Source organism: Oleiharenicola lentus (assembly GCF_051660365.1).
In the GTDB taxonomy this organism is placed as follows: Bacteria; Verrucomicrobiota; Verrucomicrobiia; order Opitutales; family Opitutaceae; genus Lacunisphaera; species Lacunisphaera lenta_A.
In genome coordinates, this window is sequence record NZ_JBOZXB010000002.1 from 1 (window position 1) to 57,671 (window position 57,671).

47 protein-coding genes, 1 other RNA gene and 1 pseudogene (1 of these 49 running past the window's edge) are annotated in these 57,671 nt (G+C 59.1%); 24 read left to right on the forward strand and 25 right to left on the reverse strand.

Annotated elements, in window-relative coordinates:
• The 6 genes and pseudogenes from ACRRQW_RS14775 to ACRRQW_RS14800 form a co-directional block, all read left to right on the forward strand.
• Positions 1–123 (forward strand): annotated as a pseudogene (locus ACRRQW_RS14775) (GDP-mannose 4,6-dehydratase); the annotation flags it as partial.
• Between the two features lie 20 nt (positions 124–143).
• The gene (locus tag ACRRQW_RS14780; RefSeq protein ID WP_438482365.1) at positions 144–1,082 is read left to right on the forward strand and encodes a GDP-L-fucose synthase family protein; all 939 of its coding nucleotides are present in this window, start codon (positions 144–146) and stop codon (positions 1,080–1,082) included.
• 97 nt (positions 1,083–1,179) lie between these two features.
• The gene (locus ACRRQW_RS14785; RefSeq protein WP_438482366.1) at positions 1,180–1,548 is read left to right on the forward strand and encodes a DUF4870 domain-containing protein; all 369 of its coding nucleotides are present in this window, start codon (positions 1,180–1,182) and stop codon (positions 1,546–1,548) included.
• Between the two features lie 121 nt (positions 1,549–1,669).
• Positions 1,670–2,816 (forward strand): peptide chain release factor 2 gene (gene prfB / locus ACRRQW_RS14790; protein ID WP_438482367.1). Its coding sequence is split into 2 segments (ribosomal slippage): positions 1,670–1,741 and positions 1,743–2,816, totalling 1,146 coding nucleotides; the frame shifts between segments, so codons are not numbered across the junction.
• Between the two features lie 80 nt (positions 2,817–2,896).
• On the forward strand, positions 2,897–4,333 hold the full coding sequence (locus ACRRQW_RS14795) for a hypothetical protein (RefSeq protein ID WP_438482368.1): 1,437 nt from the start codon (positions 2,897–2,899) through the stop codon (positions 4,331–4,333).
• A gap of 15 nt (positions 4,334–4,348) precedes the next feature.
• Positions 4,349–12,340, forward strand: a complete 7,992-nt coding sequence (locus ACRRQW_RS14800) for a LysM peptidoglycan-binding domain-containing protein (protein ID WP_438482369.1) — start codon at positions 4,349–4,351, stop codon at positions 12,338–12,340.
• Between the two features lie 261 nt (positions 12,341–12,601).
• Here the strand turns inward: ACRRQW_RS14800 and ACRRQW_RS14805 are convergent, their stop codons facing one another.
• Positions 12,602–12,847: a hypothetical protein gene (locus ACRRQW_RS14805; protein ID WP_438482370.1), complete on the reverse strand. Its 246-nt coding sequence runs from the start codon at positions 12,845–12,847 to the stop codon at positions 12,602–12,604.
• A 483-nt stretch (positions 12,848–13,330) separates the two neighbouring features.
• Here ACRRQW_RS14805 and ACRRQW_RS14810 point away from each other — a divergent pair, with 483 nt between their 5' ends.
• Complete coding sequence (locus ACRRQW_RS14810; RefSeq protein ID WP_438482371.1) at positions 13,331–13,639, forward strand: helix-turn-helix domain-containing protein; 309 nt, start codon at positions 13,331–13,333, stop codon at positions 13,637–13,639.
• Positions 13,640–13,718: 79 nt separating this feature from the next.
• On the opposite strand, the gene sucD is transcribed toward ACRRQW_RS14810, so the two are convergent.
• Positions 13,719–14,642 (reverse strand): succinate--CoA ligase subunit alpha, encoded by a 924-nt coding sequence (gene sucD / locus ACRRQW_RS14815; RefSeq protein WP_438482372.1) that lies wholly within the window; start codon positions 14,640–14,642, stop codon positions 13,719–13,721.
• Positions 14,643–14,660: 18 nt separating this feature from the next.
• Positions 14,661–15,842 (reverse strand): ADP-forming succinate--CoA ligase subunit beta, encoded by a 1,182-nt coding sequence (gene sucC / locus ACRRQW_RS14820; protein ID WP_438482373.1) that lies wholly within the window; start codon positions 15,840–15,842, stop codon positions 14,661–14,663.
• Positions 15,843–15,989: 147 nt separating this feature from the next.
• Here sucC and ACRRQW_RS14825 point away from each other — a divergent pair, with 147 nt between their 5' ends.
• Complete coding sequence (locus ACRRQW_RS14825; protein WP_438482374.1) at positions 15,990–16,478, forward strand: phage regulatory CII family protein; 489 nt, start codon at positions 15,990–15,992, stop codon at positions 16,476–16,478.
• 4 nt (positions 16,479–16,482) lie between these two features.
• Here ACRRQW_RS14825 and rph read toward each other — a convergent pair whose 3' ends face one another.
• From rph to rpiB, 11 genes are all read right to left on the reverse strand, one after another.
• A complete protein-coding gene (rph, locus tag ACRRQW_RS14830; RefSeq protein ID WP_438482375.1) occupies positions 16,483–17,229 on the reverse strand; it encodes a ribonuclease PH in 747 nt (248 codons plus the stop codon).
• A gap of 9 nt (positions 17,230–17,238) precedes the next feature.
• Positions 17,239–18,285 (reverse strand): HPr(Ser) kinase/phosphatase, encoded by a 1,047-nt coding sequence (gene hprK / locus ACRRQW_RS14835; RefSeq protein WP_438482376.1) that lies wholly within the window; start codon positions 18,283–18,285, stop codon positions 17,239–17,241.
• A gap of 105 nt (positions 18,286–18,390) precedes the next feature.
• Positions 18,391–19,134, reverse strand: a complete 744-nt coding sequence (lptB, locus tag ACRRQW_RS14840) for an LPS export ABC transporter ATP-binding protein (RefSeq protein ID WP_438482377.1) — start codon at positions 19,132–19,134, stop codon at positions 18,391–18,393.
• A gap of 2 nt (positions 19,135–19,136) precedes the next feature.
• A complete protein-coding gene (locus tag ACRRQW_RS14845; protein ID WP_438482378.1) occupies positions 19,137–19,706 on the reverse strand; it encodes an LptA/OstA family protein in 570 nt (189 codons plus the stop codon).
• Entirely contained in the window at positions 19,703–20,173 is a 471-nt protein-coding gene (locus ACRRQW_RS14850) for a hypothetical protein (protein ID WP_438482379.1), read from the reverse strand. The genes ACRRQW_RS14845 and ACRRQW_RS14850 overlap by 4 nt, the downstream gene beginning before the upstream one ends.
• Positions 20,174–20,181: 8 nt before the next feature.
• Positions 20,182–20,709, reverse strand: a complete 528-nt coding sequence (locus ACRRQW_RS14855; protein ID WP_438482380.1) for a KdsC family phosphatase — start codon at positions 20,707–20,709, stop codon at positions 20,182–20,184.
• Between the two features lie 15 nt (positions 20,710–20,724).
• Positions 20,725–22,749 (reverse strand): alpha-ketoacid dehydrogenase subunit alpha/beta, encoded by a 2,025-nt coding sequence (locus tag ACRRQW_RS14860; protein WP_438482381.1) that lies wholly within the window; start codon positions 22,747–22,749, stop codon positions 20,725–20,727.
• 108 nt (positions 22,750–22,857) lie between these two features.
• Positions 22,858–23,478: an alpha/beta hydrolase gene (locus ACRRQW_RS14865; protein ID WP_438482382.1), complete on the reverse strand. Its 621-nt coding sequence runs from the start codon at positions 23,476–23,478 to the stop codon at positions 22,858–22,860.
• A gap of 111 nt (positions 23,479–23,589) precedes the next feature.
• The gene (locus tag ACRRQW_RS14870; protein WP_438482383.1) at positions 23,590–24,531 is read right to left on the reverse strand and encodes a ring-cleaving dioxygenase; all 942 of its coding nucleotides are present in this window, start codon (positions 24,529–24,531) and stop codon (positions 23,590–23,592) included.
• A 39-nt stretch (positions 24,532–24,570) separates the two neighbouring features.
• Complete coding sequence (locus ACRRQW_RS14875; protein WP_438482384.1) at positions 24,571–25,014, reverse strand: MarR family winged helix-turn-helix transcriptional regulator; 444 nt, start codon at positions 25,012–25,014, stop codon at positions 24,571–24,573.
• Positions 25,015–25,094: 80 nt separating this feature from the next.
• Positions 25,095–25,532 (reverse strand): ribose 5-phosphate isomerase B, encoded by a 438-nt coding sequence (rpiB, locus tag ACRRQW_RS14880; RefSeq protein WP_438482385.1) that lies wholly within the window; start codon positions 25,530–25,532, stop codon positions 25,095–25,097.
• Positions 25,533–25,706: 174 nt separating this feature from the next.
• Between rpiB and ACRRQW_RS14885 the strand changes: the two genes are divergently transcribed.
• A complete protein-coding gene (locus ACRRQW_RS14885) occupies positions 25,707–26,141 on the forward strand; it encodes a hypothetical protein (protein WP_438482386.1) in 435 nt (144 codons plus the stop codon).
• Positions 26,142–26,203: 62 nt separating this feature from the next.
• Here ACRRQW_RS14885 and ACRRQW_RS14890 read toward each other — a convergent pair whose 3' ends face one another.
• The 4 genes from ACRRQW_RS14890 to ACRRQW_RS14905 all read right to left on the reverse strand — a co-directional run bounded on the left by ACRRQW_RS14890 (position 26,204) and on the right by ACRRQW_RS14905 (position 31,162).
• A complete protein-coding gene (locus tag ACRRQW_RS14890; protein WP_438482387.1) occupies positions 26,204–26,896 on the reverse strand; it encodes an HAD family hydrolase in 693 nt (230 codons plus the stop codon).
• A 55-nt stretch (positions 26,897–26,951) separates the two neighbouring features.
• Positions 26,952–27,842 carry a DMT family transporter gene (locus ACRRQW_RS14895; RefSeq protein WP_438482388.1) on the reverse strand — a complete coding sequence of 297 codons (891 nt, stop codon included), beginning with the start codon at positions 27,840–27,842 and terminating at the stop codon, positions 26,952–26,954.
• A 163-nt stretch (positions 27,843–28,005) separates the two neighbouring features.
• Positions 28,006–28,623: a response regulator transcription factor gene (locus tag ACRRQW_RS14900; RefSeq protein WP_438482389.1), complete on the reverse strand. Its 618-nt coding sequence runs from the start codon at positions 28,621–28,623 to the stop codon at positions 28,006–28,008.
• A 7-nt stretch (positions 28,624–28,630) separates the two neighbouring features.
• Positions 28,631–31,162: an ATP-binding protein gene (locus ACRRQW_RS14905; protein WP_438482390.1), complete on the reverse strand. Its 2,532-nt coding sequence runs from the start codon at positions 31,160–31,162 to the stop codon at positions 28,631–28,633.
• Positions 31,163–31,368: 206 nt separating this feature from the next.
• On the opposite strand from ACRRQW_RS14905, the gene ACRRQW_RS14910 reads away from it, so the two are divergent.
• Both ACRRQW_RS14910 and ACRRQW_RS14915 read left to right on the forward strand, forming a co-directional pair.
• Entirely contained in the window at positions 31,369–34,116 is a 2,748-nt protein-coding gene (locus tag ACRRQW_RS14910; protein ID WP_438482391.1) for a PEP-CTERM sorting domain-containing protein, read from the forward strand.
• A 122-nt stretch (positions 34,117–34,238) separates the two neighbouring features.
• Complete coding sequence (locus tag ACRRQW_RS14915; RefSeq protein ID WP_438482392.1) at positions 34,239–37,073, forward strand: hypothetical protein; 2,835 nt, start codon at positions 34,239–34,241, stop codon at positions 37,071–37,073.
• A gap of 152 nt (positions 37,074–37,225) precedes the next feature.
• Here the strand turns inward: ACRRQW_RS14915 and lpdA are convergent, their stop codons facing one another.
• From lpdA to ACRRQW_RS14930, 3 genes are all read right to left on the reverse strand, one after another.
• The gene (gene lpdA, locus ACRRQW_RS14920; protein ID WP_438482393.1) at positions 37,226–38,617 is read right to left on the reverse strand and encodes a dihydrolipoyl dehydrogenase; all 1,392 of its coding nucleotides are present in this window, start codon (positions 38,615–38,617) and stop codon (positions 37,226–37,228) included.
• Between the two features lie 112 nt (positions 38,618–38,729).
• Positions 38,730–39,941, reverse strand: coding sequence for a 2-oxoglutarate dehydrogenase complex dihydrolipoyllysine-residue succinyltransferase (gene odhB / locus ACRRQW_RS14925; RefSeq protein WP_438482394.1), 1,212 nt, complete (start codon positions 39,939–39,941; stop codon positions 38,730–38,732).
• Positions 39,942–39,965: 24 nt separating this feature from the next.
• Positions 39,966–42,752, reverse strand: coding sequence for a 2-oxoglutarate dehydrogenase E1 component (locus ACRRQW_RS14930; RefSeq protein ID WP_438482395.1), 2,787 nt, complete (start codon positions 42,750–42,752; stop codon positions 39,966–39,968).
• Between the two features lie 191 nt (positions 42,753–42,943).
• Here ACRRQW_RS14930 and ACRRQW_RS14935 point away from each other — a divergent pair, with 191 nt between their 5' ends.
• Together ACRRQW_RS14935 and ACRRQW_RS14940 are read left to right on the forward strand one after the other, a co-directional pair.
• The gene (locus tag ACRRQW_RS14935) at positions 42,944–43,201 is read left to right on the forward strand and encodes a hypothetical protein (protein WP_438482396.1); all 258 of its coding nucleotides are present in this window, start codon (positions 42,944–42,946) and stop codon (positions 43,199–43,201) included.
• Positions 43,198–43,599 carry a translation initiation factor gene (locus tag ACRRQW_RS14940; RefSeq protein ID WP_438482397.1) on the forward strand — a complete coding sequence of 134 codons (402 nt, stop codon included), beginning with the start codon at positions 43,198–43,200 and terminating at the stop codon, positions 43,597–43,599. Before ACRRQW_RS14935 ends, ACRRQW_RS14940 begins: the two co-directional genes overlap by 4 nt.
• 35 nt (positions 43,600–43,634) lie before the next feature.
• Here ACRRQW_RS14940 and metF read toward each other — a convergent pair whose 3' ends face one another.
• Together metF and rlmN are read right to left on the reverse strand one after the other, a co-directional pair.
• Positions 43,635–44,513, reverse strand: coding sequence for a methylenetetrahydrofolate reductase [NAD(P)H] (gene metF, locus ACRRQW_RS14945; RefSeq protein WP_438482398.1), 879 nt, complete (start codon positions 44,511–44,513; stop codon positions 43,635–43,637).
• A 101-nt stretch (positions 44,514–44,614) separates the two neighbouring features.
• Positions 44,615–45,739: a 23S rRNA (adenine(2503)-C(2))-methyltransferase RlmN gene (gene rlmN, locus ACRRQW_RS14950; protein ID WP_438482399.1), complete on the reverse strand. Its 1,125-nt coding sequence runs from the start codon at positions 45,737–45,739 to the stop codon at positions 44,615–44,617.
• Positions 45,740–45,841: 102 nt separating this feature from the next.
• Here rlmN and ACRRQW_RS14955 point away from each other — a divergent pair, with 102 nt between their 5' ends.
• The 7 genes from ACRRQW_RS14955 to ACRRQW_RS14985 all read left to right on the forward strand — a co-directional run bounded on the left by ACRRQW_RS14955 (position 45,842) and on the right by ACRRQW_RS14985 (position 50,146).
• The gene (locus tag ACRRQW_RS14955) at positions 45,842–46,981 is read left to right on the forward strand and encodes an LptF/LptG family permease (protein WP_438482400.1); all 1,140 of its coding nucleotides are present in this window, start codon (positions 45,842–45,844) and stop codon (positions 46,979–46,981) included.
• 135 nt (positions 46,982–47,116) lie between these two features.
• Positions 47,117–47,707 carry an RNA polymerase sigma factor gene (locus ACRRQW_RS14960; RefSeq protein WP_438482401.1) on the forward strand — a complete coding sequence of 197 codons (591 nt, stop codon included), beginning with the start codon at positions 47,117–47,119 and terminating at the stop codon, positions 47,705–47,707.
• The gene (locus ACRRQW_RS14965; RefSeq protein WP_438482402.1) at positions 47,704–48,003 is read left to right on the forward strand and encodes a hypothetical protein; all 300 of its coding nucleotides are present in this window, start codon (positions 47,704–47,706) and stop codon (positions 48,001–48,003) included. Before ACRRQW_RS14960 ends, ACRRQW_RS14965 begins: the two co-directional genes overlap by 4 nt.
• Positions 48,003–48,488, forward strand: coding sequence for a hypothetical protein (locus ACRRQW_RS14970; protein WP_438482403.1), 486 nt, complete (start codon positions 48,003–48,005; stop codon positions 48,486–48,488). The genes ACRRQW_RS14965 and ACRRQW_RS14970 overlap by 1 nt, the downstream gene beginning before the upstream one ends.
• Positions 48,489–48,566: 78 nt before the next feature.
• Positions 48,567–48,665: signal recognition particle sRNA small type (ffs, locus tag ACRRQW_RS14975), an RNA gene on the forward strand.
• 12 nt (positions 48,666–48,677) lie between these two features.
• Positions 48,678–49,820, forward strand: a complete 1,143-nt coding sequence (gene dnaX / locus ACRRQW_RS14980) for a DNA polymerase III subunit gamma/tau (protein ID WP_438482404.1) — start codon at positions 48,678–48,680, stop codon at positions 49,818–49,820.
• 113 nt (positions 49,821–49,933) lie between these two features.
• The gene (locus ACRRQW_RS14985; protein WP_438482405.1) at positions 49,934–50,146 is read left to right on the forward strand and encodes a hypothetical protein; all 213 of its coding nucleotides are present in this window, start codon (positions 49,934–49,936) and stop codon (positions 50,144–50,146) included.
• A gap of 46 nt (positions 50,147–50,192) precedes the next feature.
• On the opposite strand, the gene ACRRQW_RS14990 is transcribed toward ACRRQW_RS14985, so the two are convergent.
• Positions 50,193–50,552, reverse strand: coding sequence for a gamma-glutamylcyclotransferase family protein (locus ACRRQW_RS14990; protein ID WP_438482406.1), 360 nt, complete (start codon positions 50,550–50,552; stop codon positions 50,193–50,195).
• Positions 50,549–51,802: a protein phosphatase 2C domain-containing protein gene (locus ACRRQW_RS14995; protein WP_438482407.1), complete on the reverse strand. Its 1,254-nt coding sequence runs from the start codon at positions 51,800–51,802 to the stop codon at positions 50,549–50,551. The genes ACRRQW_RS14990 and ACRRQW_RS14995 overlap by 4 nt, the downstream gene beginning before the upstream one ends.
• A gap of 227 nt (positions 51,803–52,029) precedes the next feature.
• On the opposite strand from ACRRQW_RS14995, the gene ACRRQW_RS15000 reads away from it, so the two are divergent.
• The 4 genes from ACRRQW_RS15000 to ACRRQW_RS15015 all read left to right on the forward strand — a co-directional run.
• A complete protein-coding gene (locus ACRRQW_RS15000) occupies positions 52,030–53,061 on the forward strand; it encodes a glutamine synthetase beta-grasp domain-containing protein (RefSeq protein WP_438482408.1) in 1,032 nt (343 codons plus the stop codon).
• A 215-nt stretch (positions 53,062–53,276) separates the two neighbouring features.
• Positions 53,277–55,178, forward strand: a complete 1,902-nt coding sequence (locus tag ACRRQW_RS15005; RefSeq protein ID WP_438482409.1) for an O-antigen ligase family protein — start codon at positions 53,277–53,279, stop codon at positions 55,176–55,178.
• Positions 55,179–55,200: 22 nt separating this feature from the next.
• Positions 55,201–56,037 (forward strand): FecR family protein, encoded by an 837-nt coding sequence (locus ACRRQW_RS15010; protein WP_438482410.1) that lies wholly within the window; start codon positions 55,201–55,203, stop codon positions 56,035–56,037.
• Between the two features lie 100 nt (positions 56,038–56,137).
• Positions 56,138–57,671: the 5' portion of a CHASE2 domain-containing protein gene (locus ACRRQW_RS15015; RefSeq protein ID WP_438482411.1), read on the forward strand. It continues 725 nt past the right edge of the window; the window shows 1,534 of its 2,259 coding nt (coding positions 1–1,534); the start codon lies at positions 56,138–56,140; its stop codon lies off the right edge, out of view.

Below are 57,671 nucleotides of genomic sequence, written 5' to 3' on the forward strand. Positions count from 1 at the left end.
GCGAAGAAACAACTGGGCTGGGAACCGAAGGTGAAGTTCAAGGAGCTCGTCAAAATCATGACTGAGGCCGACCTCGAACTCGCCAAACGCGAAGCCCAGATCAAGCAGTTGCCCAAACCGTAAGGCTGGTTTCTTTCGCGCGCATGAAACTGTTTATCGCAGGCCATAATGGCATGGTCGGTGCCGCCCTCGTGCGGCGTTTTAGCTCGGAGCCGGGCGTCACGTTGCTGCTCAAATCGCGTCGTGACGGCTTGGATCTGACAAATCAGGATTCCGTGAACGCGTTTTACGCGGCCGAAAAACCTGACGTCGCCATCATCGCCGCAGCGAAAGTCGGCGGCATTCACGCGAACAACACGTATCCGGCGGAGTTTCTTTTCGAGAATCTCGCGATCGCGGCCAACACGATTCACAGCGCGTATCAACACGGCGTAAAGCGGCTGCTGTTTCTCGGCAGTTCGTGCATTTATCCAAAGTTGGCACCGCAACCGATGGCAGAAAGCAGCCTGCTGACTGGCCCGCTCGAGCCGACCAACGAAGCTTATGCGATCGCGAAGATCGCCGGCCTCAAGCTCGCGGAATACTACCGCAAGCAATACGGCGTGCTCTACCACTCGGCGATGCCAACGAATCTCTACGGTCCGGTGGACAACTACCACCTGCAGAATTCTCACGTGCTGCCGGCGCTCATTCGGAAATTTCACGAAGCCAAAGAAGCTGGTCGCCCCGAAGTCGTCGCCTGGGGCACGGGTTCGCCGAAACGCGAATTTCTCCACGTCGATGATCTCGCCGACGCGTGTGCCTTTTTGCTGAAACAAGAAAATCCGCCCGACTTGCTCAACGTCGGCACCGGCACGGATGTGACCATTAAAGAGCTCACCGAAATCGTTGCTGAAGTGACCAGGTTTCAGGGCAAAATCGTGTGGGATTCCTCCAAGCCTGACGGCACGCCGCGCAAGCTCATGGACGTCTCGCGACTGGCCGCGCTCGGTTGGGCAGCGAAAATCGCTTTGCGCGAAGGCGTCGAGAAAACCTACGCGAGTTTCCTGGCCGAGAAAGCCGCCGGCACGTTGCGCGCTTAAAGCGAAAGTGGGTTGAAGCGAGGCATGGCGTTGACGCGCGTGCCGTGTGGGCGCAGCTTGGCGGTGTTCCTTCCCGAACCCTTCGACACATCTCCTTATGTCCACCACGATTGATATCGACCCGGCTCCGCCGCTTTCTTCCGAGGATCGCACCGTTGCGATTCTCAGTTACATCACGCTGATCGGATTCATTGTCGCGATTGTTATCCATGGTAACAAAAAGACCGCGCTCGGGGCATTTCACCTGCGGCAAACGTTGGGTTTGGTGATTTCGGCCATTGTAATCGGCGTGGGTGGCTGGGTGCTCGCGCTCATCCCAATTCTAGGCTGGCTGGCGATCCTCGCGATTTGGATCTGCTGGCTGATCATCTGGGTCACGGGGCTCATCGCGGCGATTAATGGCAAACTGACGCCGGCGCCGATCATGGGCGCGCAGTTCCAGAAGTGGTTTGCCAACACGTTTTGATCGGCAATTCAGCCGGATTTTTCAGCCGCCCGTCCAGGGCGGCTTTTTCATGCCCGCACGATTACCGGAGTTTCCGCTTGCGGCGGGGGCGCGGGTGCCAATTTTGAGCACTTCCAATCCAATGATTGCACCAGAAACCTTTTCACACATCGAAAACATAAAGAAGCGAGCGGGCTACTTATGGAGGTTTCTTTGACGTCGAACAAAAGCAGCGCGAAATAGAAGCGATGGAGGGTCAAATGGGTGACCCGACCTTCTGGGACAGCAGCGAACGCGCCCAAAAGCACATCGCCAAACTCAACGGCATCAAGCGCACCATCGGCGGGCTCGTCGCTTTCAACAAGCGCGTAGACGACGCCGCGGTGATGATTGAACTCATCGAAGCCGCGTCGCCGGAAGAGCAGGACGATTACACGAAAGAACTGGAGAGTTCAGTGAGCTCGATGGTCGCCGACCTTGAGCAACTCGAGATTGCTTCGTTCCTCACCGGCCAGTTCGACCGCAACAACGCCATTTTCAGTATTCAAGCGGGCGCGGGAGGCACGGAGTCTAACGACTGGGCGGATATTCTTTTCCGCATGTATTCTCGCTGGACGGAGCGTCGCGGCTACACCGTCGAACTGATGGATGTGCAGCCGGGCGACACCGCCGGCATTTCCAAGGCCACGATTTTGATCAAAGGCGAGAACGCCTACGGTTACGCGAAGGCAGAGCGCGGCGTGCATCGGCTCGTGCGCATCAGCCCGTTCGATTCGAACAAGCGTCGGCACACCTCGTTCTGCGCGATCGACGTCGTCGCGGAGATCACCGAGGACATCGACGTTGAGATCAAGGAAGAGGACGTGCGCGTAGACGTTTACCGTTCCTCTGGAAAAGGCGGTCAGGGCGTCAACACCACCGACTCCGCCGTGCGCCTCACGCACGCGCCCACCGGCATCGTGGTCGTGTGTCAAAACGAACGCTCGCAGATTAAGAACAAGGCCTCCGCGATGCAGGTGCTCAAGGCCCGTATTTACGAACGGCGCCAGGACGAGCAGCGCGCCGAGATGGATAAGTTTTACGGCGAGAAGGGTGAAATCGGTTTCGGTGCTCAGATTCGCAGCTATGTGTTGCAACCTTACCAGATGGTGAAGGATTTGCGCACCGGCGTGAGCACGAGCGACACCCAAGGCGTGCTTGATGGCGATTTGGATCGGTTTATCACGGGTTGGCTGCGCGCGGGCTGTCCGCGTCATCGCAACAAGGATATCCAGATCGATGACGAGTAAGCACTGCGCGCTCGGAAATTTGAGGAACTGAAACCCGCCGCGATTCGCAATTTCAGCTTTTCAACTTTTAGTCTGCCGCCATGCCCGATCTTTCGCTCGAAACCATTAAAGCCGCGCTGGCCGGCCAGTCGCTATTCGAGGACAAGACGTGGCAGCTGTCACCTCAAGCGTGGCAACTCACGCCCGAGCAAGCGGCGCAACTTGAGCAAATCGGGCCGGCTTGCCTCGAATTTCACCAAGCACTCGAGACCCTTTATTTGCGTTCAGTTGCCGGAAAAAATCTCCTGCGTAATAAACAACTGCTGGCGCCGTGGGTCGTCGATTATCTGGATCGCGGCAAGCCCGCCGACCTCGTTGCGCATGCGCGTGACCCGAAAAATCGCGGCGCATTTCCCACGGTGTTGCGCCCGGATTTATTGCTCACGGATGACGGTTTCGCGCTAACCGAACTCGACTCCGTGCCCGGCGGCATCGGGTTGACGGCGTTTCTCAACAAGCTTTACGGGAGCGACACCGACGCCGCCGTGCTCGGGCACAAAGACGCGATGGTGGAAAATTTCTACCAATCGCTCGCGACGCTTCGCCCCGAGACGCGCAATCCGCTCATCGCGCTCGTCGTGAGCGATGAAGCCGCGACTTATCGGCCCGAGATGCAATGGCTCGCGGAGCAATTGCAACGGCAAGGGCGCCGGGTGTTTTGCCTGCGTCCGGAGAATTTGTTTCCGCTCGGCGGAGAATTGTTCTTCGACGTCGAAGGCAATCCTGAGAAAATCGACATCATCTATCGCTTCTTCGAGTTATTCGACTGGGCGAACATCCGCATCGCGGCCGATATCATGGAAGCGTGGCAGAGTGGGGCGGTGACGATTGCGCCGCCAATGCGTCATTTCCAAGAAGAGAAACTTTCCCTCGCGCTTTTTCACCACCACCTCCTCAAAGATTTCTGGGCGGAACACGTGAGTCGTCGCAGCCTCGAGTTGTTGAAAAAGTTGATCCCGCAATCGTGGATCATGGAACCGGCGCCATTGCCACCCGGTGCGGTGCTGGATTCGCCGCGCGTCGGCGGACGGATGTTGAGCGACTGGCGCGAACTCTCGGGTGCGTCGCAAAAAGAGCGCGATCTCATCATCAAGATCAGCGGCTTTCACGAGACTGCGTGGGGCGCGCGCAGCGTTATTTTGGGCAGCGACTGCTCGCGCGAAGAATGGCAGGAGGGCATCGAGCAGGCCCTGAAGCTCGCGCCGACGAACCTCCACATTTTGCAGGAATACCGGAAACCGAAGCGCGTGGAGCATCTGCTTTACGAAAAGAGCGCAGGTCAGCCCTTGAGCGAAAACAGTCAGGCGGATTTGCCCGCGGTAGCCTCGTCGAAGGCAGGACGCCTGCGCCTTTGCCCGTATTATTTCGTGGTTGGCGGACAAGCTCGGCTCTCCGGCGCGTTGGCGACTTTTTGCCCGCCGGACAAAAAAATCATCCACGGCATGGTCGATGCAGCCTTGCTCCCTTCTAGGGTTTAATCCTTACTGTGTTGCGTGTATCAATTCACCACGCTCACTGGGCTAGTTAAGCATTTGAAGGTCAGGCGCTTGTTCGCCTGCGTCTTGCTGCTTGCGGTGGTGGGAATTGCCACCTCGAAAGCCCAGCAGCCGGCTCCGGCGGATTTGGCGCAAATCCGCGCGCGCGCCGACCAAGCTGACGCGGAAGCGCAAAATTCTCTCGGTAATATTTACACCAACGGCCTGCTCGGCGTTAAACAGGATTACGCGCAGGCACTCGATTGGTATCGCAAAGCAGGGGACAGAGGCTTCGCGCCCGCGCAATTTAATCTCGGACTCGTTTACGAAATGGGCCGCGGGGTGGCGGCGGATGAGCGGCAGGCATTCAAATATTATTTGATGGCCGCCGAGCAGGGTTTCGCCGCGGCACAGTTCAATATCGGCAACATGTATTCGTCCGGACGTGGCGTCGGTCAGGATCTGTTCGAGGCGAATCTTTGGTATAAACAAGCGGCAGAAAAAGGCATCGTCGAAGCGCAATTCAATCTCGGCCTCGGCTACGAAGCGGGCCGCGGCGTGAAGAAAGATGAAGTGCAAGCCGCGCGGTGGTATCGGCTCGCTGCTGACCGCGGATTTTCGCGCGCGCAATACAATCTCGGCCTCCTCTACGAAGACGGCCGCGGCGTCACGAAAAACGAAGCCACGGCTGCGAGTTATTACCGCGCCGCCGCAGAGCAGAGATTTGCGCCGGCGCAGAATAATTACGGCGTGATGATCTCCGAGGGCCGCGGCGGTTTGGCCAAAGATCCGATCGAAGCATATGTGTGGTTGAGCCTCGCGACGGAAAAAGGCGCGAATCCCGCCGCCCGCGATTTTGTCGCCCGCTCGCTTTCTCCCGAACAACTGGTCGCCGCAAACCGCACGGTCGCCGAGCGCAAGGGCGGCACTGCACCCGCTCCCGTGGTGGCTGCACCGGTCGAGGCCACCGCCGTGGCTTCACACGCGCCATCCACTCCGGATACCGCCAACGCCACGCGCATCGCGGAACTCACCGACGCGCTCAATCGCGCCCGCCTTGCCAACGCCCAATACGCCGAGGCCAACCAGCGCCTTGAGCTTGAGAAAGCTCAGCTTGCCCAACAACTCAGTCAGCCTACGGAAGCGGGCAAGCTGGTCGATCAACTCCGTGATCAGAGCCGCCGGCTCGCCGCGCAAGTGGAGTCCCTCACGATTGAAAAAGAGGTTTCCCAGCGCGAGACCTCCGTGCTCACGGCACAACTAAAAGACGCCCAGTCGGCCGCGCGCCAGCCTGCAACCGTGGCCGCGCCGCCCACTGCGGACGCGGCGAAATTCAAAGACGAAATCACCACGCTCACGGCTCAACTCGCGCAAGCGAACATCGAGCTGAATCAACAACGCCAAACCAATCAGCGCCTCACGCAGAGCAACACCGAGCTGCTTGAGAAGAGTAAGGTTGCGACCTCCACTCCGCGCACGACTTCTGCGAGCGACAGTGCCAGGTATCCTGTTCAAGACAGCGAGAAGGACTCGATCATCGCCGGCTTGCAGCGCGACATCATTCGCCTGAACGACGAAGTGAAACGCTCCACGCGCGAGCTCACCGCGGTCAATCTTCAGCTCCGTTCCACTCGCAACCAAGCCTCAGTTTCCGCGCCGACCGCTGCGCCGACTTCCGATCAAACGGCCCAGCTTCTCGCCAAAGCCGATCAAGCCGTCAAAGAAGCGAGTCGCTTTCAGGAGGAAAATATCCGCCTGAGCGCCCGGGTAGCCGACCTCGAAAAACAACCGAAGCCCACGCCGGTCGATGCCACCCTCGCGCCGCGTCTCGCCCAAGCGCAGCAAGAACTCCAGCAACTCAATACTCGGCTCTCCTCGGAAAATGCCAGCCTCACGCAAGCGCAAGCCCGCGTAGCCGAGTTGGAAAAACAGCTTTCCTCTGCGCAACAACAGGCAAGTGGCACGAACACGGACGTCGAGAAACTCCGCGCGCAACTCGCCGCAGCGAACCAATCGCTTCAGGAAAATGCTTCGCGCGTGGCGTCGCTGAACGAGGCTAATCAATCGCTCGCGCCGCGCCTCGCTCAATCGGAGCAAGAGTTAGCGCAATTGAATGCGAAAATTCTGGCAGGGAATGCCACTCTGGCGGATTCCCGGACTCGCGTTTCTGAACTGGAAAAGCAGCTCGCATCCTCGCAGCAGCAGGCCAGCGGCAGTGGATCCGATGTGGAAAAACTCCGCGCGCAACTTGCCGCGGCCAATCAATCACTCCATGAAAACAACGCGCGTGTCTCTTCGCTGAACGAAGCCAACCAAGCGCTCGCGCCACGTCTCGCTCAATCGCAGCAGGAACTCCAACAGCTCAACGCCCGGCTTTCTGCGGGTGCGGTCAGTCTCACGCAAGCGCAGGCCCGCACCGCCGAGTTGGAAAAGCAGCTCGCGTCTGCGCAACAGCAGGCCAGCGGCACGAACACGGATGTCGAAAAACTCCGCACGCAGCTCACTGCCGCGAATCAATCGCTGCAGGAAAACACTGCGCGCGTCGCGGCTCTAAACCAAGCAAACCAGCGCTTGGAAGCTGAAGTCTCCACCGCCAAACAAACGGGCGAACGCGCCGCCGCGCAGGCTCGCGAGCAGTTGGCTGCGTTGCAGAAAGATATTTCTGAAGCGCGCAAAAGTGCCGCCGGATTAACCGCCGCCCGCTCGGAAAACGAAAAATTGACGGCCCGTCTGGCCGAGTTGGAAAAACAGCCCAAGCCGGTGGTCGACGAAACGCTCGCCCCCAAACTCGCCCAAGCGGAGCAAGCCGCCGCGAAGCTCCAACAACAATTGCAGGAGTTGCAGAGCGAGAAAGCTGACTTGGAAAAGTGGGCGCAGACGCTTGAAAAAAGTCAGGAAGAAAAAACTGCTTTGGCCGGCGTTGCCGCAGCCGAGTCAACCGCACTGAAAGAAAAACTGGTCGTCGCCGAAAAACGTTTCGCAGACGCCGTTGCTTCCGCCGAGCAAGACAAGCAACTCGCGCAAAAACTTTCCGAGGAAAACAAAACGCTCGCGGAAAAAGCCAACACGGAATCAGGTCCGACTCGCGCGGCGCTGAATGAGTTGACCAGTCTCCGGCAGCAATTTGTCGCCGAAAAAGAGCGCTCCGAGCGTTGGATGAAATCCAGCCAGTCCATGACGGAAAAAGCTGCGGAGGAGAGCGGTAATGCGCGCAAGGCGCAGACCGCGCTCGCCGAAGCAAAGAACCAACTCGTCACAACCGAGAAGAAGCTCGCCGCCACGACTGCCGCAATCCAATCGCTCAACGCCGAACTCGAGGCCTCCAAGGCCGCCGCGTCCCGCGCGATTGCACTTGATGGCGAGGTCGCCAAACTGCGCACCGCAGAAGAAAACCTTGGCGCCTTGCGTCAAGAAAACGGACGCCTCACTTCACGGATTGCTGAGTTGGAAAACCAGCCGAAGCCGGTGATCGACCCGACTCTTTCGCCACGTCTTGAAGCCGCGCAGACCCGCGTCGTTGCCTTGGAAAAAGAACTGCAGACTGCGCAACAGCAGGCCGCCAACCTCACAGCGGCGAATGAGAAAATCTCCGCCAGCACGGTCGCCGAAAAAAATCTCGGCACCCAAGCGGTGGCCGCAGCTAACGCGCAGCTCGCAGAGTTGCGCGGACAACTTATCGCGGCGCAGAAAGACGCGGCGGCAGTCGCGTCGTTGCGCGATCAGAACGCAAAACTTTCCGCCCAGGTCACGCAGCTGGAAGCTCAGCCCAAGCCGGTCGTCGATAAAACCCTCGAACCGCGCCTCGCCGAGTCGCAGCAAAAAGTTGCCAGTTTGGAGAACGAGCTGCGCGCCGCGCAGCAACGCCTCACGAACGGTGCGGAACAGGTCAACGGATTGCGCGGCCAGCTCGCACTCGCGAGCCAGGCCGGTGCGCAAAACGAGGAAACTTTAACCAAGGCGCTGGCCGCGGCTGAAACCGCGAAGGCCGATCTGGATACCGCGAAGTTGCAGCTGACTGAAGCGCAGAAAGAGCTCTACACGCTGCGCCAGACCGCCGCTACGGCCAATGTTCTTCGTTCAGAAAATATGCGTCTTTCAGGGCGCATTGCCGATCTCGAGAAACTCGCAGAGACCGCCTCTGCCACGCAAGCGATCGCGCCGAAACTCGCCGAAGCGCAAATGCGCATCGCCGCCCTCGAGCAGGAATTGCTCGCGGCTCAGCAGCAGGCTTCGGGCAGTGGCGCCAACCTCGAGGAGCTAAGGAAGCAACTCGCCAGCGCGCAGGAACGCGTCACGCAAAGCACGGAAGCCATGGCCGGCTTACGCACCGAACTCGAGGCGGCCCGGAAAACCGCCGCCGATGCGACAACACTGCGGGCTGAGCTCACGACGTTGCGCGCCTCCACCGGTAACGTGACGGAACTCCGCGATGAAAACGCGCGGCTCGCTGCTCGTCTGCTCGACGTCGAATCCAAGCCGAAAGCCGCCGCCGGCGACCCCGCGCTCGCGCAGCAACTCGCCCAAGCGCAGCAACAGCTACGCGTCGTCACCGACAAAGCGGCGGCGGATCGCACCACTTACATTCAGTCGCAAGCGCGCGTCGCCAGCCTGGAAGCCGACCTGCGCATCCAACAACGCCAGACTTCTGGCAACACGGGTGAATTTGAGGCCGTTAAAAAGCAGCTGGTCGAAACGAATGCCGCGCTCGAAAAAGCAAATACCGATCTCGTAAAGCTTCAGTCGGAGATGGTGGCGATTCGCGAAAATGCGTCGATGGCGTCCGCGCTTAAGGAAGAAAACACGCAACTGACGGCGAGAATCACTGCCTTACAAAATCAACCTAAGCCGGTGGTTGATGAAACGCTCGCGCCACGTCTCGCGCAGGCGCAGCAACGCATCGTTTCTCTCGAAAAAGAATTAGACACCGTGCGCTTGGCCGCTTCGGAGAGCGCCGGGACTATTGAAGGTTTACAGAAACAACTGGGGGACGCTCAACAAGCTGCCGCCGCGACTGCCAACCTCCGAACAGAAAACAGCCGCCTCGCCGCGCGGGTGGCAGAGTTTGAAAAACGCCCTGTAGCTGACCAGACGCTCGCGCCGCGCCTCGCGCAAGCCCAAGAGCAGGTGAAGTCGGCTAACGAGCGGATTTCCACATTGGAAAATGATCTGCGCACGTCGCAACGGAATGTTTCCGGCAGCGCCGCCGGAGTCGAGGATCTGAGAAAGCAACTCGCCGCAGCGACGCAATCGCTCGAACAGAGTCAGGCCAGCGTGAAGGAGCTCACCGCGCTGAATTCCCAATTGGAGCAGGCGGCTTCGTCTTCGAAAGACACGCAGCAACGCGATATCGCCGCCGCCCGAGCCCAAGTCGCCTCAGTTCAGCGCGAACTCGCCAGCGCGAAAGAGTCCGCCGCTCAAGTGGTAAACTTACGCGAGGAAATCGAGCAGCTGCGCACGGCGTCCGCTGACGCGGTGAAACTCAGGGATGAAAATACCCGCCTCACGGCCCGGATTACGGAGCTTCAGAATCAACCGAAGCCGGCGATCGATGACACGCTGGCGCCGCGTCTGGCCCAGGCGCAGTCCCGTATTGCGGCATTGGAAGCTGATCTCCGCGCCACGCAGCAAAGCTCCGCCAGTCTCGACTCCCTCAAGAAGCAACTCGAAGAAGCAAATCAAGCGCTTGAGAAGAGTGGCTCGAATGTGGCCGAACTTACCGCGCTCAACGATCGTTTGGAAAAAGATATCGCGACGGCCCGCGAATCTTCACAGCGCGAACTCACCGCAGCACGCACGCAGGTGAGCGATCTCCAGCGTCAGGTTGCCGCTGCCCAGCAGGCATCGACCGGCAACACCGCTCTCCGTGACGAAGTCACGAAGCTGCGCGCGGAAACCGCCGGTCTGGCGACGTTGCGCAGTGAAAATGAACGCCTCCGGGCGAGCGCGACCACGGCGAATGAATTACGCGCCAAGGTCGAGCAACTGACGCGCGAAAATGAACAGGTGACGGGCTTCATGACGAGCAATCGTCGCGAACTTGACCAAGCCCAGACCAAGGTCGCAGATCTTGAAAAACAAATCGCCGCGACCCGAGCGTCCGGCTCGAAAGGCGCGGAAGAGGTTCGCAAGCTTCAAACCGATTTGGTCGACGCGAATCAGACGGTTGAGAAACTTACGGCGTCCGTCGCCGAGTTGACCGGCATCAACGATCGCCTTGAGCAGGATTTAGAAAGTGCGAAGAAGTCGGTGAGTGCGGCGCTCGCGGCGCAATCCCAAGCCATGTCGGCCACGCAGCCGGATGCCTACAAGATGGAGATCCGCACGCTCACTGCGCAGATCAAGGATTTGGAAACGCAGCTGGAGAATGATCGCGGCGAGGCAGCGAAAGAATTCGCTTCGCTGGCGTCCCAACTTCAGCGCGCTCGTGAGACCAATCGTTCGTTGAGTGAAGCGAATCGCTCGTTGATGAGCGCGAAGCAGGCGGAAATTCCCACCGTTAACAAAGACGAGTTTGACCAGCTGCAAGGCCGCGTGCGGGATTTGGTCGCGGTGGGTGATGACCTTCGCCGGAAAAATCAAAAGCTCACGGATGATAATCAGAGGTCGGCCGCCGATTTGAGCGGCTTGCGCCAACAGTTGGAAGATGCGCGGAAAGTCGCGACGGTGTTACCCGGTTTGGCTGACGAAAAAGCCGCGTTGCAAGAGCGCCTCGAAGCAGTCGGCACGCAGTTGGTGGCGGCGCAGCGGGAAATCGAAACTCTCCAGCGCAGCGGCAGCGATGCGGCGACGCGCCTTGCCAGTAGTCAGCAAACGGCCCAACGCACGGCGACGGAACTCGCCGCGTTGCGCGCGCGGGCGACCGATGCAGAGAAGGCGGCTGACAGCCACAACAACTCGGTGGCTGAGCTTACCGATCTCAATACCAAGCTCGAAGCGGAGCGTGATGACTTGCGCCGGCAAATTGTTGCAGCGCGCGCGGAGAGCACGCGTCTCTCCCAAGGCGTCGCTTCGGCCGAACAAACGCTGCAAAATCGGATTAAAGATCTCGTTTCTGTTGGCGACGAACTGCGCCGCCAGAATCAGAAGTTGGTCGATGATAATCGCAAGGCGTCCGAAGATCAGGCGGCGCTACGGCAGCAATTGGACGATGCGCGTAAAGTCGCCACGGTGTTGCCCGGTTTAGCGGACGAAAAAGCGGCGTTGCAGGAACGGCTGGAAGCCGTGGGCACGCAGCTTGCCACCGCGCAGCGCGAGAACGCGACGTTGAGGCGCACCGGCGACGATGCGACCACCCGGCTTGCGTCGAGTCAGCAAGCGACCCAGCGCGTCGAAGCGGAGTTGGCGGCATTGCGGGCACGCGCGACGGATGCCGAGAAAGCGGCCGATACGCATAACTCTTCGGTCGCGGAACTGACGGATCTCAATTCCAAGCTGGAAACGGAGCGCGATGATTTGCGGAGGCAGATTGCCTCCGCGCGCGCGGAAAATACACGTATCGCGCAGACGGCGACTTCGGCAGAACAGTTGAAAGTGGAAGCTGACCGCAGCGCGCAGCAAAATATCGATGCGTTGACCGTGCAGTTGGCGCAGGTGCGCCGCGAACTCCAGACTGTGCGCGATATCAACACGCGGGCGGCGGAGGTCAACGTGGCGCAGGAACGCGAGCGCGCGGCGGCGTTGAATCAATTGCGCCAGGAAAACAGCGCACTCGTGGCCCGACTGACGCAAGCGCAAGGCACGCTTGACCAGATTGCGTCAGCGGCGCGCCTCGCGACGCCCGCTTCGATGCTCGCCTCGGGTGGAAATCCGCCGGTAAACACGCAGTCATCGACGTCTTCCACGCAGCAGGTGGCACGTTACCACACCGTTACCGAGGGCGATTCGCTATCGCGCATCAGTTTGCGCTACTACGGCACTGCCAATCGCTGGCAGGATATTTTCCAAGCTAACCGCGAAGTTTTGCAGGGTTCAAATACGCTGCGAGTCGGCACACAGCTGCGGATTCCGTAAGTTTTGTAAAACGAGCGCAGATTTTTTGGCGAGGCCTTACGTCGACGCGGGGGAGCGACGAGGTCTTGCGTTATTGACGTAGGGTGGCTCGCTTGCGGGCGGCGTTGCGCGCGAGCGCGCAACCTACAAGAGATTTGGACTGGTGCGGCCTCGCGGGGCCGCTGGCGCCGCCTCTACGAGCACGGATTCGCTTCGATCGGGCACAAAAAAAGGCACACCGCGAACGGTGTGCCTCTTGAAATTACGATGCCTGAGATTTGCTTAGGCGACTGCGACCTGGCCCACCGGAGCAGCGGACTGCTTGGAGAGTTGGTTGAAGAATTGATCGCGGCGGTCGCGGGCAATTTTGACGTCTTTCGTGCCGAGGGAGCGACGGATGCGCTCTTTGGTGAAAGGCGTCGGATAGATCGTGTAGTGGAGGAACCACGTGCCGTTGTTATTCCACAGGTGGTGGTTCGGGTTCTCTTCGCTGATGCGGAGGGAGGCGAGGGTGATGATGTTGGACATGATGCGTGAGCGGTTAGCTGGGTTGATGGTTAATCGTTCGCGCATCAGGTTTTGTCCTGTAAAACGAAATGCCGCCTGAGAGCATCAGGCGGCATTTTCGCTTTTTAGGAGGAGTTTTTTGTTAGAGCGTTTTACCGCTCTCACATCCGGGCGACTTGCGTCGCTCGAAACCACCGTGATCACTCCTAGACCCGGTTGGCAGAACCAGTCGCTTTCGGCTGATCCTTTCCTGATGCAACGCGAACAGTGCAAATCGCCGCGTCCTATGCCAGAAAAATCTTTCGGTTTGGCCGAAGAATTTTTCACCGAAATGCTAAACGGCTGATTTTGGTTGGTTTAGCGAGGTGGCGGGACTGAAACTATTTTCAGCCCCGTGCGTAAGTGATAAGTATAAGACAGTTTCCCTCGAAGGGCGGGGCAAAAGAGTATCTTTTTTGATACAGTTTAGGTTGTGTTCTTTTGAACCGGCACAGAGAACGTGGCATGACGACTGACAAGCGGCTGCGTTTTGAGGAAGCCACGTCCGAGCATTTGCGCGAAGAGGGTGTCTATGGCGAGGTCGAGGCGGCGTTGTTGAAAAAAGTGATTGCCGTGACGCTGGCGCGACAAATGGAACGTCGGGAGATCACGGTGTCGGCGCTCGCGGAAACGCTTGGCACCAGCCGCGCGGCGCTGAACCGCATCCTCGATCCTGCGAATACTTCAATCACCTTGATGACACTCGCCCGCACCGCCGCGGCGCTCGGTTGCAAAATAAAAATGGAGATCGTGGTGCCGCGTGATGTGGGCTGAAGGTCTCTTTGAGTGCGCACGAAAAAGCCGGGCGGTTAAGCCCGGCTTGGAATGGTTAGGCGCGAAGCGATGACGAGCGTTAGCTTAGCGTGACGTTCAAGCGCTTGGCGGCGCGGAGCAGGGCGTCGGCCATGTCGGAGGGCGTGGCGGCGACTTCGATGCCACACTCTTGGAACACAGCAATCTTGGCGGCGGCGGTGTCTTCCGCGCCACCGACGATTGCGCCGGCGTGGCCCATGCGGCGACCGGCAGGAGCGGTGGCACCGGCGATGAAACCCGCGACGGGCTTCTTGCAGTTCGCTTTGATCCAGCGTGCGGCTTCAACTTCGGCGTTACCGCCGATTTCGCCGATGAGGATGATGCCGTGCGTGTCCGGGTCTTCGTTGAAAAGTTTGATGACGTCGAGGTGGCTCGTGCCGTTCACCGGATCGCCGCCGATGCCGACCGCGGTCGACTGGCCGATGCCTTTCGAGGTGAGTTGGAAAACTGCTTCGTAGGTGAGCGTGCCAGAGCGCGAGACGACGCCGACGTGGCCTTTCTTATGAATGTAGCCGGGAGCGATGCCGATACGGCAGCCGCCTTTGGAGCCTTCACCGGTGCCGGGCGTAACGAGGCCGGGGCAGTTCGGCCCGATGAGACGGGTTTTCTTGCCGGTGATCGCGCGCTTCACGCGGATCATGTCTTTGATCGGAATGCCCTCAGTGATCGCGACCACGAGATCGAGGCCCGCATCGACGCCTTCGAGGATCGCGTCACCCGCGAATGGCGGTGGGACGTAAACGACCGCGACGGTTGCGCCCGTGGCAGCAACGGCGTCGGCGACAGAATTGAAAATCGGCACCTTGTGGCTGCCGTGCTCGAACGTTTGGCCGCCCTTGCCGGGCGTGACGCCGGCGACGACTTGCGTGCCGTAGTCGAGGGAGAGCTTGGCGTGGCGGCCGCCGAAGTCACCGGTGATGCCCTGAATAAGGATCTTGGTCTGCGGAGTGATGAGAATGGACATGGGAGTCGGTGAAAAAGGTTAGGCGACGAGTTTGACGATCTTCTGCGCAGCGTCGGCCATGGTGTCGCCGGAGACGAGCGCGAGACCGGAAGCGGCGAGGGTGGCTTTGCCGGCGGCGACGTTGTTGCCTTCGAGGCGAACGACGAGCGGGAGCTTGAGGCCGACTTCCTTGACGGCTTCGACGATGCCGGTGGCGATGACGTTACAGTCCATGATGCCGCCGAAAATATTAACGAGTATGCCTTTCACGTTCTTGTCACCGAGGATGATCTTGAACGCCGCGACGACTTGGTCTTTCGAAGCGCCGCCGCCGACGTCGAGGAAGTTGGCGGGCGTGCCGCCGAAGTGGCCGATGATGTCCATCGTGGACATCGCGAGACCGGCGCCGTTGACCAAGCACGCAATGTTGCCGTCGAGCGCGATGTAAGAGAGGCCGTATTTCGAAGCTTCGATTTCCTTCGGGTCTTCTTCGTTCAAATCGCGGAGGGCGACGATTTCCGGATGACGATAAAGCGCGTTCGAGTCGAACGAGACCTTCGCGTCGAGCGCGAGGACCTTGTCGTCCGGGGTCGTGATGAGCGGGTTAACTTCCACCATCGCGGCGTCAGTTTCCCAGAAGAACGTGTAGAGACCTTTGAGGAGCTTGGCGGCGTTTTTGGATTCGGCGGGATTCAGGCCGAGCTTTTGGATCAGTTCGCGAACCTGGAAATCGGCGATGCCGTAGGCCGGATCGATGACGATTTTGAAAATCTTTTCGGGCGTGTTGTGCGCCACGGTCTCGATGTCGACGCCACCTTCGGTCGAGGCAACGATGACGGGCTTCGACGTGTTACGGTCGAGGAGGATGGCGAGGTAGTATTCTTTTTTGATGTCGCTCGCTTGCGTGAAATAAATCGTCTGCACCTTGCGGCCGGCGGGACCGGTTTGGATGGTGACGAGCGTATTGTTGAACATCTTGCCCGCGTATTCGAGGGCGTCGGCCTTGGTCTTGGCGAATTTCACGCCGCCTTTGAAGCCGTCGGTAAAGGTGCCTTTGCCCCGGCCACCGGCGTGGATCTGGGATTTGACGATCACCGCGCCGTCAGGCAACGAGGCGAGCGCGCTCTCAAATTCCGCAGCGGAGCGGGCAGCTGCGCCTTTGGGCACAGCGACGCCGTATTTTTCGAACAATGCTTTGGCCTGATACTCGTGGATGTTCATGAAAAGAAAGGGGATTCAAGATTTGCCACAAAGGTGGCGTGAAAGACATGAAAAAAGCGGCCTCTCCGCACATATTTGCGCGCTTACAGGTCGGCTCATTTGTGTCAGAGGTTGCCTTATAGCCACGAAGTTCCTGTATTCGCGCTCATGCAGTCGCACGAGTTGCTCAAAGAAGTTCTCAAGAAAACCAGCGCCAAACAAATCGCGGCCGACATGAACTTGTCGCTTTCGCTGATCTACAAATGGGCCGAACCGCCGGAAGGCGGCGTGGGCAGTGGCGCGAATAACCCGCTGGATCGCATCGAGCAGCTCTTGCGTATCACGGACGACGAACGCATCGCGCAATGGGTGTGCGAACGCGCGGGCGGATTTTTCATTCACAATCCGAAGGCCAAACCGCATCCGTTTCAGCTGATTCCTTCGACGAACAGCATTGTGCAGGAGTTCGCTGACATGCTCGGGGTGATCGCCGTGGCTGCGGCCGACAACACGATCACGAAAGAAGAAGCGAAAGCCATCCGCCGTCGTTGGGAAGACTTGAAATCGGTCACGGAAGGCTTCGTGCGGAACGGCGAGGAAGGTAACTTCAGCGCGATCAAACCCGACGCGCCGGTGCCTTCCAAGCCCGGCGCCTAATTCGTCACTTCACCGGCAGGTGTTTTGAGAGGAAGTCGTCTTGGATTAAGTTGAGTTCTTCCAAGCCGTCCTTCGCCAGCGCGATGAGATTTTGGAGTTGTTCGTGCGAGAACGTCGACTCTTCACCGCTGCTCTGCACTTCGACGAATTGGCCGCGTCCGGTCATGACGACGTTGGCGTCGACTTCCGCGTCCTTGTCCTCGACGTAATTTAAATCGAGCAACGCTTCGCCCCCGAACAAACCGACGCTGACCGCCGCGACAGAGTCGACGAGCGGGTTTTCTTGGATGCGCTTCGCGTCGAGTAATTTTTGAATCGCGAGCCGCGCCGCGAGGTAAGCGCCGGTGATCGACGCCGTGCGCGTGCCGCCGTCGGCCTGTAACACGTCGCAATCGATCCACAGCGTGTGCTCGCCGAGTTTTTGCAGATCGAGCACGGCGCGCAGCGAGCGGCCGATGAGGCGTTGGATTTCAATCGTGCGGCCATCGATGCGGCCTTTGGTGATGTCGCGCGGTTTGCGGTCGAGCGTGCTGTAGGGCAGCATCGAATATTCCGCGGTCAGCCAGCCGCCTTTGACGCCTTGCTGCTTCATCCACGAAGGCACTTTGTTTTCAATCGTGGCGGCGCAGATGACGCGCGTGGCACCGAAGCCGATTAAAACGGAACCCGATGCATAAGGAGCGATGTTAGCTTCGATGCTGATCGGACGGATTTGATTGGCGCTGCGGCCATCGGAACGAACGGAGGACATGAAAATAAATCAGGGACGGTCGTCGATCGGGTCTTTGTCCAGATCTTCTTCGTTCGGCACGAGGAACGGAGCGACGGTGGCGGAAATTTTGTGCGACAACGGCTTCGACGGCGTCTGCGTCATGTGGGCGATGAGGCGGTCGTTAAACGTCTTTGCCGGATCGTGGCCCATCTTCTTGAGCGCTTGCACGAGCGCGGCGACTTCGACGAGGCGGGCAATGTCGCGACCGGGACGAACATAGAATTCGATGTGCGGAACGCGAATGCCGAGGATGTTATAGAAATTTTCCTCGAGACCGGTGCGTTCCTCGATGACGTCCGGTGACCATTCGCGCAGGGAGACGACGAGGTCGATGCGTTTTTCGCGGCGCACGCTTTTCACGCCGAACATTTCCGCGATGTTGATGATGCCGATGCCGCGACACTCCATGTAACCGCGATTCAGCGGGCGGGAACTGGCGGAGAGTTCGCGTTCGTCGAGGAGTTTGATGCACGTGAGATCGTCGGCGACGAGCGAATGGCCGCGCTCGATGAGGGCGAGGGCGCACTCGGATTTGCCGATGCCGCTGTCGCCGCGGATCATTACGCCGATGCCTTTTACGTCGAGCATCGTGGCGTGTTCGGTGCTGGAAGGCGCGAACTCATTGTCGATGCACAACGTCGCGGCGTTGACGAAATGCATCGTGATAAGCGGCGTGCGAAACACGGGCAGCTTCATTTCTTGCGCCACGACAATCAAGGGATGCGTGGGATGATAATTGCGCGTGAGGACGAGCGCGGGAATGCCGCGTTTCACCATCTCCTGGAGAATTAAAATCTGCTGACGCTGCTCAAGCGTCTTCAAGTAAGTCATCTCAGCCGCCCCGAAAACTTGAATGCGTTTGTTCGCAAAATATTTGAAGAACCCCGTGAGCGCCAGCGCGGGGCGATTGATGGAGCCTTCGCGGATCAGGCGGTGCAGGCCGTTTTCGCCGGTGACGAGTTCGAGTTCAAGTTTCTCGCGGTAGGTCTCGTAGAAATGCGCGACGGTGATCCCGTTGATGGCTTTGGTGGGCATGGGGAGTGACTTTGAAGTAGCGAGTAGTGGCTAGCGGGTAGTGAGTAGATTAAGGCACCGCAGGCAACAAGCTCCTACTCGCTACGCGATGCCCGTTACTCGCTGCTACAGGTTAAAATCTTTACCCAGGTAGAATTCGCGCGCCTGCGGGTCGTTAGCCAGGAAATCGCCGCGGCCTTCCGTCATGACTTTGCCTTTGTGAATGATGTAGGCGCGATCCACGACGTGAAGCGTTTCGCGAACGTTGTGGTCGGTGATCAGGACGCCGATACCGCGCGCTTTCAGTTCGAGGATGATCTTCTGGACTTCGGCTACGGAGATGGGATCGACGCCGGCGAACGGCTCGTCCATCAGCAAAAATTTCGGACGCGTCACGAGCGCGCGCGCGATTTCCAGCCGGCGACGCTCGCCGCCGGAAAGCGTGTAGGCTTTCTGTTTCGCGAGGTGACTCAGGCTCAATTCGCCGAGGTGATGCGCGACGAGGGCAGGGCGATCGGATTTGCTGACGCGGAGCGTCTCGACGACGGCGAGAATGTTTTCCTCGACCGTGAGCTTGCGGAAAATTGAGGACTCTTGCGGTAGATAACCGATGCCCAGTCGCGCGCGGCGATGCATGCGCAAGGCGGTCGCGTCCTGCCCGTCGATGAACACCTGACCGCTTGTCGCGGGGACGAGGCCGACCACCATGTAAAACGTCGTGGTCTTGCCGGCGCCGTTCGGGCCAAGCAGGCCGACGACTTCCCCAGCTTGCACGTTGATGTTTACGCCGTTGACGACTGAGCGCTGGCCGTAGGTTTTGACGAGCGATTCGGTGCGGATGGCGCTCGGCGGCTTCGCGGACGTTTCCATGCTTACGGTTGTTTCGGGGCTTCAGCGGGCGCGACCGGTTTAGTAGGAGAGAGCAATTTGTCTTTATCGACGCCGAGATCTTTAAGCGCGGGGCCGACCATTTCGATATTCTTGCCGTGCACCCGGCGTTCACCGCGATGCAACTCCACTTCCTCGCCGCGATACGTCCAATTCTCCGTGTGATCTACGAGCACGGGATTTTCCTGAAGGATCAATTTATCCTCGCCGGGCAGCACGATGGCGCGCCCGCAAGCGGCTTCGCGTTCGCCTTGGATCAGGCGAACGTTGCCGGTGGCGATGAGGGATTTGAAACCCTCGACTTTGCCGATGCTGCCTTTTGAACCGGGCGCCTGCAGGCCGACGACCTCGAGACGATCGCAGGTCAGTTTTAAATTGGTGCCAGTGACGACGACATTGCCCGTAAAGATCGATGTGGTTTCGGTGTCGGTTGAAGTCATATCGAGCGTCTGGCTCTTAATGACGGTGGGCTGCTGTTGCACATTTTGCGCGGACGCGCTCGTGAAATGAGCCAGCGCGGCCAGCGTAAGAACGATAACGCGGGATAATTTCATTGGAGCAGTCCTTTTATTTCAGCGCGGTAGATCACATGCACGTTGTTTTTAATTTTAATGTTTTTCTCTTTCACGGCGGAGCCGGTGTCTTTTTCGGAGTAAGTCCAGTCGCGGCCGCTGGCTTCGTATTCGTCGTTGATAATTCGAATCGAATCCGCCCCGGTGATCACGGATTTTTCGGAGAAAATGGTCGCTTGCGGGCTGAGGATTAACGTCTGCACTTTGTCGCCCCCTTTGCCGTCGAAGAGGGAAAACGAAAGTTCCTTCACTTCGAATTGCTCGCGACTGATGATCCGCGCCTCGGTGCCGCGGGCGAGCCACTTGCGATTTCCCTCCGGGGTAAACATCGGAAGACTAAATTTGATCACTGGTTTTTCGGACGAGATCTGCGGGCTTGCCGCCCAACCGGCGGCCAACAGCAGCAAGCAGCCCGCGGCAAAAAGCACATGTTTAAAGAAATTCGACATCCGATGCCTCACTGACCCCGGTTTGCTAGAATATGTTCACATACTTCTCGCACGGCCCCGAGGCCAGCCGCGCGAGTGGGAACGTAATTCGCGACTTTGAGCGCGGAAGGCATCGAGGCGGACGGGGCTACGCCGATGCCCGCCCAGGCGATCGCGGGCGCATCGATGGTATCGTCACCCATGTAACAAATCTGCTTCGCCATCAGACCGAGCTCGATTGCGAGTTCCTGCAAGGCGGTGATTTTGTCGACGCGGCCTTGCACCAGATGGGGCACGCGCAGTTCGGTCGCACGTGCAGTCGTTGCGCCCGACGGCCGCCCGGAAATCCACGCGACGGCGACACCGGCTTTGTGCAGTTGCACGATGCCCATACCGTCGAGGATAGAGAAATTTTTCGATTCCGTGCCGGCGCTGGAAATTGCCACCGTGCCGTCCGTCAACACGCCGTCGACGTCCATGGCGAAAAGCTTGATCGCGGCCCACTGCGCTTTCGAAACCGTTTTGGTGCGACGTTTCGCGGGTGATTTTTTGGCCACGATATTTCTTTGGAATTAACCCATCCACGCCGTGATGGCCTCGATAATCTTGTCCTTGCTCGGGCGGTAGGCGGCTTCGAGTTCCGGCGCGAAAGGCACCGGCATGTCGAGCGAGGCGATGCGCAACGGTGCGGTTTTGAGCGCGGCGAAATTTTCCTCGGTAAGCCGGGCGACGAGTTCGGCGCCGAAGCCGTGGGTGCGGCGGCCTTCGTGGATCACGATGAGACGACCGGTGCGCGCGAGCGATTCCTTGATGGCGTCGAGCTTCAGCGGAGCGAGTGCGCGGAGATCGAACAAATCGAAGTTGGTTTCGTATTCCGCCGCGAAGTATTCGCACGCCTCGTTGGCTAAGTGAACCATTTCGCCATAGGTGACGATGGTCGCGAAGTCGCCGGAGCAGAGTTTCGCGGGTTGCCAGATGTCACGATAATTGGCGTCCCAGCGCACGTTGTGGCGACCGCGCCGGTAGAGCGCTTTGTGTTCGAAAAGAATGACGGGATTATCGTCTTCGTAGGCGGCGAGCAGCGCATTGAACGCGTCCTGTGGATTCGAAGGATAAAGCGCTTTGATTCCGGGAAAAGACAGGTAAGCCGACTCGAGTTCTTGCGAGTGAAACGAGCCGAAGGTGAGGCCGCCGCCGCACGGGAAACGAAACACGACCGGGCATTTTTGGCCGGAGCGGAAATGATACGTCGCGGCGTTGAGCACGATTTGCGTCGTGGCTTCGGTGGCAAAATCGGCGAACTGAAATTCTTCGATGGCGCGATGGCCGTTGATCGCGAGGCCGATGGCGTAGCCGGTGCTGGCGGATTCGCACAGGGGCGTGCTGAAGACGCGCGGGCGCGTGAACTCCCCGACCAGGCCTTCGGTGACTTTGAAAGCACCGCCGTAATTGCCGATATCCTGCCCAAGTAACACGGCCTCCGAACGCTCCGAGAGGATTTTGCGCAGGCCGAGATTGAGCGCCTGGGCCATCGTGATTTTTTCCGCGGTCGCGGGCTCGGGTTTCCAGGAAATCGCCGGCGCGGCGGGCGCGAAAACTTCGTCGATCAAATCCGTCGGGCTGGCGGGTGCGAGCGCGATGGCGGCTTTGATGCTGGCTTCGACGAAGGCGCTGACTTCGGCGTCGATGGCGTCAAGTTGGGCGCCGTGGCCGGCGGCGGCGAGTTTCGCGCGGAATTTCGGCAACGGGTCTTTGGCGAGAATCCCTTCGGCCTCGCCGGGTTTCATGTAATCGCAGGTGTCGTAGGCCGCGTGGCCGCGCAGGCGGAACGTGTGGGCTTCGATCAACACCGGGCGGCTCGTCGTGCGGGTTTTCTCGATCGCCGCGGCGAAGGTTTTGAGGACGTGCTCGGGATCGCTGCAGTCCATTTCGAAGCCTTCCATGCCGTAACCTTTGGCGCGGTCGTGAAGGTTTTCGGAAATAAACTGCTCCGAGATCGGCGTGGAGTAGGCGTATTGGTTGTTCTCGATGACGAAAACGACCGGGATTGAAAGCAGGGAGGCGAGGTTAAGTGACTCGTGGATGTCACCGGTGCTCGATGAACCGTCGCCGAAAAACGCGAAGCCCACGGATTTTTTCCCGAAGCGCCGTTGCGAATCCGTCGTGCCGATGACGTTGGAAAGCATGATACCGAGGTGCGAAATCATCGGCAGGCTGCGGTTGGCCGGATCGCCGTGGTGAATGTTACCCTCGCGCGCCTTGGTCGGGCTGCCGCTGTTGGCGAAGTATTGGCAAAGGTGATCCGCGAAATGGCCGCTCCAGATCAAATGTCCGCCGAACCCACGGTGGGAGAACGAGATGACGTCAATCGCTTTGTCCGCCAGCAAGGTGAGCGGGACGATGAGCGCCTCGTTGCCTTGGCCGCCCGTGACCGTGCCGCGAATCTTGCCCTGTCGAAACAGGTCGAGGATCCGGTTATCGCCGGTGCGGGCCAGCTGCATCCACGCATAAGTCTGCAACAGGCTCTCCGGCTTGCTCAAATCAGAGGCACGCAAATCGCGTCGCTCGAAAAGAGCCGGGGTCGAAGGGAAATTCATCGCTGCAAAAGTTGCCGGCCGGTGGCGACGGCTTCGAGGAAAAAGTTTCCCCTTAAAAACCAGCCGCCGCCGGCTAATGGCAGCCTTGGGCGAATTACGCCGTTCGGACTAGTGTGCGCGCCGCAAGAAACTCGCCGTCACGGCAAAGTCGTCGCGCACGAGCCCGTGCGAGGCGGTATGCGTGTGCAACTCGACCTGCGCGCCAGCCTCGCGAAACTGTTTTGCAAGGCGTTCCGGGTGATCGGGCGGCACGATCGGATCCATTTGTCCGGAGGAAATTAAAATAGATTTTCCAGCGAGCGAAGGGGTCGATTTCGGCGTGAGGACGACCATCGGGCGCAACAGCACGGCGCGCGCGAGCGTTTCGGGGCGCAACAAAAGCAGCGATGCGGCGATATTGGCACCGTTGGAAAACCCGATGGCCGTGAGCGTGCCCGGCGCGATCCCGTAGCGCCCCGAGGCAGCCGTGATGAAATCCGCGAGTGCGTGGGTGCGTTGGGCGACTTCATCGAGGTCAAAAACGCCTTCCGCGAGCCGTCTAAAGAAGCGCGGTGCGCCGTTTTCGAGCACATCGCCGCGCGGGCTCAAAATGGCCGAGCCCGGCGAGAGTTGTTGGGCCAGCGGCACGAGGTCGTGCTCGTTGCCCCCCGTGCCGTGCAGCAGTAGCAAAGGCTGCGCCGATTCATCGGTGCCGGGTTCATAACGATGGAGGTAGGAGAAAGTTTTCATGGGAGGAAAAGTCCCGCGAGCGCCAGGCGCTTTTGCGGGAGTGAAGTTCGCCCAGCTAGGGCCCGTTTGTCATATAATATATGACAAACGGGTTGGGCCATGGTTTTTGGTTTAGTCGAGTTTGGGCAACGCGGCTTCGATTTGCGCGCGGTGAATTTCGAGGTGAGGCGGCAGGCCGAGTTTGGTGCCGAGTTCTTCCAGGGTTTCGTCGATGGCGAAGCCTGGGCCGTCGGTGGCGATCTCGAAGAGCACGCCGGCGGGCTCGCGGTAGTAGATCGACTTGAAGTAAGCGCGATCAATCACCGGGCTGACCGAGAGGCCGGCGGCGAGCAATTGCTCACGAGCGGCGACTTCAGTGGCGTCGTTGGGGACGCGGAAGGCGACGTGGTGAATCGTGCCCGCCCCACTGAGTCCGCGAGGGAGCTCGGGATCGGTGAGCAGGTCGACATACGTGCCCGGGCCGCCTTCACCGGCGGCGTAACGCGTGCGATGTCCGTCGCTGGCCACGAGCGTGTAGCCCATGTTTTCCGTGAGCACGGCGGCGGTGGCGCGCGCGTTGCTGAGCGCGAGGGTCGAGCTGTGGAAACCGCGAATAGCGTAGGCGGCAGGCACGTCTTTCGACGGGGTGGCGGGCCGTGCGTCGGGTTCGCGGGTGGCCACGAGTTCGAGGCGCAGCCCATCCGGATCGCCGAACGCGATCACTTCGTCGCCGAAACGCTTTTCGATCGAATTGTGGTCGACGTTGAGTTGCTCGAAACGCGCTTTCCAAAAAGCGAGCGAGCTGGCGGGAACGGAAAAGGCGGTGGCGTAAGCCTGGCCGGTGCCGGGGCGACCGCGGCGCAAGCCAGCCCACGGAAAAAACGTGAGGATGGTTCCGGGCGAGGCGTCATAGTCCCCGTAGTAGAGATGATAAGTGCCCGGATCGTCTTGATTGACGGACTTCTTGACGAATCGCAGCCCGAGGACGCGGGTGTAGAAATCGAGGTTCTGACGCGGGTCAGAAGCGATGGCGGTGATGTGGTGGAGGCCGGTGACGGCGGTTTGGTTTTTCATAAGCTTTGATGTCAAAATATAAGTTTTAAAAAAAAGCGCCTAACGACGCAGACCGATTTTCTTAAGCAAGCGACCGAAATCAGCGAGTTCGGTGGAGGAGAGGGCGGCCATTTCGCGAGTGACGTTGGCGACTACTTTCGGGAAAAGGGTTTCGATAAAAGCCTGCCCTTTTTCGGTCAACTTCACGACGACGAAGCGACGGTCAGCCGGATCGCGCTCGCGATAAACATAACCGGCTTTTTCCAGGTTATCGACGACGAGAGTGAGATTACCGCCGCTCTTGAGGAGCTTGTCTGCGAGCTCGCTTTGGCAAAGCGGACCGATGTGAAAAAGGGCTTCAAGCACGCCAAACTGGGTGACGGTTAATTCGGAGGGCAGCACCGCATGAATCCGCACCGCCACGGACTCCGCCGCGCGTTGAAGCTTAATGAAAGCGTTCAAAGCGTTGATTTCTTCGATTGTGCCGCGGTGTCTTGTGCCCATGCAGATTACTTTGATACTAATTGCTATGATGTCAAATCATTTTAAGTAAAAACCTCTTTTTGAAGCCTAACTTGCTGATGTTACGCGTCGATCTTTTGAATCCGGGCTAGGTGACGCCCGCCTTCGAAAGCCGTTTCCAGCCACACTTTCACGATCTTGAGCGCTTCTTCTTCGGAAATGGTGCGCTGACCAAGCGAGAGACAATTGCCGTCGTTGTGCGAGCGATTCCAAATGGCAACTTGCTCCGTCCAGCAAAGGCCGCAGCGCACGCCTTTGACGCGATTGGCGACGATGGCTTCACCGTTGCCGGAACCGCCCAGCACGATGCCGCGCTCCACTTCGCCTTTGGAAACCGCAATGGCGACCGGACGAATAAAATCAGGATAGTCGCACGAGGCGTCGGACGTCGTGCCGCAATCGCGAACGGTGTGTCCCTCGGACAGCAGCATGGCTTTAATCTTTTCCTTGTAGGCAAAACCGGCGTGGTCGGAGCCGATGGCGATGGAGAATTTCTTCATGGAATTAATGGAATTCTTCTCGCTGGCGCTGGCGGCACGCGAGCGAAAAACCGCAGATTTCCCGATGCGTGGTTAGGGATCGCGAGTGCATCTGCATCATCGCTCCGAACGAACCAAGTAGATGAGTGCCTGTCCCAGAATAAGCTAAAAATTTAACCCTAATCCCGAATCTCTATGAAACGTTTAATCTCCAGTCTCGCTGTGCTTGGTGTGCTTGCGCTCGCGGCGTGTTCTTCCACGCCGCAGCAGCGCATCGATAAAAACCAGACGCAGTTCTCCCAATACTCGCCGGAAATTCAGCAGAAAATCCGCGATGGCAAAGTCGACGTCGGCTTCAGCGCGCAAATGGTGACGCTCGCCCTCGGCGATCCCGCGCGCACCTTCACGCGCAGCACGGCGGAAGGCACCGTCGAAGTCTGGGTTTACACAAAAAGCAGCCCGCGCTTCAGCTTCGGTCTTGGCGTAGGCAGTTACGGCCGCAGCTCCGGAGTGAGCACTGGCGTCGGGGTGTCCACGGGGGGCGGCGGCTACGATCCTGACGAACTGATGCGCGTGGAACTGCGCGGTGGGGTCGTCACGGCAGTCGAATACGTGAGCAATCGCCGCTAAAAAGCAGATTACATTTCGCGACAGAGGCCGTGCGTTGCTGCACGGCCTTTTTTTTGCGCAGATTACGGCGCGTCGATCACTCGCAGGAACGCGGTGGTGTCGGAGAAATTTGAAAACACCGCCGTCGGCGCGCACGCCGCAAGTTGGGTCACCGTGTAACGTCCCGTTGCCACTCCGATGGTGCGTGCGCCGATGGCTTTGCCGCATTCGATGTCGTGCGGGGTGTCGCCGATGATAAACGTCTTATCGGGCGCGAATTTAACTTGGTGACGTTCGCCTGCGCGACGCAGCGCGTGCGGCCCAAGTTCGTTGCGAATCGCGCTGTCGTCGGCAAACGCGCCGAATTCAAAGTAGTGCCACACCTTGTAGTGCGTGAGTTTAAATTCAGCGCCGCGCCGTAAGTTTCCCGTGAGCAAACCCTGCGCGAGATCCGCGCGGTGATGAATCGTTTCGAGCAGTTCTAAAATTCCCGGCAACACCGTGCCTTGTTTTCCCTGCGCCAGCTGCTGCGGCAATTCGGCGAGATACGCTTCGAGATAATCATGTGAATTCTGCGGCGTATCCTCGAGACCGACCTGGCGGAAAACTTGCCCGGTAATCCAACTGTCGGTGCGGCCCGCCCAATCGAGCGCGAGCAAATCGTTTTTCACGCCGAAACGTTTCTCAAGCGCGAGCGACATGGCGCGCACGCCCGCGTTGTGCGACACGATCAACGTGCCGTCGATGTCCCAGAGGATGAGCTTTTGTTTTCCCATTGAAGCGTCGAAGCAAGCCGGTGCGGGCGAAGTGCCGCAAGTCCGTAGTCCGAGTTTAGCGCGGGCGAACGGCGGTGGGGGCGCGAATCGCCGCGGCTCCCGTGCCGACGAAAATCAGGGCCGCGCCCAGGAGTTCGCCTGAAGTGAAACGTTCCGCGAAAAACACTGCGCCGCCAATCGCGATGCCCAGCGGCATGAACATCTGCAGCAACGAGCCCTCGGTCACGGTCAGGTCGCGAAACGCGCGCGTCATCGCGAGTTGGCCCATACCGGCGAAAATGCCCGCGAGCAACATCACGCCCCATGCCTCGACGGATAATGTTTCAGGGTGAAAAATCGCCGGCCCGCCACAAATGAGCAGCCCGTAAACACACTGCGCTCCGAAAATCGTCGAGCTGTGTTCTGTAGCGTGGAGCTGACGAATCGTGACCACGATGTAAGCCGATGCCACGGCACACGCGATGGCGATAAAATCGTAGCCACTCGGACTCGCGCCCGTGGCAAACACATTGGTGAGCAGCGCCAAGCCCGCGAGCGCTGCGGTGCCACCGACGAGCACGGCGGCGCGCAAGCGTTCACCGAGTAACCACGCGGCCATCAGCGCGCCCCAAATTACGTAAGTGTTATTGATGAACGTGGCGCGCCCTGCGCCGAGGTGAATCACCGTGAGGTAGTAGGCGTAAACGCCGAGCCCGCCGTAGATGCCGCGTTCCGCGAGTTTGCGGCGAGTGAACAGGTGTGTCGGCTGGAATTCTTTCCGATAAACCGCGCTGATAATCGCGATGCCCATGATGAAACGCGCGCAGGAAATCAGCCACACATTGACCGATTGCATTTCGCCCAACGCGCGGATCAGCAGCACATTCGTGGTGAAGCATGCCGCGGAGAGAAGCATGAGCATGACTCCGCGTGAGTGCGCAGAAAAAGCGGTGGAGAGAGATGACATTTAAGATCGCGCGAACTGCGCGGAGAAAGTCAGCGTTGGTTCACGGGAGGTGCGCGCAAATGATTTATTCGCACTCCGACCCAATGTCATCGCAACTGTGCTGGTGAAGCCGGGCTCGGGGCATTATTCTCCCACGGTTTCGTGGATCCTTGATTCTAAAGTGTCAGGCGGGACGCCCGGTGTTCACCCATAACGTCGCGCGTTGCACGAGTGCCACCGAATTGCTGAGGCCGAGTTTGCGTTTGATGTTTTCGCGGTGGACTTCGGCGGTTTTGAAACTGATGCCGAGCGCGGCGGCGATCTCGCGGGTGGAACGGCCGCGCCCGATCAGTTGAAAGACTCCCATCTCGCGTTCGCTCAGCGCGGCCAGTGGATCGACAGACGTCGTGTGAGCGGCAAACGGCGCGGTGCTGCCGTCGGCGCAAGCCGCGCGTAGCATTGCCGCGAGTTCGCTGCGCGGCTTTTCTTTGCAGGCGTAGCCGTGCGCGCCAGCGGTGCGAGCGCGCGTGGCGTAGTCTTCGTCGAGGAATGAACTCACCACGGCAAAACGCGTCGCGGGCAGTTCGCTGCGCAACGTCTGCAACAGATCGAGTCCGTTGCCATCCGCGAGCATCACATCGACGATGATCAGATCGGGCAGGTGGCGACGGGCGAGCGCGACGCCTTCCAGGCAGGTGCCGGCTTCGCCGACGATCTCGGCGCCCAGCGTTTCGACCGCGAGGCGCGCCAAGCTTTCGCGCATGAGCGGGTGATCGTCGAGGACAAGAACGCGGGGCGACATGAAAGATTTAATTGGGTGCGGAAAGCGCGGCCAAGTAGTCAGCGCGCGCCGTGTTAATTTCGAGTGGAGCTTGCGCCCTCACGGCGATTTCCAGTTTACGTGCGGCGGTCAGCAGCGGGCTCGGGCCCTGCACGGCGATTATTTGATTGATCAGGAAATGTGCGGCGCGCGCGGCTGCCGCCCAATCGTTCGCGGACAAAGCGGCATCGACTTCACTCAAGGAAAGGCCGGTGGCACTTTCGCCATTAAAAGGAACGGAGCGCAATTCGAGCGCCTCGCGCAGCGCTGTTTGCGAAACTGGTTTAAAGAGAAAGTCGTTCGCGCCCGCGGCAAGCAACGCCTCGGCAATTTCCGGATCGAGTGAGGCTGACATGCCGATGACCCAGGGTCTCGGCCCGCGTTGAGCGAGGCGTTGCGTCAGCCACGCGGCGCCCGTGCCGTCGGGTAATTGCTGATCGAGAAACACGACCGACAGCGGGGCCTCTTGCCACAGCGTATTGGCGGCGGCGATAGTGTCGGCGGTTAACGCGGTCCAGCCGAGTTTTTCGATTTGCTCGGCGAGATGTAGACGGAGGCTCGGGTGATCTTCCACAATGAGCGCCACGCGGAGATTCGCCACTGGCATCGGTGCAATGCTGGCGCTGCTCTCGACCGTAAATGGCAGATTGACATTGAAAATCGCGCCGCGCGGATGACCGGGTTTAAAATGCAACGTCCCACCAAGCCGCGCACACAGGTCGCGCGCGACAGCTAATCCTAGACCCATGCCGGGTTGCCACGCGGTTTCGTTCGCGCGGAAAAACGGTTCGAAGATTCTCGCCTGCGCATTGGGCGCGAGTCCGGGGCCGGTGTCGCTCACAGTGAATCGCACGAGACGTTGGCCCGCATTGCTGGAAGTGGAGTCGATGACTTCGGCAGCGAAACAAATTTCGCCGGACATCGTATATTTCACGGCGTTGCTCAGGAGGTTGACGAGAATCTGCCGCAGGCGCAGTTCGTCCGTCGTGATGACCGCGGGCAGCGCGGGTGAAAGCGTCGTGATAAACGCGAGTCCCTTCACGGTCGCATCCCGCTCGGCGGTGCGCGCGATTTCGTGCAACACCCCGGGCAGGCGGCAGCGGCGCGCTTGCAAGCGGAACGACGGACCTTGGAGCGCGCTGGCTTGCAGCAAATCTTCCACGAGCCGTTGGAGATCGCCGGCGAGCGAGTCCAGTTCCACGGCGGTTTCCTCGACAGGACTGCCTTGGCGAAGCGCCCCGGTGCGCGCGAGAATCGCGTGAACCGGGGTGCGCAATTCGTGACTGATCATGCCGAGAAATTCGTTACGCGTGCGCTCACGTTGATCGGCGGCAGCGCGGGCGAGTCGGTCGGCTTCGGCGGTTTCCGTGTCGATTTGATAGCGCAGAAACAAGAGCACCGCGGCGATGCCGGCGAGCGTGAGGGCTTGCGCAAGGCGACGCGCATGGCGCGCGCCGAGCAGGAAGGTTTGCGAGCGCACATCGAGCCCGAGCACATACGGCGAGGTGCGACCGTCGGGCAATGTGATTGGCTTGGAATAGGCTGAAAGCAGCACGCCGTAAAACGAGGGTTCGCGCGTAAATTCCCAGCGATCTTCCGGTGAATCGGAAAAAAGCTGGCGATAAAATGCCGTTGCCGCCGGTCCTTTTTCGAAGGGCACATCCTGCTCGGGAATGCGTTTCAGCGGCGCGCCCGCTTTGTCGCTGTAATAAAACTCCGCGCCCGAGACGGGATAGATGACGTGCTCGGCATGGAGCGTGGCGAGATACAGGTAGGCCGCGTCGGGATTGGCGCGACGCAAGCGCAGCAGTTGCGCGCGCAACGTGCGAAAAGCGGCACTCTCGTGCGTGCGCTCGTCGATTGCCAGCGAGGCGAGGGCGTCGGCATCGAGCGCGAGCGAAAGCGATTGCGCACGCACGACGACGGCTTCGGCGCTGCGTTCGCGGCTTTGCGTGGCGAGCCACTCGGCGAGCACGACACCGACGAGGAGCACCAACACAAGCCACCGGGGTGCGAGATCACGTCGGTGAAGTGGCGCGGTTTGAGCCTGCCACGCGGCGCGGAGAGCAAAGGCGCCCAGCGCCAACGCGAGTCCGCTGCGGGCGAAGCCCCAAGGAAGAAAATCGGTGATCAGCAGCGGCCTCAGTCCGCCAAACGCGAGCGCCACGGCGGGCCAGAGCAGCACTTGCAGCGCAATCAGTGCGATGAAGCCGCGACGTTGAGGGCCTTGAGTAATCCACACCCGCAACGTGGCGGGCCGAATCGCGATGACGAGTGCGGCGAGCACCAGGGCTCCCGCAAACCAGTCGGCGCGCACGAGCGTGGCGGGCGCGCCCAAATCGAAACTCAGCAAGTGAATGCCCGCCGCGAGCGCTTGCGCCGCACACAATGCCAGCCAACTCCACTTAGCGACGCGCTCGCGCGATTCCTGTTTTCCCGGCCAGCGCACGAGCAAACCGGCGAGCAGCCAGAGGACTGCGGCCAGAAACCAAAGCGAATCTTGAAACAAAGCGGGCTCCATCGAGTGGTGAGGAAATGCGGTTTGCGACGCGGACGTTCAAAGCCAAACGGGCGCACGCGGGCGAATAAGGATTCTTCCTATATACCGGATTAACGAGACGTGAGAAGGTCTTGTTGCCAAAATTTTGCTCCGCTGTTTCCGCGGATTCTTACGACAAACTCTTCTCTCAAACCATTATGCCGTCCGCTGACTTTCTCTCCTGTTTTATGTCCGCTGGGATTTTCGGTGGGCGTAAGCTGCTGCTCGTGGGTGGATTTGTCCTGACCGGGGCGGGATTGGCGGGACAGTTGCAGGTGCATTTCCGCGACACGGAGAATCGGGACCTTGGGCAATCACCGGAACACTCGCTCGTGATTTCCAATCCGAACCCGCCGTCTGAGCCGATCACGACCTACGATGGATCGAGTGAAGCTTACCTGTTTGGAAATAGCGCGACGCTGAGCAAAGCGGGATCGTCGATCTCTTATGGAACGAGCGCGGGCGCCCCCACGCGTTCTCCGTGGACCGCGACTGCGGGGAGCAGCGGTAACACGATCACTTTCGCCGTCGCAGGTCAGACTTCGCGGAGCTTTCACTACGGCTACGCCCGCCAAGTCGACGGAGAAGAGCCGACTTCCTGGGGTGGAAAAAACACCGTCGAATATCACCTTGAGGTCAGTTTGAGCCAAGCGCTGGACACTCTCACGCATCAGGGCCGGACCGGCGTGGCTGGAAAACTCGTCTCGGTCACCGGCTCGCTCAATTTCTCGACTGAGATCCAAGGCGACAGTTCCCATCAGGCGGTTTCCTCGATTCAATTCGGGGAAGGTTTCGCGCGGTCGGTGCCAGAAGCGCAGCAGCAGATTTTTTTTACTCCCCAGAACGCCAATAGCGGTTCGATTTCGCTGAGTGGCGACAGGAATGACGAGGTGGGTTACTATAACGGCACGCCGGTGGTCTCGATCGGCGCCATTGAGTTTTGGTTAAGAGGGGGCGAGGCGGCATTCACTGGCATCACCGGTGACTTCCTGAGCTTCTCGACGCAGATTGCGAAACTCACGCTCTCGGGAACGCTGAACTTCAATTTTCAGGAGGCGAATCTCGCGGGAGAATTTATTTATCGCGGGGAGAGCGGGCACTCGTTTCTCGATGCGAGTCAATGGTCGCAACAGATGTCGCCAGGCGTGGCGGATCGGATGCAGTTTACGCACACCGACAGCCGGACGATCACCCTCGATCCGCTGGATCGTGTGACGGAAGACAATCGCAGTCTGCGCATCGCCAACGCCGGGACGACGACGATGGATCTGGGAAATTTGGACGACGATCCTTCGCTGTGGCGCGTCGGGAGGAATTTCGCAGCAATCGCGGACCGCGCGGTGGTGATCGAATCAGGGAAATTGATCGTCACGGACGGCCGGATGGAAATCCACGGCGACATGCAGTTGGGCGTGGTCGCATCGGATGTTGCGACCTTCGAAGTGTCGGCAAGAGGCGATGTTTCGTTTCGAAACCGGGAGCGCGTGATCTCGCCGGAAGAAACCGAATTGGTCTCGACGTGGCTTACGGTTGGAAGTGTCGGCCAAGGAACCGTGAACGTGCGCAATGGCGGAAAATTCACGGCCGAAAATGTGCGACTGGCGACGACGGCGGGCTCGGTCGCGAAAATCGAGGTGTCGGGAAATGGCAGTGAATTCGCCGCGAGCGCGGTCTTTGTCGGTGGCCAGGGCACAGGAGAATTAGTGGTGCGCGCTGGCGGCTCGGCGGTGCTCGGTCTATTTGAGGTGGGGGCTGAAGCGGGTTCTCAAGGTTCGATCCGCGTGGAAGGCGCGGGGAGCCGCCTTTTCATGGAAACGGGATCGGTGATCGGAAAAAATGGGTTGGGGCGCGTGGAGGTTTTGGACGGTGGCACTTTGGTCGGTGGAATCGTGAGCAACGGTGACTTGGACTCGGCGGTGTTGCTGGGCGTGGGTCAGTCGGGCGCGACAGGAACTTCCACGCTGCTCGTGAGCGGCGCCGGGAGCACGATCACGAATGTCGGTCTGATCGTGAATCAGAACGGACTTTTTCAATTGCGCGACGGTGCCGTCATGAAAGCTGACGGCGCGGTGAACGTGGTCGGCGTGGCCGGCGGTCGTGCGACTTTCCAAAACATCGGGTCGGCTTCGATCTCAGGTTTGGACGTGCGCGGAATTGTTCGCGAAGGTGTGATCGCGGCCACGGGGCAGATGGATGTTTTTAGCAACGCGGCGGTTGATGTCGATCAAGGCATGATTGGCGTGGGCGGGCGTCTTAATGTGAGCGGCACCGGCGCGAAGTTCACCGTAGATCAGATGCTGATCGATGGCACGATGGACGTATCCAATGGCGGCCAAGTGAACTCGACCGGGATGATCGTGGTTAATCCGGGTGGCTCGATTACCGGGAGCGGCGGGGTGATCGCGTTTGAATGGGATGCGGCGGCGAACGACCTCGTGCCGTATTTGCAAGTGAAGCAGGGCGGCAGCGCGCGCCCGGGAAATTCGCCGGGCACGCTGACGATTAATGGCAACGTGGTGTTTGACGCAGGCTCGACGCTGCAGTTGGAAATCGGCGGCGTCGCGCCGGGCTCGCTCTACGATCAACTCGTCGTGAGCGGCAACGCGACGTTCGCGGCGGGCGCGCTGGTGGAGTTTGCGTTCATCAATGGCTTTGCGCCGACGATTGGGCAGACGTTCGATTTCTTCGACATCGGCGGGACGTTTGAATTCGCGAGCGATCCGTCGTTCCTCGCGTTCACCGGTCTCGAAGAGGGCTGGGACTACGAGACGTCGTTGATCGACGGCGGCTTTCGACTCACGTCGCTCTCGAATGGCAGCACGACGACCACCGCATCGGCGATTCCCGAACCGTCGACGTGGGCGCTGATCGTCGGCGGCGCGGCGTTCGCGCTCGTGATGGTGCGTCGGCGTTTCCCGTCGGCGCGGGGAAACTGATTAAGGGTTCTTCCTATATACGGGGCGATGAGCGCGTGCGATAGTGTTGTCGCCAAATGATTGCGCTCGGCAACGACGCCGGCAGCGCGGCATCACGCGAACATTTCCACGCTTAAGCTCTTATGTCATCTTTTTCCATCGGCCGGGTATTTACGCTTAATCTGCGGGGTGCGTCGGTGGCACTGGTCCTGGGTATGTGGGGCGGACTCGCGCCGGCGTTGGCGCAAGTTCCGGCATTGCAGAGTATGATTATCCTGCAGGACACGGAGAACGGTAATCTAGAGTCGCATCGCTTCGATGGCTCGCGGGTCTTTTCAATCGTGGAAGAGCCGTTTGGAGCTTATGCCAATGGCGCGCCGAATTATTGGGATGCGCAAACGTTCGACGTTTCGCGTGCCGCGGGCACCTTTATTTATGATCTGGATCACGGCGCGCCGACGCGCTCGCCGTGGAAAGTCACTGCTACGGCGGAGGGGGATCGACTTGATTTCACGGTGTCGGGGAAAACGAGCCGATCCATGGCCTATTCGATCCGGGCACCGGAGCATGTGAGAGATGAATTTGGGAATCCGATCTTTCATGATTACCGCGGAACGACGCAATATTCGCTGAACATGGATTTTTCGAAGGCGTTTCCTGATCACCAGGTCTTGGGGCGCACGGGCATCGCCGGAAAAATCACGCAAGTGACGCTCACGCTGTCTTATCAGGCCCAAGTGGCAGCCGCGGTGAACCCGGAACAGCTCTACTCGCGCGAGGGGGCGGCTTCGTTTTGGATCTACGATCAGACCTTGGCTGGGGATGCCGAGGCGCAGGGTCAAAATGCCGGCGCGTTTGCGCTCTACCGCTCGCCGGAGTCAGGGGGATTATCGATGCGCGGCGCCCCTGCGTCTGAAATTCTTTATGGGGCCAACGGAACTCCCGTGGCGGAGTTCGGCCTGCTGCGATTCGATTTAACCGGCGGAGGGTATCGCGATGACGCCGTGACGGAAGCCTCGCTGAACGTGAGCGGCAGCTTCACCTCCACTTACGAGATGGCGAACTCGCAGTCTGAGTTCATCTTCACGGGTGCTGCGAACACCTTCTTCCAAAATTACGAAAACTGGTCGCAACGGATGTCTCCGGGCGTGACTGATACGCTCCAGTTTACGCACAGTGACGCGAAGACGGTGACTTTTGTGTGGGCGGGAAGTGGCGGCGCGGAGGAAAACCGCAGTCTGCGCATCACCGGTGGCGGCACGACGACGGTGGAACTTGATCCGATCACGAGCGGTTTGGGATTCAGTCAATTCACCGGCTGGCGGCTGGGCAGGAATTTCGCGGACATCGATGCACCCGCGCTCGTGATCGAATCGGGAAAGCTATCGGTCAGGGAAGGCATTTTTGAAATTGTGGGCGACGCCATCCTGGCGGCCTCGCCGGGCGACACGGCGTCGTTTGAGATCAGTGCCCGCAGCAAAGTGCGCTTTGTGAATCGCGAGCGAGAAATCACGCCGACTTTAAGTGAGTTCGTATCGAGTGAACTCAAGGTGGGCGCCCAAGGTCGCGGCAACTTGACGATTAAAACCGGTGGGCAACTGGTGGCGGATTCTGTCACCGTGGGCATCGCGACCACCGCCACGGGAAAAGTGGACGTGAGTGGCACCGGCAGCCAATTGACGGCGGCGTCGATGGTAATTGGTCAGTTGGGCAATGGAGAAATGACGGTGCAGCAGGGCGGCAAAGTCACGCTCGGCACGTTCGCGGTGGCGGGCGGGGCCGGTTCGCAGGGAAAGATCACGGTGCAGGATGCCGGCAGCGAACTGGTGATGGAAACAGGTTCGTTGGTTGGCGGTGAAGGCGGCGGACGCGGACGAATCGAAGTGCTCAACGGCGGCAAGCTGACTGGCGGCACCGACGCGGGCATTGCCGTCATCCTTGGAATCGGGGGCGGCAATCCGGCGCAGCCGTCGACCGTGTTGGTGAGCGGAAGTGGATCTTCGCTTTCTAACATCGGCGCGATCGTGCGGGCGGGCGGGCTGTTGCAGGTGCGCGACGGGGCATCGTGGGTTTCCGGTGGCGGCGCGAATCGACTGCTGGTGAGCGGTGGCGAAACGATTTTTCAAAACACCGGCACCGTGAATTTGGAGAGCATCGAAGTGAACAAGGCGTTCGATAACAGCGGCGGACCGAATCAAGGCGCGCTGATCGCGACGGGCCGATTAAATGTGTTGAGCGGCGCGGTCGTGAATGTGGCCAACTCGCTGTTGATTGGCGCAGGCGCGCAAGTGAATGTAAACGGCACTGGCGCGAGAATCGAAGGCATCGATAACGGCCGGATTTACGGTTCGCTGAATGTTTCCAACGGCGGCGAAGTGCTCGCCGGCCCGTTGGGCCGCATCATCGTGGAAAATGGCGGCGTGATTTCAGGCAGCGGTGGCGTGATCGCGTTTCAGCCGAAAACGGATGCGAGCGGAGATTTTATCCCGTATGTGCAGGTGCAAGCAGGCGGCTCGATTCGACCCGGCAATTCACCCGGCACGTTGACGATCCACGGCGATGTGGTGTTCGAAGCGGGCTCGACGCTGCAACTTGAGATCGGCGGCATGGCCCCGGGTTCGCTTTATGATCAGCTCGTCGTCACCGGAAATGCGACGTTCGCGGTAGGCTCGCTGGTGGAATTTGCGTTTACGAATGGCTTTGCCCCGACGGCGGGCCAGCGGTTTGAGTTTTTCGAGGTGGCGGGAACGTTTTCTTTCTCCGGTGAATCGACGTTCTTCTCCGTGTCAGGTTTGGAAGAGGGGTGGCTCTACGAAACTTCGCTGATCGAAGGAGGCTTTCTGCTCACATCGCTTTCGAATGGCATCACCACGACGACCGTCTCGGCGATTCCCGAACCGTCGACGTGGGCCTTCATCACCGGCTCGCTTACGTTGGCGCTCGTCGTGTGGCGGCGGCGGCGGGCCGGCGGGATTTAAATTTAAGAAGGTAGGGGCGGTTATCCTTAACCGTCCTTTGTGGGGGATATCACGTTCGTAGGGCGGTTAGGGATAACCGCCCCTACCTTTCAAGACCGGCAAAAAAAAGGCGCGCCCCTCGGGGCGCGCCTTGTAGCTATGGCCAAGAATGGTTACATGCCGTGGATGGCGGACTTGCTGACAGCAAGGCCCGCTTCCTTGATGGCTTCGCTCATCGTCGGGTGCGCGTGGATCGTGCGACCGAGGTCTTCGGCGCTGCCGCCGTATTCCATGTGCGTCACGACTTCGCTAATGAGCTCGCCGGCGTTGGCACCGAGAATTTGCGCACCGAGAATTTTGTCGGTCTTGGCGTCGGCGACGATTTTCACGTAGCCGTCCGTGGCGTCGGCGGCAATGGCGCGACCGTTGGCGGCGAAGTTAAATTTTCCGACGTTGACCGCGAGGCCTTTGGCTTTCGCGGCGTCTTCGCCGAGACCGACCGAGGCGACTTCCGGATGGGTGTAAACGATCGCAGGGACGAGATCCCAGTTCACGTGACCGTGTTTGCCGGCGATCCATTCGGCGACGGCGACGCCATCTTCCTCGGCTTTGTGCGCGAGCATCGGACCGGCGACGACGTCGCCGATGGCCCAGATGTTTTTCGCAGACGTGCGGAGGTGGTTGTCGACTTTGACGCGTTTCTTTTCGTCGAGTTCGACGCCGGCTTTATCAAGGCCGAGATTGTCCGTGTAAGGACGGCGACCCACGGCTACGAGCACCTTGTCGGCAGGGAATTCGAGGACTTTGCCTTCGCGTTCCGCAGTGAGCACGCCCTTGGCGAAGCCGGTGACTTTCGCGCCGGTTTCGATCTTGAGGCCTTGCTTGACGAGGATGCGCGTGAAGTTGCGGACGATGTCGTCGTCGTAAGTCGCGATGATTTTCGGAAGAAATTCGACGACGGTGACGTCAGCGCCGAGGCGGCCCCAGACGGAGCCGAGTTCGAGACCGATGGCGCCACCGCCGACGACCACGAGTTTCTTCGGCACGGCGTCGAAGGCGATCGCTTGATCGCTCGAAACGACGGTCTTGCCGTCGAACTTCATGAACGGCAGCTCGACCGGAGCAGAGCCGGTCGCGATGACGAAATTTTTCGCGGTGACGGTGGTCGTTTCTTTTTCGCCTTTAACGGAGAGGGACGTGGGCGAGGTGAAGGACGCTTCGCCGGTGAGAACCGCTACTTTGCGGGCTTTGGCGAGCAGCGCGAGACCGCCGACGTTTTTGGCGACGACTTCGTCTTTGCGTTTCAGGAACGTCGGCAAGTCGAGATCGACGGAGCCGATCTTGATGCCGTGGGCCGCCGCGTGGGTCTTCGCGAAGGCGAAGTGTTCGGAAGAGTGGAGAAGCGCTTTGCTCGGGATGCAGCCTACGTTGAGGCAGGTGCCACCGAGCGTGGCGCGTTTGTCGACCAGCGCGACCTTGAGGCCGAGTTGCGCGGCGCGAAACGCGCAGACGTAACCGCCCGGGCCGGCGCCGATGATGACTAGGTCGAAAGATTGTTCGGACATTTTATAAAGTAGATTTGGAATCTTTCTCGTTCTCTTACTCTTACTCTTTCTCTTTCGTCAGGGATTGGCCGAGCAGGAGAAAGATTAAGAGAAAGAGGAAAGAGAAAGATGGTTAAGCACCGATCAAGAGGCGGGCGGGATCTTCGATGGCTTGTTTCACTTTCACGAGGAAGGTGACCGCTTCCTTGCCGTCGACGAGGCGATGATCGTAACTGAGGGCGAGATACATCATCGGGCGGATGACGACCTGACCGTTCAACGCGACGGGACGTTCGTTGATGGCGTGGAGACCGAGGATGGCGCTTTGCGGCGCGTTGAGGATCGGCGTGGACAGCATCGAACCGAAGATGCCGCCGTTGGTGATCGTGAAGACGCCGCCTTCGAGGTCGGCGAGGGTGATTTTGCCGTCGCGAGCTTTCTTCGCGGCGTTGCCGATTTCTTTTTCGATGTCGGCCATGCTGAGGCTGTCGCAGTTGCGAATAACCGGAACCATGAGGCCTTTCTCAGTCGAGACGGCCATGCTGACGTCGTAATAATGATTTTGAACGATGGTGTCGCCATCGATGCGGGCGTTGACGGCGGGCACATCTTTGAGCGCCTGGACGACAGCTTTGGTGAAGAAGGACATGAAGCCGAGCTTCACGCCGTTTTTCTTCACGAAGTCGTCTTGGTATTTTTTGCGCAATTCCATCACGGCGGACATGTCGACTTCGTTGAAAGTCGTGAGCATGGCGGCTTCGTGCTGGGCGGAGACGAGGCGCTTCGCAATCGTCTGACGGAGCTTCGTCATCGTGACGCGCGTTTGGCGTTCGCCAGTCGGCGCAGGCGAGGGGCGAGAGGCTTGAGGCGATGGGGTCGGAGCAGGCGCGGGAGCTTTTTCAGCGGGCTTGGCTTCGCCGGCTGCGAGCATGTCGCCCTTGGTGACGCGGCCGGCTTTGCCGGAGCCTTCGACGCTCGCAGGATCGACGCCGGTTTCGGCGGCGAGACGGCGGACGGCGGGGGATTGGGCGTCGGACTTGGCGCCTTCTTTCGCGGAAGCTTCGGAGGGGGCGGCGGCTGGCGCCGGCGCTGCAGCGGGAGCCGCGCTGGCGGCCTCATCGATGCTGGCGACGACCTGGCCGATTTTCACTTCGGTGCCGGCGGCAACTTTGAACGTGATTTTGCCGGCGGACTCGGCGGTGCCTTCAGACGTAATCTTGTCGGTCTCGAGTTCGAAGAGCGGTTGGTCTTTTTTGACGATGTCACCGTCTTTGACGTGCCATTTAGAGAGGACGCCGGAGGTGATGGATTCGCCCATCGGTGGAATTTTGACTTCGATTGCCATGAGAGAGATTTTTTAAATGAGAGATTAAGCGGTGAAGGCTTTCTTAAGGAAGTTGGCGAGCTGCTGGCGGTGCATGGAAAGCACGCCAACGGCCGGTGAAGCCGCACCGTCGCGGCCCGCGTAAAGTGCTTTGCGGCCGAAGATTTCTTCGAGCTGCGGAGCGATGAACGACCACGCGCCCATGTTAGCCGGTTCTTCCTGACACCAGACGAGGCGCGCGTTGCGACCGTAGTCGTCGGCGAGTTTCGTGAGGGTGTCGCGATGCAGCGGGTAAAGCTGTTCGACGCGGATGATCGCGGTGTTCTCCACTTTGTTTTTTTCGCGGTAGTCGATGAGATCGTAGTAAACCTTGCCGGAGCAAAGAATCACGCGATCGGTTTTTTCTGACTCGATCGGATCGTCGATGATTTCCTGGAAGCTGCCCTTGATGAAATCTTCGAGTTTCGAAACCGCGCCCGGATGACGGAGGAGCGATTTCGGTGCCATGACCACGAGCGGCTTCTTGAAGTCGCGTTTCATCTGGCGGCGCAGCGCGTGGAAAAATTGCGCCGGCGTGGTGAGGTTCACGACCTGAATATTGTTCTCGGCGCAGGTTTGCAGGAAACGCTCGAGGCGGGCCGAGGAATGCTCTGGGCCCTGACCTTCGTAACCATGCGGGAGGAGGAGCGTGATACCGCTGTTGCGCTGCCACTTCGATTCGCCACTGGCGATGAACTGGTCGAGGACGACTTGCGCGCCGTTTACGAAGTCGCCGAATTGCGCTTCCCAGATGCAGAGCATTTCCGGGTAGTCGAGCGAGTAGCCATAATCGAAACCGAGCACGGCGGCTTCGGAGAGCAGCGAGTTATAAACGCAGAATTTCGCCTGCTTGTCGGAGATCGTGTTGAGCGCGGTGAATTTCGCGCCGGTTTCCGTGTCGTTAAACACGGCGTGGCGATGCGTGAAGGTGCCGCGTTCGCAATCCTGTCCGCTGAGGCGGACCGGCGTGCCGTCGAGCAACAACGTGCCGAACGCGAGCGCTTCGCCCATGCCCCAATCGTAAGGGCCGCCGTTCTTGTGCGCCTCGGCGCGGCCGTCGATGAAGCGCTTGATCTTCGAGTGAATCTTGAAGTCGGCGGGAACGGTCGTGAGGGCTTTCACGACGTTGTCGATTGTTTCGGCGCTCACCGCGGTGGTGACCGGCGTGTGGTTGAAAGCCGGTTGGAAAACGGCGGTCGAACCTTTGAACGAATCTGTTTTCGCGGTGGTTGTTTGCGCCGCGGGAGCTTGAGCAGCGGCTTTGCGTTTCTCGATTTTTTCAGCTTCGCGGCTCTTGGCCTTCGTGAGGTTCTCGTCGAGCGCGGCGGAATACTCGGCTTTGATCGCGTCGCCTTCGACGGTCGTGATGGAATTCTGCGCGACGAGCGCGTTCGTGTAGATCGTGGAGACGAGTTCGTGCGCGCCGATTTTTTTGTAGAGCGTCGGCTGCGTGAAGGACGGCTCGTCGGTCTCGTTGTGGCCGTGTTTGCGGTAGCAATACATGTCGACGAAGACGTCGCGTTTGAATTGCACGCGGAAATCCATCGCGAGCTGCGACACCATGCAGACGGCTTCCGGATCGTCGCCGTTCACGTGGAAAATCGGGGCTTCGATCATCTTCGCGACGTCGGTGCAGTAACGCGTCGAGCGGGCGTCGATCGGGTCGGTGGTGAAACCAACCTGATTGTTGATGACGAAATGCAACGTGCCGCCGGTGCGATAACCGGGGAGTTGGGAGAATTGCAGCGTCTCGGCCACGACGCCTTGGCCGGCGATGGCGGCGTCACCGTGGATGAGCACGGGCATGACTTTGCGGCGTTCCTTGGCGTCTCCGCGGATGCGCTGGCGCGCGCGGGCTTTGCCTTCGACGACGGGATTCACGATCTCGAGGTGCGAAGGATTCGCTGCGAGGCGGACTTCGACCTGCGCGCCGGAACTCGTCTTGAGAATGGATTCGTAGCCGAGGTGATACTTTACATCGCCGTCGCCCGCGACCGTGTCGGGCACATAGTTTTCGGAAAATTGTTCGAAGAGCACGTCGAACGATTTGCGCATGATACTCGTGAGGACGTTGAGGCGGCCGCGGTGCGCCATGCCCATCACGATTTCTTCGATGCCGGAATCAGGGCAATGATCGATGACAGCATCGAGGGCCGCGATGATCGTCTCGCCGCCTTCGAGCGAGAACCGTTTTTGACCGACGTATTTCGTGTGAAGAAATTTTTCGAAGAGCTCGGCCTTGTGCACGCGGCGAAGGATGCGGACCTTCTGGGCTTTCGTGAATGTAGGGTTGAGCTTCGAAGACTCGATGCGCTCTTGGAGCCAGCGACGCGCGTCCTGATCCTGGATGTGCGCGTATTCCACGCCGACGTGGCCGCAGTAAGTTTCTTTTAACGCGGCAACGATGTCGCGTAGCTTCATCTGGCCACCACCAAGATACGTGCCGGTGTCGAACACCGTGTCGAGGTCGGCGTCGCTCAACGCAAATTGGGACAATTCAAGTTTCGGCGAAGCCGGCGGTGGGCCGCTGAGCGGATCAAGGTGCGACTGGGTGTGACCGATCGCGCGGTAAGCGTTGATGAGGTAGTGGACATGCGCCTGTTTGAGGCTGTCGACCACCGGCGCGCCAGCCGTAGCGGCAACGGCGACGGATTGGCCGTTGTTGCCAAGCGTGAAGCCTTGGAAAAACGCGCGCCACGTCGGATCGACGGAGTCGGGATTGTCCAGCCAGCGCTGGTGATACTCTTCGATGACGCCGGCATTGGCGCGTTCGGAGACAGTGACAGGATTCATGGGAGATGGAGGAAAAGGAGAGGAGGGATCGACGCTTGCCTATAAACGGGGGTAATAGTAAACGTCGGACATGAATGGGAGCATCGGCCAGTGTCATAGACAAGTGGATTCAAGGTCGCGGTGGCGGAAGGAAACTGGAATTATGCGCCCGTAAGCATCTGATTAAGAAAGTTTAATTCTACGCGTCTTTCATGATCGAAAACAAAGTCAAAGCAGCCCTTATCCAGCTCCATTCGGGCATTACGAAATCTGATGGCCCGGCGATTTCGTCGGCGTTGCGCGAACTCGACGAGTTGCTGGCGGCGCACGAAAACGAGCTGCATCCTCAACTCGCGCATTTCCTTGCTGGCCGTAGCTATGCCAAAGCGCTCGCCTATTTGGGTGGGGACGAATCGCTCACGGTAAAGCCGGCTTCGCCTCCCGGCGGGTGCGCTGGAGGGCGGTCATGAGCTCGAATTCGGACAAGGTAAAAGTTTCGACCGATGGTGGGCAGTCGCTCGGTCAAAATCCGTTTGGCTCATTAGGCGGCCTAAATCTGCCAAGCGCTCCAGCTCCAGTTCCCAACCCGCAAATTAAGGGTATTCCGCAGCCGCCGGCGAAGAACCGCGGTCGCGTAGATATCAAGCGCACGACCGCCGGACGCGGCGGCAAAACCGTGACGCTCGTGACAGGTTTTGTCGGCATCGGTCTGCCAGAAAAAGAATCACTCGCGAAAAAAATGCGCAACGCGTGCGGCTGCGGCGGCACCGTCAAAGACGGCGAAATCGAAATCCAAGGCGACCAGCGCGAGAAAATTGCGCAGATCTTAACCGACGCGGGATTCAGGCCGGTGTTTGCGGGCGGATAATAATTTCCTGCGAAATCGGATCCTGCCCGTTTAATTTAGGCCGCCAAACCCGCCGCCAGCGCCAGCGCGCTTTTGGCGCGATTCATGATGTAGAGGTGGTAGCCGGGGGCGCCGTGGGCGAGGAGGTCGCGGATCTGGGTGACGGCCCATTCGTTGCCGACGGTTTCGACGATCTCAGGGAGTTCGCCGGCGACTTCGAGACGTGTGATGAGTTTCGGCGGCAGCGAGGCCCCGCACATTTCCGTAAAGCGTTTGATCTGTTTCAACGAAAGCACGGGCATGATGCCGGGAACGATCGGGATCGTGATGCCACGTGCGCGACATTGATCGACGAAGCGGTAATAGACGGCGTTGTCGAAAAAGAGCTGCGTGGTGATGAAGTCGGCGCCGGCGTCGACTTTGCGTTTTAAATTATCGAGGTCGAGGCTGGCGGACGACGCTTCGGGGTGTTTCTCGGGATAGCCGCCGACGCCCAGGCAGAAATCGGCGTGACGGGTTTTGAGCAGCGCGACCAAATCGCTGCCGTAGCGCAGGCCGTCTTTGTAAGGGACGAACTCAGTCTCACCCTTGGGCGGATCACCGCGCAAGGTCATGATGTTGCGGTAACCGGAAGTGTGGAGCGTGTCGGCGACGCTGTTGAGTTCGTCGCGCGAGTGGCCGACGCACGTGAGGTGAGGCATCACGGTGAAGCCGGTTTCCTCGCGGAGCAGCTTGCTGACTTGAGCGGTGCGTTCCCGCGTGCTGCCACCGGCGCCGTAGGTTACGGATACGAAATCGGGGGAAATCCGTTTTAGCGCGGCGGCGGTCTGGCGGAGGGCTTCGACACCCGCGTCGTCCTTGGGCGGGAAAAATTCGAGCGAGCGCACGGTGCGCTTGGTGGACAGGATTTCTGAGATCGGCCGGTCGGCTTTCATTTCAGAAATCAATACATCTGGATTCGATGATGTGTAAAGTGCCGAGTGTGAAATTTCACTGCCAGCTTCTTGAGGCGACCTTAGAAGCCATCGACTGGGCATTAAGCGGAAGTGGCGGCCTCGGCTTGGCGGGTCTTTTCGGTTTTTAGGCGAAGCTGGCCGCAGGCGGCGTCGATGGCGTGGCCTTTTTCGCGGCGGAGGGTGACGGGCACGCGGGCGTCGCGGAGCACGTCGGCGAAGCGTTCGGAGCGGTTATTGCTCGGGCGTTTCCACGGCAGGCCTTCCACCGTGTTGTAAGGAATCAGGTTTACGTGCGCATGCAGGTCGATGGCGATGTCGCGGAGTTTTTGCGCCTGGTCGAGCGAGTCGTTGATGTTTTCGATCAGGATGAATTCCAGCGTCACCATGCGGCCGTGCTTTTCGTTGAACTCTTTGATCGCGGGGATGAGTTCGGCGAGCGGCCACTTTTTGTTCACGGGCATGATCTGTTCGCGGACTTCATCGGTCGCGCCGTGGAGTGAAATCGCGAGACGGATGCCGAGCGGCTCGTTGGCGAGTTGCTTGATCTTTGGCACGAGGCCGGAGGTCGACAGCGTGATGCGACGGGCGCCGAAGCCGAGGCCCCATTCGGCATTCACGATGGTGAGCGCGCGGATGATGGCGTCGTAATTGTGCAGCGGTTCGCCCATGCCCATGACGACGATATTGTCGAATGACGCGAGTTCGGCGCGGGCGCGGGGAGTGCGGGCGTCTTCCTGAAGACAGACTTGGATGAGTTGATGAACGATTTCTCCGGCAGAGAGATTGCGTTTCAATCCTTCGAGACCGGAGGCGCAAAATTTGCAGCCCATCGCGCAGCCAACTTGGGTAGAAATACAGATCGTCTTGCGGGAGTCTTCCTGACCGACGCCGATTTGCGGCGCGCGGATGATGACGGTTTCGATGAGCGATTTGTCGCCGAGTTCGAGGAGGAGTTTATCGGTGACGTCTTCGGACTGCTTCGTGAGCACGAAGTTGGTCGGCGTGATTTCAAATTGCTCCGCGAGCCAGGTGCGGAACGCCAGGGGCAAATTGGTCATCTCCTCCCACTTGCTGACGCGTTTCTTGTAAAGCCACTCCATGATCTGCTTCGCGCGAAACGCCGGCTGGCCGTGCTCTTTTAAGAGCGCGGTGAGCGAGTCGAGGGTCTCGCCGTAGATCGCGGATTTGGTGGGAGTGAATTTCATCGAAAAGGATGCTCGGAGTCGGAATCTGAAAATTTGCGCGGCCAAAAACGCGGCGTTGCGGTCTGACTCTCAACCCTCAACCGTGAACTTTCAACTACTCTGATGAATCTTATCCACCGACACATCTTTGCCAACGTCGCGCTGACGTGCCTGGCTACGGTGGGGTTGTTCGCGTTTGTGTTGATGATCGGGAATACGCTGAAGGAGATCCTTCCTTATATTCTTTCCGGACAGTTTGATGTGGGCGTGTCGATCCAGCTGATTTTGCTGCTGATTCCTTACGTGCTGGTTTACGCGTTGCCGTTGGGAATCCTCACAGGAGTGCTGCTGGTATTGGGCCGGATGTCGTCGGATCGCGAAGTTACCGCACTGCGCGCCTCGGGACTGAGTGTCGCGTGGTTGTCGGCACCGATTTTGTTTTTCGCGCTACTCTGCGTGGCATTTGGCGTTTTTGTGAACTTGCAGTTCATGCCGATGGCTAAAGTCACCTCCCAGCGCATGGTGGCGGAAGCAGTGAGTTCCAATCCGCTGAGTTTTATTATTCCTAAGACGTTCATTCGCGATTTTCCCGGGATGGTGATCTATGCAGGCGAGAAGGACGGCTCGAAACTGAAAGACCTTTGGCTATGGGAACTGGACGAGCAGAGACGCGTGCGTCGATTCGGCCGGGCGGAGTCGGGCGAGATCGAACTCGATGCAACGGGCGACAAGCTCACGTTGACGGTCGAACGCGCGCAAATGGAGGTGCGCAATGACAAGGATCCTGAAAATTTCATTCAAGAAATCGGCACGCCGTCAATGGAGCGAGCGACGTTTGATCTGCCGCTGAACAAGCTTTCCGGCGACAAAGTGGTGAAGCGGAAACTGAAGTGGATGACATTCTCGCAGTTGATCGATGAATGGCGCCGGCTTGGTAAACCCGATCCGGCGGTCGATAACGAAAAGCGTGAACTCGAACGCATGCGCGTGCAGATCGTCTTCCACGAGAAATTTGCGATGTCGTTTGCGGTCCTGTCGTTCGCGCTCGTGGCGATTCCACTTGGGATCAAAGTTTCTCGCAAAGAAACCTCGGCGAATCTCTTCGTGGGTGTCGGTTTGTTTTTGGGGTATTATTTTCTGACGATCGTGGTCGGTTGGTTTGATGGACGACCTGAACTGCGGCCCGATTTGCTGATGTGGGCGCCCAATCTGATTTTTCAAGGCTTGGGCCTGTGGATGTTTTACAAAATCGACCGCTCGTGACCTTCCTCTTTAAGAAATGGTCTTTTTTAGGCTGCCGGGTGTTGAGTCACGACGAGAGGGAAGTGCGTAAATTCATGGTAACTGGAATGCCGGAGTCACCGTCTCTTGCCGTGTGCCTGCTGGCTCTACAATTCCATGGCTGAAGATCAGTTCGATATGCTCGGTTGCCTCGAACGCGTGCGTCGGCGCGACCAAGTGGCTGCCCGCGAACTCGTCGAACATCTCCACCCGCTCGTCATCCGCATCGTGCGCTCTCATTTGCCACGACGCGTGGCCGAGGAAGACCTCGCCCAGGATATTTTTCTGAAAATGTTCACGCGACTCGATCAATACCAAGGTGCTGTGCCGTTTCCGCATTGGGTTTCGCGGATCGCGGTGACGACGTGTATCGACCAGTTGCGTGCGCAAAAGCGTCGCCCGGAATTTCGCTGGGCCGATCTTTCCGAAAACGAAGCCGAAGTCCTCGACAATGTCCTCAGCGACGAGAAAACCGAGTTGCCCGGCAGTGCGCTCGCGGCGCGCGAGTTGGTGCACAAGCTGCTCGATCAACTCAAACCTGACGACCGGCTCGTCATCCAATTGCTCGATCTCGATCAAAAAACCATCGCGGAAATCAGCGCCCAGACTGGCTGGAACCAGACTTTGGTGAAAGTGCGCGCGTTTCGGGCGCGTCGGAAATTGCAAAAATTATTTCAGGAACTACAAAGCAAGGAGAAGTCATCATGAACCGATTCGACCAACAATGGCAGAAACTCACCACGCTCGCCCGGCAGGCCGACGACACGCGCGACGTGGCGGCACCGTATGGTTTCGCCACCCGCGTGGCAGCGCGCGCGATGCTGGCACAGCCGGCGAGTCCGTGGGAAGTGTTCGAGCGCGTCGCGTTGCGCGGACTCGTGGTCGCCGGTGTGATGGGCGTGGCGGCGTTCGCATTTAATTTTTCCGCGACGTTCGGCAGTGATCCTTGGGACGACTACGCCGCTTCCGACATCGTAGCCGCCGAAATGCTGGATCTCTCGTAATGAAGAGCCCTCTCAAGGTCATCGTTTTGCTCGTGGGCATTTTTCTCGCGGGCGTTGTCACCGGAATCTACGTGGACAAGCGCCTTAATGCGCCCGCGAAACCGGCCGAGCAGCATCGTTCCACAGTAGCCGTTGAAAAATGGGCGCCTGATCAGATGAAGCGCCTCGTGGACGCGCTGGAGTTGCAGCCTGCGCAAATCCAACAGATCCAGCCCATCATTCAGCGCAACATGGAGGAACTCGACCGCCTGCGCACGTATTCACGCAGCGAAACCGGTGGGATTTTCGAACGCATGAAGCGCGAGATCAGCGAAAAACTTACGCCCGAGCAGCGCACAAAATTCGAGCAGATGAACAAGGAACAACGCGAGCGCATGAAGAAAAACGAGCCGCGCGAAGTTTTCAGTAACGGTCCACGCCCGCCTCGAGACGGGGATCGTCCACCACCACCGCCGCCAGAAAAGTCTGGCGAGCCCAAGAAATAAAATTTTCCGCACGGACGCCTTTTTGGCGTCCGTTTTATTTTAGTTGAAAGGGCGGAGGTGCGACCTACGTTCCGCGGTGGCCAGGCGCCATGCATGGGCAGACGCGTGAACCCCGCCAGGACCGGAAGGTAGCAACGGTGACGACGTTCTCCTAGTGCCGTGGATTGCCTGGCCACTTATTTTTTCCGCATGTCCGGTTCCTATCAAGTCATCGCCCGCAAATGGCGCCCGCAGACGTTCGACGACGTTGTCGGGCAGGACCATGTGGTGCGGACGTTGAAAAACGCCATCGGTCGCAACCGGATCGCGCACGCGTATCTGTTCGTCGGACCGCGCGGCACGGGCAAGACCAGCACTGCGCGTATTTTTGCCAAAGCGCTCAATGCCACCGGTGGCCCGAACGCAAATTTCGATGTCAACGACCCGATTTGCCAATCGATCGCCGACGGCTCGTGTCTCGACGTCATCGAGATTGACGGTGCGTCGAACAACGGCGTTGAGCAGGTGCGCGAGTTGCGCGACACGGTGCGTTACGCGCCGTCGCAGGGGCAATACAAAGTTTATATCATCGACGAAGTGCACATGCTTTCGACGGCGGCGTTTAACGCGCTGTTGAAGACGCTCGAGGAGCCGCCGCCGCACGTGAAATTTATTTTTGCGACGACCGATGTGCAAAAAGTGCTCCCCACGATTATTTCCCGCTGCCAGCGCTTCGACCTGAAGCCGATTCCGACTGAGTTGATCGTGCAGCGCCTGAAAAAGATCGCGGTCGCCGAAAAAGTGAAAGTGAGCGACGGCGCGCTGCATAGCATCGCGCGCATGGCGGATGGTGGCATGCGCGACGCGCAGTCCATTTTCGACCAGATGATTTCGTTCTGCGGCAACGAAGTGAACGAAGCCGATGTGCTCGATGTTTACGGATTGGTTTCGGCTGAAAAGATTGCCGCGCTCGCAAGCACGCTGGCGTCGGGCGACCACAAGCAGCTCGTCGCGCTGGTCGACGAAGCCGATGATAATGGCCGCGATCTTTACCGCTTGCTCGTCGATTTGCAGGCGCATGTGCGCACGGCGTTGCTCGATTCCATCGCGAAGAATGGCCACAGCACGGCGCTTGGCACGACGATGACGACCGAACAGCTGACGCGCTTGCTCGATGGCCTGCGCGAAGGCGAGGGTGGCGTGAAGCACGGTCTGTCGGAGAAAATTAATTTCGAAGTCGCGCTCTTGAAAGCAGTCGAAGCGAGCCGCGCGCGCGCGATCGATTCGTTGATCAAAGAGATTTCGGCATTGGCAGATACGCTGCCCGCCGACGGCTCAAAAAAAAACGACTGAGACGATCGGCTAGCGCCGTCTCGACCGAATCCAAGGAAGACGCGGCCATTGCCAGCGTAGTCAGTGGTAACATCAGTGAAGCGCCCGTCGGGCCGTCGCCAGATGAGGAAGCGATGTTTATCGCCGAGCAACGCGAGGCCGCTGCCGACGAGAACGCCGTGCCGAAGATCGCGCAGGTTGATGTCGAGGACGAGAAGGGCGAACTGCCCCCGATGGATGATTTGATTAAACGCATCCCGCTCGCCGCGCGTGAGACGCTCGAAGATTTATTCCGTGCGCGTTTTGTGACGGTGAAGCGCATTCCGAAATCGGCGCTGAAAAACTGAAGACAGGTGGCCTGCTTGAGGGCCACGTTGCGCGCGAGCGCGAACGCTACACGGGAAACGTAGCTCCGAGATGTGCGCGGCCTTCGAGGCTGCACAAGTATAGATACGTTTGAGCTCGTTCAGCGACGAACGGAGCGGCGAGCGAGATGGCGACGCGTTCGTAAAGTTTCTCATCCACGCCTTCGAGTTCGTCGAGCAAAGCGAGGCAAGCGTCGTCGACTTCCCAGAGTTCGCCGGTGACTCCGTGCGTATCGTGCGGGTCACGGATCATCCCGGGATAATAGCCGAGACTGTAAAGGGTGAAACCCGCCGGGGTGCGCGCTTCGGTAATGAAGCGTTGGCCGGCCATGAAACGCTGGTTGCGACCGCCGCGCTTGAGCGTGCCGTAAACAAACACCTTGGTCATGGCGCTGGCAAAGCTGATTTCGGAGCGGGGGTTTGGCCAGAGAGGTCGCCCGAGAGGGCCTCGACTACCATGGCGGTGATGTTGTCTCGGCCGGCTCGTTCGAGCGCGGCGTCGATGAGACGTTGGGCGACGGGTGCGGAATCGGCGGCGCGGACGATTTCATCGAGCTGACGATCCCAGAGGCCCTCGATCAAGCCATCGGAGCAGAGCAAGAAACGGTCGCCCGGCGCACAGGGCATCGCGCCGTATTGCGGTTCGATGAACTGGTGCTCGGCGCCGAGCGATTGATGCAGCGCATTTTTCATCGGGTGCATGCGGGCTTCGCGTTCCGTTAGTTTTCCGTTGCGCTGCAACCACCCGACGTGGCCGTGATCGTGGCTGAGTTGCGTGATGCCACCGCCGGGCGGCAGGTGATAAACGCGACTGTCCCCGATGTGTCCGAAATACATCCAGCCGGGCGTGAGCCAACACATACTGAGTGTCGTGCCCATGCCGCGGCATTCTTCGTAAGATTCGCCGAGGTGAATTAGGTCTTCGTGGATGGCTTTAAAAAGTTCGTGGAGGGTTTTGTCGTAGCCGCTGGTGAGGCCGGGCTTGGCGATGCGAAACCCTTTGGGGAGTAGGTGCGTGATTTTGTCTTTCGTGATGCGGCTGGCGAACTCGCCGGACTTGGCGCCGCCCATGCCGTCGCTGACGGCGAAGACGAAATCTTTGCGCGCGGACGAAGCCTCGCCGAGCTTGCTGAGATAGTGGACTTCACGCCCGTCGAATTCGAGGGCGAGAAACGTGTCTTCGTTGTTCGGGCGCACATGACCACGATGCGTAAGGCCTGACCATTTGAGAATCGGCGCGGCGGAGGGGTTTGCCGCGCTGGTTTCTTCGAGTAGGGTCGCGAATTCGAAATCGATGAGGCAAAAACGTCCGTCGGTGCGCCGATAAGTGACGTTGCGGATTTCGGGGTCGTCGTGGCGCACGCCAAAGGTTTCGAGTTCGTCAAACAGTTGTTTGAGTCGCTCGGGATTTACCTGGTCGACGCGTGAACCGCAGTTGGTCGTGACGATCTTCAAGTCGGCTTCATCGACTTCGATCAGTTTAGGGACGAAGTCGCAGCCGCGCGTTTCCAAATATTTCAGCACACGCACTTCGTTTTCAAAGCGGGCGTAAGCTTGCGGGCCGCGGAAGACTTTGTGCACGCTGCCGTCGTAGCCGATGCGGACGAGCGCGCGCTGGGTGTTTTTAACTTCCTGCATGATCTGAACGCTAAGATTTCACCTGTCTTTCCTTTTGCAAGTGAGGATGCCTGTTGGCGTTATGCAGTGCCTCAGCATTATGCCGCAAAAGCTGAGTTATCCGGGGAAAATCTCGTTGCTTCTGGCATGTGAGGTGCTGACTTGGGGACTCGATTTAGAGATGAGTCCGACGGCCGCGTTTCGCGGTTCCGCGCCCATCGCTGCCCCCTAAAACCAACTCAACCATCATGGCTAAATACAAACTGGAATACATCTGGCTCGACGGCTACACGCCCCTGGCGAGCCTTCGTAGCAAAACGCAGATCAAAGAATTCAGCAGCTTCCCGAAGCTCGACGAATTGCCCAATTGGGGCTTCGACGGCAGCTCTACCCAGCAAGCCGAAGGCAAGAGCTCGGACATCGTGCTGAAACCAGTCGCCGTTTTCCCGGACACCACCCGTAAGAACGGTGTGCTCGTGATGTGCGAGTGCTTCCAACACACCGGGGTGGCCAGCCCGTCCAATTCCCGCGCTACCATCCCAGACGATGCCGACACGTGGTTCGGTTTCGAACAGGAATATTTCCTCTATCAAGACGGCCGTCCGCTCGGCTTCCCTGAAAACGGCTATCCGGCACCGCAAGGCCCGTATTACACCGGTGTCGGTTACAAGAATGTCGGCTGCGTGGCTCGCGAGATCGTCGAGAAGCACATCGATATCTGCTTGGACGCCGGCATTAACCTCGAAGGCATCAACGCCGAAGTGGCGAAGGGCCAGTGGGAATTCCAGATCTTCGGTAAAGGCTCCAAGAGCGCGGCTGACCAGATGTGGGTGGCTCGCTACATTTTGACCCGCCTGTGCGAAAGCTACGGTATCGATGTCGAATGGCGCTGCAAACCGATCCTCGGCGCGTTCAACCAGTCGCTCGACTGGAACGGCTCCGGCATGCATGCGAACTTCTCCACGAAGTTCATGCGCGAAACCGGCGGCAAGGAATACTTCGAGAAACTCATGGCCGCGTTCAACACCTTCCGCGACGAGCATATCGCCGTGTATGGTCCGGAGAATCATCTCCGTCTCACCGGTCTTCACGAGACGCAGTCGATCGACAAGTTCTCCTACGGTCTCGCCGACCGCGGTGCCTCGATCCGCATGCCGCACAGCTTCGTCAATGCCGGTTACAAGGGTTACCTCGAAGATCGCCGTCCGAACTCCGCCGCCGACCCGTATCTGGTTGCCGGTCGCATTCTCAAGACGATCCAGAGCGTCCCGACCGCCTAACGCATTTCGCGTTCGCGCGAGAGACGCCAAACACTTCAGCCGTCCGACTGCAAAGTCGGGCGGCTTTTTTTTTGCGCAGATTCTAATGATAGAGCCCGCGAGTGCGTTGGATTATTGAGAGAGTAATCAAACCGTTTGTCATATATTATATGACAAATATCGGCGCCGGATTTTGTGTGGCTCCGAACGCTGAAGGTGTATTCAAAGCGTTTCGCATGTCCGAGCCAGTTGGGTTCTCCCGTAACTTTCCGCCGTCGCTGAGCGCTTGGCTCGAGTGGAGCGTCGTCCTCGGTTTGGCGGCGATGTGTGCGTGGATCACGCTTTGTCTGGGCGGTTATCTGGCGCAGACGTTGGTGGTGACCTCGTGGATGCTCGCGGCGTTGGCGTTGCTGGGTGGTTTGATCTTTCTGACGCGACCACAGCCGTTGAATTGGGCCGCATTACTCCCAGTGCCGTTTTTGATTTATGCACTTGGCAGTGTAGTTCTGCTGGCTCCCGCAAAATGGCTGGCGTGGCGCGAGTGGCTTTTGTGGTTCCAGATGTGGATCGTGTTTGTGCTGACGTTGCATTTCGGGCGCACACGGCGGCAGACGTGGGTGATGGTGGCGACGTTCGTCGGACTCGGGATGGCGGGCGTCGGGATGGCGGCGTATCAACGCTACGCGGATCCAAAATGGATCATGCTTGGGCGCACGCAGGCGTCGCAATTTTTCGGACGCTCGGCCGGCATGTTCGGAATTCCCAACAGTCTCGCTGGCCTGCTTGAACTGATGGTGCCGGCGTGCCTGACGCTGATGTTCTCGCGCACAACAACCGCGGTCGGGAAAGTTTTGTGCGGGTGGCTCGCGGCATTGTTTGTATTCGCAGTCGTATTAACTGGCAGCCGCGGTGGATGGATCGGGTTGGGCGGGGCGCTGATGCTCTGGCCGTTACTCGCTGGCCGGGAATGGAAGCGGAAGCTGGGTGGCGCGGTGTTGATTCTCTTTTTGGCCGCTGCGGGAGTGTGGGCACTTTATCGTTTTAGTGAGCCCGCTCGCGAGCGAATCCAGCCGTTTATCGAGGGGAAATTCGAAGCGAGTCGTCCGGTGATGTGGCGGACGGCCGTTAAAATCTGGCAGGACTATCCGTGGCTCGGCAGCGGCGCGGCGTCCTATAATGTGGTCTTCGACCAGTATCGTCCGAAACATTTCAACACCGAGCCGGATTGGACGCATAACGATTATCTCAACACGCTGAGCGATTACGGTGGAGCGGGCTTTGTCTTGTGGGCGGGTGCCGGCGCATGGTTGTTGATTCAAGGCTGGCGCGCGGTGCAACGTGCGCGCCGCGAAACGACGCCGAGCGCGGACACGTTTGCGCTCGCGAAATGGAAGCTTGGTTTGCTGCTCGGCTTGATCGCTTTCGCGCTGCACCTCGGGGTGGATTTTCACACCAAGATTCCCGCGCTGGCCTTTGCAGCGGCAGTGGCGATGGCGCTGGTGTTGCGCGATGAGCCGGCGTTGCGATCGTTGAGCCACATCAACTGGCGGCGCGCATTCGGGGTGCTGTTCGTGACGGCGCCGCTGGCATTAGTCGCATTGATCGGTTCGCCGCTTTATCGGGCGGAGGCGTTGCGTTTTGCCGCCCGGCGCGAGATCGATCGTTACGCTGCAAAGGGGCAGGGCGATCCCAAGGTAATCATCCCTCGGTCGCTCCAGAATTTTGAAGATGCGACGCAAATTTATCCGACACACGGCCAGGCATGGGCGGATTTGTCGTATGCGACTGCCCAAAGCTGGCACGTAACGCCCAACGCGGACTTAAAAGCGCTAGGCCAGCAGGCCGAAGCGGCGGCGGATCGGGCGGTGGCGCTTTGTGCGGTTAACGCGGAGTTTTGGGTGCGGCGCGGCGTGGCGCTAGACATGCAGGCGCGGCGCACGGATGCGGAAGCTTGTTTCAAGCGAGCCGTGATGCTGGCTCCGAATTCGCCAGCTTGGCATTACTACTATGCGTATCACCTCAGTGTGCGAACGGGTCGGCGCGACGATGCGCTGCGGGCGGTCGAAACCTGTTTAGCCCTTGACCCGTCATTTTCAGCGGGAGTAGCTTTGCATCAGCAGTTAACATCCAGACGCTAATCGAAATCCGTCGCGATTCTTTATGAAATTCTCCGCTCTCCGTTTTGTTTTAGGCGCAGCTCTTGCAATTTTTTTGTCGTTGAGCGCCTCCGCTCAAACGCAGCTTGGCCGCATCAAGGCAGCGCGTGTCACGGGTGAGGTCACTAAAACATCCTCCACCGGCCAGACGTCCGCTCTCGCAAATGGCCTCGAACTGATCGAGTCGGATACGATCACGACCGGTAAGAATTCCAGCGTGGTGCTCATTTTCGAGAATGCTTCGACCGTGCGCATCGGCGCTGATTCGAAGCTCGCGATCACGACGTTCAAAGTCGATCCGCTGGACGAAGTCATCGAGCCGTCGAAACTCACCAAAGAGCCGACCAAATCGGTGACGCAACTCGACCTGACTTACGGTGAATTGGTCGGCGACGTGAAGAAACTGAACACTTCCTCGACTTACTCGATTAAAACGCCGGTGGGCGCGGCCGGTATTCGCGGCACGCAGTTCCGCATCGTGTTCCGCCCGACGAGCGACGGAAAGGCCTTTACGTTTACGCTGAGCACGGCGGAAGGCTTGGTGGTGTTTGAAGGTTCCACGAGCGGCAGTGGTGCCGATGTCGGCGTGGGTGAAGGCCAGGAAGTCATCGTAAACGCGGAAGTCGCGGCGGATGGCTCGTTGGTGGTCAGCGCTCCGGCTTCGGCGCAGTCGATTTCCGCTGAAGCTCAATCGCAGATTAATTCCGCGATAGCTCAATCGACTGAAGCGATGCAAACGACATCGTTCTCTGCGAGTGGTGGTGCAGGAACAGACGGCACGCCGCCGCCGCCGCCGGTGCCCCCGCAACCGAGCACCACTCCCGGCTCTGGCGGCACCTGAGAATTCCTTTTATCGCGCCCGACACTTCACGGTGTCGGGCGTTTTTATTGAGGCGCTCTAATCTGCTTTAACTCGATTTCACGACTCCTACGTTTCGCCCGTGGCCAAGCCCATTCTTAAGAGACTTGATTGGAAGCTGCTGCTGCTCGTGCCGGTGGCCGCATTGTGGGGTTGGTTATCGGATGCGGGTCACCTGAACGCAGTGGAGCACTTGTTGCTCGATCTGCGCTTTCGTCTGCGTGGAGCGATCGAAGCACCGGTGAAAGTGTTTTACGTGGACGTCGATTCGCGTGGTATTCAGCGCCTCGGTGAGCGCCCGTGGAGTCGCGCGCGTTTCGCAGAGGCCGGGCAAAATCTTTTTGAATACGGCAGTGTGAAGGGTGTCGGTTATGATTTTGTGTTTTCTATATTTGGGCATTCGGAACTCGTAGACCAAGAAAAGGCCGCTCAGGACAATTTGGCTCTGGCTAGACTGACCCGCCGCCATCGCCAGGCGGTGCTCGCGGTGCAATACACTCGTGGTGCGTCGTTCGTCACGCTGACCGAAAATCGCGAATTCCCTTTTATTCGTTTGGGTTTCACCAATCCCGACGAAAACGATCTCCCGGAAATGCCTCCTCGCCCGATCATGACGCCTGCCGCGTCAGCGACGGTCGGGCTCATCGACGTGGACGTAGATTACGGGCAAAGCGCGGCTCCCCGCTGGGTGCCATTGTTTGCGGAATCCCCTGCCAGCACATTTTGGCATCTCGGCGTGCAGATGGCGTGCATCGAACTCGGTGTGCCACCAAGTTCTGCCCGCAGGGCGGGTGACTTCGTTGAAATATTCAATTCCGAAGGAAACGTCCTTCGACGGATTCCACTGACAGAGAATCAATTGATGGAAATCAACTGGTTCTCCCAATGGGACGATCAAAACTACAACCCGCGATCGAGCATCGCTGACGTGTTGACCGCTGGCGAAATGATGAAGTCGGAAAATCCCGTAGAGCGCACGCAAGCGGCTAATTATTTCAAGCGATTCAAGGATGCGATCGTGTTGATCGGGCCCGTGGATCCGTTGCTGCAAGACCTTGCGCCGACACCTTTTGATCGCGACCCGGTGCCGAAGGTGGGGCTTCACGGGAACGTGATTAAAACCATTGTCTCCGAACGCTACCTCGTGCGTTCGCCTCCATGGGTGCTTTGGACAAGTGTGTTTGTGCTCTCGTTTATTGTCACTGTTCTCACGGTGCTTGGCGGCTCGCGTAGTGTGTTCGCCAAGATACTGGCGTTTCTTGTGCTCGCGGCCTATGTGATCGTCGCGTTGCACCAATTTGCGGAGAACGATTTGGTTTTCCCGATGGCCGGCCCATTGGGGGCGGCGATTTCAGCGGGGTTTCTCGCGACGGCGTGGCAGCTCGTGCAGGAAGAAAAACAAAAAGGTCGCATCAAGCACATGTTCGGCACCTACCTCGCGCCGGAGTTGGTCAATCAAATGGTCGAATCTAAAAGCGACCCGAAGCTGGGCGGACACGAGGACATTATCACGGCGTATTTTTCGGACATTCAGTCGTTCTCCACTTTCTCGGAATTGATGCCGGCGTCGCAACTCGTCGAGTTGATGAACGAATATCTCACGGTTTGCACTGACA

Coding starts and splice junctions, on each gene's coding strand:
- ACRRQW_RS14860 (WP_438482381.1), bottom strand. CDS start 22,749: ATGAATTTCCCTTCGACCCCGGCTCTTTTCGAGCGACGCGATTTGCGT.
- ACRRQW_RS14885 (WP_438482386.1), top strand. CDS start 25,707: ATGAAACGTTTAATCTCCAGTCTCGCTGTGCTTGGTGTGCTTGCGCTC.
- ACRRQW_RS14795 (WP_438482368.1), top strand. CDS start 2,897: ATGCCCGATCTTTCGCTCGAAACCATTAAAGCCGCGCTGGCCGGCCAG.
- ACRRQW_RS14965 (WP_438482402.1), top strand. CDS start 47,704: ATGAACCGATTCGACCAACAATGGCAGAAACTCACCACGCTCGCCCGG.
- ACRRQW_RS14785 (WP_438482366.1), top strand. CDS start 1,180: ATGTCCACCACGATTGATATCGACCCGGCTCCGCCGCTTTCTTCCGAG.
- ACRRQW_RS14845 (WP_438482378.1), bottom strand. CDS start 19,706: ATGAAATTATCCCGCGTTATCGTTCTTACGCTGGCCGCGCTGGCTCAT.
- lpdA (WP_438482393.1), bottom strand. CDS start 38,617: ATGTCCGAACAATCTTTCGACCTAGTCATCATCGGCGCCGGCCCGGGC.
- ACRRQW_RS14865 (WP_438482382.1), bottom strand. CDS start 23,478: ATGAAAACTTTCTCCTACCTCCATCGTTATGAACCCGGCACCGATGAA.
- ACRRQW_RS15010 (WP_438482410.1), top strand. CDS start 55,201: ATGAAATTCTCCGCTCTCCGTTTTGTTTTAGGCGCAGCTCTTGCAATT.
- ACRRQW_RS14905 (WP_438482390.1), bottom strand. CDS start 31,162: ATGGAGCCCGCTTTGTTTCAAGATTCGCTTTGGTTTCTGGCCGCAGTC.
- ACRRQW_RS14825 (WP_438482374.1), top strand. CDS start 15,990: ATGCAGTCGCACGAGTTGCTCAAAGAAGTTCTCAAGAAAACCAGCGCC.
- odhB (WP_438482394.1), bottom strand. CDS start 39,941: ATGGCAATCGAAGTCAAAATTCCACCGATGGGCGAATCCATCACCTCC.
- ACRRQW_RS14870 (WP_438482383.1), bottom strand. CDS start 24,531: ATGAAAAACCAAACCGCCGTCACCGGCCTCCACCACATCACCGCCATC.
- ACRRQW_RS14930 (WP_438482395.1), bottom strand. CDS start 42,752: ATGAATCCTGTCACTGTCTCCGAACGCGCCAATGCCGGCGTCATCGAA.
- ACRRQW_RS14810 (WP_438482371.1), top strand. CDS start 13,331: ATGACGACTGACAAGCGGCTGCGTTTTGAGGAAGCCACGTCCGAGCAT.
- dnaX (WP_438482404.1), top strand. CDS start 48,678: ATGTCCGGTTCCTATCAAGTCATCGCCCGCAAATGGCGCCCGCAGACG.
- ACRRQW_RS14890 (WP_438482387.1), bottom strand. CDS start 26,896: ATGGGAAAACAAAAGCTCATCCTCTGGGACATCGACGGCACGTTGATC.
- ACRRQW_RS14985 (WP_438482405.1), top strand. CDS start 49,934: ATGTTTATCGCCGAGCAACGCGAGGCCGCTGCCGACGAGAACGCCGTG.
- lptB (WP_438482377.1), bottom strand. CDS start 19,134: ATGGAAACGTCCGCGAAGCCGCCGAGCGCCATCCGCACCGAATCGCTC.
- ACRRQW_RS14915 (WP_438482392.1), top strand. CDS start 34,239: ATGTCATCTTTTTCCATCGGCCGGGTATTTACGCTTAATCTGCGGGGT.
- ACRRQW_RS14995 (WP_438482407.1), bottom strand. CDS start 51,802: ATGCAGGAAGTTAAAAACACCCAGCGCGCGCTCGTCCGCATCGGCTAC.
- ACRRQW_RS14940 (WP_438482397.1), top strand. CDS start 43,198: ATGAGCTCGAATTCGGACAAGGTAAAAGTTTCGACCGATGGTGGGCAG.
- sucC (WP_438482373.1), bottom strand. CDS start 15,842: ATGAACATCCACGAGTATCAGGCCAAAGCATTGTTCGAAAAATACGGC.
- ACRRQW_RS14960 (WP_438482401.1), top strand. CDS start 47,117: ATGGCTGAAGATCAGTTCGATATGCTCGGTTGCCTCGAACGCGTGCGT.
- ACRRQW_RS14970 (WP_438482403.1), top strand. CDS start 48,003: ATGAAGAGCCCTCTCAAGGTCATCGTTTTGCTCGTGGGCATTTTTCTC.
- ACRRQW_RS14875 (WP_438482384.1), bottom strand. CDS start 25,014: ATGGGCACAAGACACCGCGGCACAATCGAAGAAATCAACGCTTTGAAC.
- sucD (WP_438482372.1), bottom strand. CDS start 14,642: ATGTCCATTCTCATCACTCCGCAGACCAAGATCCTTATTCAGGGCATC.
- rlmN (WP_438482399.1), bottom strand. CDS start 45,739: ATGAAATTCACTCCCACCAAATCCGCGATCTACGGCGAGACCCTCGAC.
- ACRRQW_RS14910 (WP_438482391.1), top strand. CDS start 31,369: ATGTCCGCTGGGATTTTCGGTGGGCGTAAGCTGCTGCTCGTGGGTGGA.
- rpiB (WP_438482385.1), bottom strand. CDS start 25,532: ATGAAGAAATTCTCCATCGCCATCGGCTCCGACCACGCCGGTTTTGCC.
- ACRRQW_RS15000 (WP_438482408.1), top strand. CDS start 52,030: ATGGCTAAATACAAACTGGAATACATCTGGCTCGACGGCTACACGCCC.
- ACRRQW_RS14850 (WP_438482379.1), bottom strand. CDS start 20,173: ATGTCGAATTTCTTTAAACATGTGCTTTTTGCCGCGGGCTGCTTGCTG.
- ACRRQW_RS14990 (WP_438482406.1), bottom strand. CDS start 50,552: ATGACCAAGGTGTTTGTTTACGGCACGCTCAAGCGCGGCGGTCGCAAC.
- ACRRQW_RS14780 (WP_438482365.1), top strand. CDS start 144: ATGAAACTGTTTATCGCAGGCCATAATGGCATGGTCGGTGCCGCCCTC.
- metF (WP_438482398.1), bottom strand. CDS start 44,513: ATGAAAGCCGACCGGCCGATCTCAGAAATCCTGTCCACCAAGCGCACC.
- ACRRQW_RS14805 (WP_438482370.1), bottom strand. CDS start 12,847: ATGTCCAACATCATCACCCTCGCCTCCCTCCGCATCAGCGAAGAGAAC.
- ACRRQW_RS14935 (WP_438482396.1), top strand. CDS start 42,944: ATGATCGAAAACAAAGTCAAAGCAGCCCTTATCCAGCTCCATTCGGGC.
- ACRRQW_RS14955 (WP_438482400.1), top strand. CDS start 45,842: ATGAATCTTATCCACCGACACATCTTTGCCAACGTCGCGCTGACGTGC.
- hprK (WP_438482376.1), bottom strand. CDS start 18,285: ATGCCCACCAAAGCCATCAACGGGATCACCGTCGCGCATTTCTACGAG.
- ACRRQW_RS15005 (WP_438482409.1), top strand. CDS start 53,277: ATGTCCGAGCCAGTTGGGTTCTCCCGTAACTTTCCGCCGTCGCTGAGC.
- ACRRQW_RS14895 (WP_438482388.1), bottom strand. CDS start 27,842: ATGTCATCTCTCTCCACCGCTTTTTCTGCGCACTCACGCGGAGTCATG.
- rph (WP_438482375.1), bottom strand. CDS start 17,229: ATGTCCTCCGTTCGTTCCGATGGCCGCAGCGCCAATCAAATCCGTCCG.
- ACRRQW_RS14900 (WP_438482389.1), bottom strand. CDS start 28,623: ATGTCGCCCCGCGTTCTTGTCCTCGACGATCACCCGCTCATGCGCGAA.